A 57671-nucleotide genomic window follows, 5' to 3' on the forward strand; every position below is an offset into this window, starting at 1 on the left:
GAAATTTCGGCTAAATAAAGGGGCGTTGCCATTGATGACATGCCAATGGCAATTCCGACTAGAATGCGGCTGAATATCAGCCAAGCAGAGCTGCTGGCAAGGGCGGATCCCAAAGAGCCTAAAATGAATAAAAGTGCGGTGCCTAATAAGAGCTTTTTGCGTCCCATGTAATCGGATAAAACGCCCGCGCATGATGCCCCTAAAATGGCTCCAAGAAGAACCGCGCTGACAACCATTTCAATAGAAAAAGTTGATAGCGCGAATTCTTTGCGGATGAAAAGGATCGCCCCTGAGATGACGCCGGTATCATATCCAAATAACAGTCCTCCCAGAGCTGCGAAGCCGGCTGCGCTTGCCAGATAGAGGCGCCTGTTCATTTACTCTGCCTTTAAAACAGGCGAAGGGTTTCTTTCCGAGAATTGCCGCTGGTGCCAATAGGGATAGGAAGGCTGGCGGGCGCTGACAGCATCAAGCCTTGCCACCTGATCAGCTGTTAGGTTCCAACCGATCGCTCCTAGGTTCTGTTGAAGCTGTTCTTCATTTCTGGCGCCTAAGACGATATTGGCAACGGTTGGGCGCTGCAAAATCCAGTTCAGCGCTATTTGAGGAACGGTCTTTCCTGTTTCTTTGGCAATTTCATCCAGTACATCGACGACGGTGTAAAGATATTCATCATCAACAGGCGGTCCGCCAACGGCTCCGCCGGTCTTTAATCTGCCTTCGGGAAGCGGTTGCCCGCGTCGAACTTTTCCCGTCAGCCTGCCCCAACCAAGCGGACTCCAGGCCATCAGGCATACGCCTTGATCTATTCCTAACGGCATCAGTTCTTCTTCATAGTCGCGTCCGATCAAGGAATAATAGCCTTGATAGACGACATAGCGGGCCCATCCATATTTTTCTGAAATGGCAAGCGACTTCATCACATGCCAGCCGGAAAAATTGGAACACCCGATGTAGCGGATTTTCCCGCTTTGGACTAAATGATCTAAAGTGCTCAACGTTTCTTCGATAGGAGTGAGGGCATCAAAGCCATGCAAGAAATAAATGTCGATATAATCTGTTTGCAGCCTTTTTAAGCTGGTCTCAACCGATTGGATCAAATGATAGCGGGAAGATCCGGCATCATTCGGTCCTTCTCCCACCCTAAAGGTTGATTTAGTCGATATTAAGGCTCTATGGCGTTTTCCTTTAATGGCTTGCCCTAGGATCTCTTCTGAGCTGCCTTGAGAATAAACATCGGCTGTGTCAAATAGATTAATGCCGGCGTCCAGACATATATCTATCAGTTTTTTAGCCTCTTCTACATCCGTTTCGCCCCAGCGCTTAAAAAATTCATTGGAGCCTCCGAAAGTCGCTGTTCCAAAGCTTAAAACGGGCACTTTAAGCCCCGATCTTCCCAATTGACGGTATTCCATGCAAATCCTTTGATTAAGTTTGTGTAATTCACATTTAAGAAATATTAAGTAAGGAAATACTGCAATTAAATTTTTAAAAAATTGGTTTATAATTGAAGTATAACCCTTGCACGAGAGAATGCTATTCTGTATGGACGGCAGCCGTTGGATAAGAGATTCGATGGGCAGATGGAGAGAGTTCATATTTTCAGCATTTCTAGGAAATAGTTGCGACGGTGAAAAAAGCGTTGCTTTATGAAAAGTTTTTGTTTGCTTATCACATGCAACGGATGCCGAACATCGACAGTGTCAAAGCGGGAGAATAATTCCAGATATCGGTTAGTATGAATTTAGGGATACGCCTAAGCTTTCAGGCGAAAGGACTGCATGTAATGGTAGAAATCTTTTTTTACAGACTGTCCTTCTTGCTTGGGATTGAAAGTTAACTTATAGACATAAGAAACGCGCCATGTTTTTCTATCCGGAGGAATCCTTGATTCCTCGATTCCATGAACGATATTTCCTTCAAATAAGACCATGCGCATGTGTCGGCATTCTTCCCGCAATGCGATTTCTCCATTGCTCTGACAGAAAATTGTCCCCATTCCATATTCAGGTTTAAAATTTTCCTCCGCTACATAAACCATTAATGTGACAAGCCAAGGCCTACCAGGGCTTCCATTAATAAACTGAGTGGGATGATAAGACTTTTCAGATGGATATAAAATGGGAATTTCAAAAGGAATCCCTTCTTCCGGGCAATAATCATCATGCTTACCCTTCGTCATCGTATCGGACGAGACGCTTTCCAGGCGATTAGTGGCAACGGCAGACAAGCAAGCATCCTCATAGCAAATATTCCAAGGCTGGGTGGCAATATCTGCTCCTATGCTATAAGCAAATAGTCCTAGCAGTTGATAGACCTCTTGTATGGCTTGAGGAGGATTAGTAAAAAAATTCCACCTCTCCCTTTTATCCATAGCGCGGGCAGGCTCTTCTCCTCCTTCTCTGCTGGTATAGCTAGCAAAAGTCCTTTTGCTAAATTCGGCCTGTTCTGTAAACGTACGCAGATCTTGGCTTGTTTGATAAGCGAAGAAATCGTCTAAAATGTAAATATCTCTTTCTTCAATAGCGGCATGCTGCACTGAACTTTCTTGCAGTTTTTCCTTAATGGCAGGGAAGGGGTGGGGTTGAAAGTGAAAAATGAGCATATTCGTATTGGCATTATTAAAGAGCTCATTTGCTAAGACAGCTTGATCGGGCCTCAGATTGAAATCTTCTGGAACAGGGTCGTCCGTACTCATAGGACATTGCCTCATGCATAATTGTTTGCACTCAACGAGTGTGCTTATAAATTCATATTGGCCTAGAAGCGAAAATATTTTCTTTCTATGCAACGGCATAAAATAGCGGACTATATTAGTCAATATTGTCCTGCTATTTTATGTTGTTTTCTTAGCAATTCGCAGATGCAGCCTAACCTAAAAATTAATTTTGATCTTTTCTTTTTATTTGCCTTCTTGAATGGGTATAGGCCGTCTTTTTACTTTTAATCTCAAAGCCATTCGCCTCAATGAGTTACAAAAAAAATATTGACACATTAACAGGTTGTTGATAAGAAATTATTCATACAATAAAGCCTATTTAATGGGATCCAATGATTTCCGATTATCTTTCAGTTTATGTTTATTTTGGCTTGGTTTTGTTAGTCACGCTGATTGTGCTGGCAGTCTCCAGCTTATTTCCGGCTATAAGGACAAGTAGGGTGAAATATATGCCTTATGAGTCAGGCATTCAAACGGAGACGCATTTGCAGCAAGAACGCTTCCCTTTGCGTCATTATTTAGTCGGTTTGATTTTCTTGATTTTTGATATTGAAGTGATCTTTCTTTACCCTTGGGCTGTTGTTGCAAAAAACATTGGTCCTTTTGCCTTTTATGAGATGGCCTTTTTCTTAATCGCTCTTCTGATAGGATTTGCCTATATTTGGCGTAAGCGAGGACTACAATGGGATTGAATCCAAAAGAACATACTCCTTTTTTATTGGCTCCGCTTGAGATGCTCATTAATTGGGCACGCGAAAGCTCTTTATGGCCGGCGCAATTTGGATTGGCTTGCTGCGCCATTGAAATGATGGCAACGGCTGCAAGCCGCTATGACATGGCGCGTTTTGGGATGGAGGTTTATCGTGCCTCGCCGCGTCAAAGCGACGTGATGATTGTTGCCGGCCGTGTCAGCCAAAAAATGGCTCCTGTACTTAAAACCATTTACGATCAAATGCTGGAACCTAAATGGGTTGTGGCAATGGGTGATTGCGCTTCTTGTGGAGGGGTTTATAACAACTATGCCGTGGTACAAGGTGTGGATAAGATCGTTCCGGTCGATGTCTATGTAGCCGGTTGTCCCCCTCGTCCTGAGGCGCTCTTAGATTGCCTGATTCTTCTGCAAAAGAAAATTAAAGAAGAGAAAGACCCCTTTAGAAGAAAGCGAGCCACGCATGGGAACAGCTGAATCCGTCCAACTCTTAAAAGCGCATATGGGCGATGCCATCTTGATGGAAACCCAATTTCTAGGTGAGACAACGCTTGAAGTTCAAAAAGATAGATTAAAAGATATCCTTGCTTTTCTGAAGCAAACGCCAGAGCCAGGTTACGAAGTGCTAATGGATTTAACAGGAGTGGACTATCTTGCGCCTGTTCCCCGCACGAAAGTGGTTTATTGGCTTCACAATCCAAGCAACTATAGCCGCTTGCGCATCATTGTTTATGCGGAAAGGGGCGTGTTTCTGCCTTCTGTGACTTCTCTATGGCCGGGGGCTAATTGGTATGAGCGGGAGTTGTATGATTTATTTGGTGTGCATTTTGAGGGACATCCCGATCTCAAGCGTATTTTGATGCCTGATGAGTGGGAAGGGCATCCTCTTCGCCGCGATTATCCCTTGACCGAAGAGTCCGTTGAATTTAAACATGGCGTAAAACCTAAAGTTCCATCCAAGATTATCAACCATGAACGAAACATACAAAGACCATAATCAAGCCGAGCTTGCTGCAGATATTATGGAGCTTAACTTAGGGCCGCAGCATCCATCGACTCATGGCGTTTTGCGTATAAAATTACGGCTTGATGGAGAGAAGCTTGTATCTGCAGAACCTGTGATAGGTTACCTGCATACAGGGGTGGAAAAAGAATGCGAGTCGCGTACCTATCCTCAAGTTTTTACCCTTGTCGACCGTTTGGATTATTTATCAGGGCCTGCTGAAGAGCAGGCTTTTGCAGCGTCTGTTGAGCGCTTGATGGCTGTTGAAGTTCCGGAACGGGCGCAGATCATACGCCTGATTTTTTTGGAACTTTCCAGAATCTCCAGCCATTTATTGTGGTTGGGAACGAGTGCGCTTGAGCTCAACATGTCCTCTGTTTACATGTATTGTTTTGCCGAAAGAGAGAAGATCCTCGATCTTTTTGAAGAAGTGGCGGGAGCGCGGATGTTTCCATCGATCTGGCGCATTGGCGGGCTTGCGCGGGATTTGACGCCTGAATTTGACGCCCATGCCCGGGATTTTTTAAAAGGTTTTCCGCAAATGTGGAAAGACCTCGATAAGCTCTTAACAAATAACTATGTATGGTGCGAACGCTTGCAAGGCGTGGCAATTATTGATGAAGAGCTTTGCAAAAAGTATATGTGCACAGGGCCGGTACTGCGTGCGGCAGGCGTGCCTTATGATATCCGCAAAATTTATCCTTATTTAGGATATGAGACATACCAGTTTGACATTCCGACGAGGAAAGAGGCTGACTCTTATGCCCGCTACCTTGTACGTATGGACGAGATGAAGGAAAGCGCCTCATTAGTTGAGCAAGCGCTGGGACGTTTAAAGCCCGGCCCTGTTCTGACCAATAATCGCAAGGTGGCTTTGCCTCCGCGCAGGGAGCTGGCCCGCAGCATGGAGGCGGTTATCCATCAATTCAAGTTGGTTTGTGAAGGTCTGCGTCCGCCTGTTGGCGAAGTTTATCAGTGCGTAGAATCTGCAAGGGGAGAATTGGGCTATTATTTAGTTAGCGACGGCACCCATCGCCCTTATCGCGTGCGCGTGCGATCGCCTTCTTTTGCCCATGTTGCCGTTTTGCAAGATGTGTTGCCGGGCCACATTTTATCCGATGTTATTGTTGCCATTGCCAGTGTTGATCCAATTTTGGGAGATGTTGACCGCTGATGCTTACAGAAGACACACGAAAAGCTATTTTGGAATTGCAAAAGAATTATCCGGAGAAGCGCTCGGCGCTTATTCCGGCGCTCCATCTTGCCCAAGCGGAAGCGGGCTATCTGCCGCGCGGCGTGCAGAACGAGGTGGCGGAATTATTTGGGATAGACCCCAACGAAGTCAATGCCGTTGTCACTTTTTATGATATGTTCTTTGAAGAGCCGGTCGGCAAGCACATTCTGCATGTATGTACAAATGTATCGTGCATGCTGCGAGGAGCGGACGGTATAGTCAAGGGGCTATGCCAAAGATTGCACGCCAATCCTGGAGAAACGAGTCCAGATGGAGAATTTACTGTCTTTGCGTCGGAATGCTTGGCTGCATGCGACCGGGCTCCTATGATGCTAGTGGATGATAAAGTCATCGGTCCTGTTAAAGAAGAAGAACTCGATCGTTTATTGGAAGACGCCAAAAAAAGTCCCGGGCATCCTTCTCCTATCGGAAAAGACGAGGTAAGCTATGCCTGAAATGCGCATATTGATGGCTTATGGGGATGATCCCAATCAATGCGACATCGAAACGTATGAGCGAAATGGCGGTTATCAAGCCATCCGCAAGGCAATTCCTCATCTCAAACCGGAAGATCTTATCGAAAACGTGAAGCAGGCCGGGTTAAGAGGACGAGGTGGAGCGGGGTTTGTAACCGGCATGAAATGGGGATTTGTTCCCAGGGATCCTTCTCTTCCCAAATACGTTGTCTGCAATGCCGATGAAAGCGAGCCCGGAACTTTTAAAGATAGATGGCTGATCGAGCATGACCCGCATCAACTTCTTGAGGGAATTATGCTGGCCAGCTATGCCATCGGTGCGAAGCATGCATTTATTTATTGTCGTGGGGAATTCTTTGAAGGCAATGGCAAGCTGCGCAAAGCCGTGAAGCAGGCCAAGGAAAAAGGCTATTTAGGAGCGCCTCTTTTTGGTTCCGATTATTCATTGGAGATCACCGTGCATCCAGGCGCAGGTGCGTATATTGCAGGGGAAGAAACGGCTCAACTTAATTCTTTGGAAGGCTTTCGGGCGACGCCCCGCTTAAAGCCGCCTTTCCCGGCAGTGGCCGGACTCTATCAGAAGCCCACGGTCATTAATAATGTCGAAACGCTTTGCAATGTTGTTCATATTGTCAACCGTGGCGTGGAATGGTATCAAAGCATAGGGAAGCCTAAAAATACGGGGACCAAGATTTTCCAAATCAGCGGGCAGGTGCAAAAGCCAGGGTGCTATGAATTCCCATTAGGAGTTCCTTTAAGAGAAGTGCTGGAAGCTGCTGGATGGATGGATCCAGGAAGGCGCTTTAAAGCCTGCTATCCGGGGGGATCCTCATGCGCCCTTTTGACCGAGCGGGATCTGGATATTTCCATGGATTTTGAAACATTGGCAGCCCGCAAAACAGCTTTAGGGACAGCTTCAATTATTGTCATGGATGACTCGGCTGATATGGTCAAAGTCGCCCGACGCTTGATGCAATTTTATCAAAATGAATCTTGTGGCAAATGCACGCCTTGCCGGGAAGGAACACGCTGGATGGTGCAGGTCCTTCAGCGGATTGAAGCGGGAGGAGGAACATTTGGAGACTTGAAAACGATCGAACAAGTCTGCAAAGAGATGGCGGCCAACTCTTTTTGTCCGCTTGCTGTTGGAGCAGAGCCACCCATCGTAAGCGCCGTTCAGGAATTTAGAAGTGAATTTGAGGCGTATATTAGGAAGAATCCTAATGCAGAAGGACGCCCAGAAATGAAAATCTCTTACCCCTATTTGAAGGTTGGAAGTGCAAACTACGGACCAAGTTAATATCGTCACTTTTACACTTGATGGACAGTCAATCAGCGTTCCCAAAGGAACGACTGTCTATACGGCCGCCAAGCAGCATGGAATTAATATCCCTGTTTTTTGCTATCAAGACCGCATGCCCCCATTCGGGGCGTGCCGCATGTGCTTGGTCGAAGTTGAAAAAATGCCGAAGCTTCAGACCTCTTGCACCTTAGTCGCTACAGAAGGAATGGTTGTTAAAACACATAGCGAGGCAGCTGAAAAAGGAAGGGAAGGCATTTTAGAATTCTTGCTCATCAATCATCCGCTCGATTGCCCTATTTGCGATAGGGGAGGGGAATGCCTATTGCAAGATAATACCATGGCTTATGGCCCCGGTAGAAGCCGGTTCTTCGAAGAGAAACGCCATTTTGTTAAGCCGTGGTCTTTAGGTCCTGTATTGATGCTGGATCGCGAACGCTGCATTGTTTGCGCGCGGTGCACCCGCTTTGGAGATATTATTGCCGGAGATCATGCGCTTGAAATGATGGAGCGAGGCTACCGAAGCGAAGTCGGCACGCCAGATGGAGGGCCGGCAGAATCCAAATTTATTGGAAATACCATTCAATTATGTCCTGTCGGGGCTCTGACTAGCGATGTTTACCGCTTTCGCGCCCGTCCTTGGGATAACGATTCCACACCCAGCACCTGTACGCTATGCCCTGTCGGCTGCAGCATGTTTCTTGATTCGCGCGATGGAGAAATTATGCGGACGCGCTCTAGAGAAAACCATGAGGTCAATGACATCTGGCTGTGCGATAAAGGATTCTTCGGCTACGAATTTACCTATCATCCCGACCGCTTGCAACAGCCTTTGATCCGCAAGGGCGATAAGCTTGAAACAGCCAGCTGGGAAGAGGCTATCGCCTTAGTCTCAGAAAAAATGAAAGCCTTCCAGCCAGAAGGAAAGATAGCTGCTTGGGGAGGCAATCCATTGACAGTGGAAGAAAACTATCTCCTGCAAAAGCTTATGCGGGAAAGATTGGGAAGCAACCACATCGATCATCGCATTGGGATGCCGATTATGGATCTTCATCAAGAAGGGATGGCACCCGGGATGGAAATGGCGATCGGAGAATGCGAGCAACTGTCATTTGCCATTCTTTTTGGCTTAGATCTTACGGAAGAATTTCCTGTAATTTGGTTAAGGTTAAAGCAGGCAATTAACCGTGGAGCGACAGTAATCTTTATTGGGCATTTTGCTCCTGAAATCGCTCCTCATTTGGCCAAAACGATTATTCATGCTCCCGGAAGAGAGCTTGAATTGCTAAGAGAGCACCTTCCCAATCTAGCCAAATTGGCAGAAGAAGGTAAAGAAGGCGCCATTTTTATTGGAAGGCAATACTTGGCTTCACCTGAGCGGGCATCGATTTTATCTGAATTGGATAGGCTGCGCCAAACGTTTCCTTCCCCTGTATCGCTTAATCTATTAGAGGGGAGAGGAAATAGTGAAGGGGCAAGATTGGCAGGGATGCGTCCGGACTTAAAGCCGTTTGGCAGGCATATAAGCGAGCCTGGCCTAAATGCCCTTCAAGTATTAGAATCCGCTGCGCGCGAGGGGTGGGATTTATTATATGTTGTCGGCGCTAATCCAGCTTTGAAATTTCCCTCTGATCAATGGAAGGAAGCGCGCAGCAAATTGAAGTTCCTCGTCGTTCAAGATCTTTTCCTCACAGAAACGGCCAAGCAGGCAGACGTTGTCCTGCCCCCGCTATGCTTTGTCGAGAAGGGAGGGCATTTCATCAATATTGAAGGGCGCGTCCAGAAGATTGAGCCCGGGAAAGCCATTCCGCCCGGATTCTATAGCGATGGCGAAATTTTTACGCTGCTGGCGGATAAAATGGGCACATCTTTGATTCTCGATGATCATTTCCTTAACCGACTTAAGCCAGGACATCTCTTTCACGAAAGGGCTAAATATTTGAAAGAAACGTCTTCTACACCGGCAATCGGGCCGCGGGAAGGCAAGCTGGCTGCGACTTTTTCTCATACTCTTTTTGATCATGGCGAGCGCATGAAGCACGATCCGCATGTCATCCGCTTGGTAAAAGAGCCAAGAGTGCGTTTGCATCCTTTTGAAGGGGCTAAAAGGGGCCTTCAGGATGGAGAAATGGCACTGTTGACAGCTAATGGACGATCAATTACTGCCAAGCTGCGGCTGGACAAGCGCGTGGCTGAGGGAACCGTTGTTTTGCCGCTTGGCTTTGAAAAAATTCCCGTTCATGAATTTGATGCGAATTTGCTGAATGGTTTATTGGTCGATATACAAAAAGAAGTGTAGCTATGCAAGAGTTAGTCATTGAAGCCCTGATTAAAGGCCTTGTCATTATTGCTGTCTTATTTCTTGCCGCCGCTTATATGACTTATTGCGAGCGGATCGTGCTGGCTCGTTTGCAGTTGCGCTTGGGACCTGTCCGGGTAGGGCCTTTAGGATTGCTGCAGCCGATTGCCGATGGTATCAAGCTGCTTTGTAAAGAACGATTCCAACCGACGGGAGTGGATACTTTTACGTATTGGCTGGCGCCTGCCATTTCGCTCTTTATGGCTCTATTTGCCTTTGTCTTGATTCCGATCGGAGGTACGGTCTATCTATGGGGACATACCGTTTCTTTGCAAATAGCCGACGTCAATGCCGGGATTGTCTTTCTTTTAGCCTTCTCTTCTTTGGCTGTTTATGGAGTCGTTTTGGCTGGATGGTCGTCCAATAACCGTTATTCTCTATTGGGAGGGCTGCGCGGAACGGCCCAAATGATCAGTTATGAAGTTCCTATGGGATTGTCTATCTTGACTGTTATCCTGTCTGCTAGCACATTGAGTTTGCAAGACATTGTTGCGGAACAGCCAACGATAGGCAAGTGGTTTATTTGGACCAATCCCATCAGCTTTATTATTTACATCATTACAGCCTTTGCCGAGACAAACCGGTCTCCTTTTGATTTACCTGAGGCGGAGCATGAGTTGACGGCTGGCTATCATACCGAATATGGCGGCATGAAATTTGCCGTTTTCTTTCTTGGCGAGTATGTCAACATGCTGGCCGTTTCTTCCATTGCCGTTACGCTCTTCTTTGGTGGCTGGCATGGACCGGGCGATATTCCTGTCCTATGGTATTTCTTAAAAGTGGCTTTCTTTATTTTCTTGTTTATGTGGGTAAGAGCCACACTGCCTCGCTTCCGCTATGATCAATTGATGACATTTGGTTGGAAAGTATTGGTTCCGGTGGCGGTCCTTAACTTACTCGTAACCGCTTACTTTGTATTGGTGGTGAGATGAAAAAAGCGTTCAGCAAAGTCATGTCCATGCTTAATGGGCTCTTCATTGTCCTGAAATATGGTTTTAAGCGCCCTGTGACGATACGCTATCCGGAAGAAAAGCGTAAGCTTCCCGCCCGCTCCCGCGGCCGGCATTACCTCACCAAATGGGATGATGGACTAGAGCGTTGCGTCGGCTGCGAGCTATGTGCGATCGTATGCCCCTCTCAAGCTATCTATGTCAAGCCTGCAGAGAATCAACCGGGAGATATCCATTCGCATGGCGAACGCTATGCATCGGACTTCCAGATCAATATGATCCGCTGCATTTATTGCGGCTATTGTGAAGAGGCATGCCCGACTGGAGCAATCATTTTAAGCAATGAATATGAGCTGTCCAGCTTTGACCGTGAGTCGCTCATTTTTACAAAAGATAAATTGACTGAAAAAAAACCGGGTGATTCGGGACGAGATCCGCATAGGGAGATTTAATTTGACATGACTTCAGTGATTGCTTTCCAATGGGTTGTCTGTCTGCTTTTGACTTTATCTTCGTTAGGCGTGATTTTATTGCGCAAGCCTGTGCATGCCAGCCTTTCCTTTCTTTTGACGCTTATGATGCTGGCTGTCCTTTATCTACAGCTTTCCGCTCAATTTATCGCCGTTATGCAGATATTAGTCTATGCGGGCGCCATTATGGTCATTTTCATGTTTGTCGTCGTCCTTTTCCAGGATGCCTACCAGCAAATTGCCCTTTATGAGGCGAAAAGCTCGCGTTTGTTTCTATTCACCGCTGTTATCCTCTTATTGTTAGCGATAGGGTTCTGGAGTAGGAATCTTGTTGATTTGGCGCTTGTTAAAGAAACCAAGCCGGAAAATTTTGGCACAGTCCAAGCGTTGGGCCAGGCGCTCTATTTGGATTTCTTCTTCCCCTTTGAAGCCGTAACATTGCTTTTTTTGATAGCGGCGGTAGGGGCTGTTTACGTTGCAAGAAAGGAGAAGTAAATGGATCTTTCGCTCCTCGTTTTTACCAGTTTAGCTATGCTTATCATCGGCATTATTGGTGTATTAACCAAGCGGAATGCCTTAATTTTGTTCTTGTCCATCGAGCTTATGCTGAATGCCGCTAATCTTCTTTTTGTTACTTTTGCCTATTCATGGGGCAATCAAACAGGATTGGTCTGGGTTTTCTTTGTTCTTGTCGTTGCAGCGGCAGAAGCAGCGGTCGGGCTAGCTATTATTATTAATTTATTCCGCACCAAGCATGTGGTGGACATTGATCAGTACAATCGATTAAGAGGATAACAATGCTATTAGCTCTGTGTCTTGGACTTTTTCTTCCGTTGGCCAGCTTTCTGGCATTGGCTGTCGCTTCTAATAAGATTAGTCGTCGTTTAGCGGGCATTATAGCTAGCTCCGTGGTATTTATCTCTTTTGTCTGCTTTTCCGGCCTGCTCTACGTTTATGTTTATGATGGAATGCCTCCTACTAGTTATGTGCTTTATAATTGGATTCCCGTCAAAGGAATTGATGCCGACTTTAGCCTGCGCTTGGATCCGCTTTCTCTAACAATGACTTTGATCATTACCGGCGTGGGTTTTTTAATTCACGTGTATTCCATCGGCTATATGGACCATGACGAAGACTTTGCCCGCTACTTCGCCTTCATGAACTTCTTCGTGTTTTCCATGCTCCTGCTTGTCTTGGCTGCCAATGTTCTGCTGCTTTTTGTTGGATGGGAAGGCGTTGGCCTGGCGTCCTATTTGCTCATCGGCTTTTGGTATGATCGCCCGGCTGCTGCTCAAGCGGCGACAAAAGCATTTGTCGTCAACCGCATTGGAGATTTGGGATTATTGATTGGATTGCTGTTGACGTTCCATTTGTTCGGAACAAGCGATATTGCGGAAATTTCTAAACGAGCCGGCCCAGAAATTGCGCTTGGAGCGCCTATTCTTACACTTTTGACATTCCTTTATTTTTGGGGGGCGACGGGAAAATCGGCTCAGCTTCCTCTATATACCTGGCTTCCGGATGCCATGGAAGGCCCAACGCCCGTTTCAGCCCTTATCCATGCCGCTACCATGGTAACTGCTGGAGTTTATTTAGTCGTTCGCATGCATCCCGTTTTCGAGCTGACTCCGGAAACATTAGGCTGGATAGGGGATATCGGCGCCGCGACGTCCCTTTTTGCGGCCCTTTGTGCGCTTGCGCAAAACGATCTTAAGCGTGTATTGGCTTATTCCACCATCAGCCAGTTGGGATTAATGTTTCTAGCTTGCGGAGTGGGTGCTTTCTATGCCGCTATGTTCCATCTGACGACCCATGCGTTTGTCAAAGCCTTATTGTTCCTTTCTGCCGGAAATGTGATTCATATGATGCATGGCACAACCGATATGAATCAAATGGGAGGACTGGCTAAAAAATTTCCCAAGACCCATTGGTTTTTCTTGATTGGCGTATTAGCTTTATCGGGAATCCCTCCGCTTTCGGGATTTTTCAGCAAAGAACTGATTTTAGAGCAAGAGCATATTGCCGGATTCGACATGCTTTTTTATGTCGGTTTGGCCGCTTCCATTCTCACCGCCTTTTATCTGACACGCGCCTATTGCCTCACTTTTACCGGCAAGCCTCTTCTTGAACAAAAAGTTTTTGATGCGATCAAGGAAGCTCCTCCTGTCATGACAATTCCCGTCGCAATTTTAGCTTTTCTCTCTGTCATTGGAGGAGTGTTCGGCTTTGCTTTCAATGGCATTCCTCCCTTGGAAAGCTTCCTCGAAGAAGTCGGCGTGACGCTGCTTGGAAATGAACCCATGCATCAGCTATTCTTCATGTGGGAGACTTGGCTGGCTATTATTGGGGCCTTGCTGGGAGTCGGAACGGCTGCTTGGATGTATACGCGCTATGTCAATCAACTCGGTTCACCTATCGCATTCTTGAAAAATTCTTTTTACGTTAATGAGATTTATGAGGCTCTAATCGAGAAACCACTTGAGGCGCTTTCTCGCTTTATTGCAAATCAGTTTGAACCTAAGGTGTTTGATGGAATGATCCAAGGCGTCGTAGTCTCCTCACAGGGGACGGCACGTTGGCTTCAACGGCTTCAAAGCGGGCAAATCCGCTCCTATATCGCCTTAATGGTTGTCGGAATGGCACTTTTAATTTTTTACTTCGCTTTTTGAGGATTGATCATGCCTAACTTGCTGTGGCTATTTTTCACACCATTCATGACAGCTGCCGTGGCGTTTGCCCTGTCATTTATTCCAGGAAAAAAATTAAAGCCTCTTGCTGTTGCATTGAGCTTGATTCCATTAGCGATTTTGCTTTTTGGAGGGATGAATTGGATTGGAGCGCAAGTGGCTTATCCATGGCTTCCCGCCCTTTCTGTTGAATTTCACTTGAGCGTTGATTCCCTCTCGCTTCTTTTCCTTTATTTAACAGCCATTATCATTCCCATCAGCCTTTTGGCTATGCGCAGTGAGGAATTGCGATCCCCTGGGGTGTTTTACGGCTTAGTTTTGCTGCTGCAGGGATTGCTGATCGGTTTCTTTACCGCGCGCGATCTGGTTGTTTTTACGCTTTTTTGGGAAGCGATGCTGATCCCGCTTTATTTTATTATCAACTTTTGGGGAGGAGCGAAGCGCCAAGCGGCTGCCTTTAAATTTCTCATTTATCTTCTCGCCGGTTCTTCTTTAATGGTAGCCGGAGTGTTAGCCCTTTATTTAACGGCTTTGGCTAATGGAATGGGAACCTTTAATCTCGATGCATTGGCCCGTTTTTCCCATACCATGCCGCATGCCGCTTGGATTGGGTTTGTCTTTATCTTAGCCTTTGCAGTCAAGACGCCGCTGTTTCCCTTTCATGCCTGGCTGCCTGATGCCTACTATGAAGCTCCCATCGCCGGATCCATCCTTTTGTCTGCCCTGCTGTCTAAGGCGGGAATATACGGATTTTTACGGATCGGGCTTGAGCTCTTTCCAAACTTGATTCAGGCCTGGAGCCCTCTTTTATTGGGTTTGGCAATTGCCGGCGTCCTATATGGGGGGCTTGCCGCTTGGATGCAAAGCGATTTTAAGCGCCTCATTGCCTATTCAAGCTTTTCCCACGTCAATTTTGTGCTAGCTGGATTATTTGTCTGGAGTCAAGCGGCCCATGGGGGGGCAATCTTGCAAGCCATCAATCATGGCATTAGCATTGCAGGCCTTTTTCTTGTTGTCGGTTGGCTGGAGGAACGGTTGCAATCGACCGCTATCGGCCCTGCCGGCGGATTGGCTAAATTTATGCCGCATTTATGCTGGCTGACTTTGCTCTTTGTCCTTTCATCTGTTGCTTTGCCGGGTACAAATAGCTTTGTCGGAGAAATTATGATCCTTTTCGGACTTTTTGGCCAGCATCCTTGGCTAGCCTCCATCTTAGGATTGACGGTGATTTTATCCGCTGTTTACATGTTGCGCTGGATGCAAAAAGTATATTTTGAGACCCCACGTCCCTCCCAGCCTTCGTGGGTGGATATTAGTGGACGGGAATGGGCGATCGCCTTGCCTCTAGTTGCCCTAATCTTTTGGATCGGCCTCTATCCTTCCCCTATATTAAAACAAGTTGATCCTGCTGCTGAAAAAACCGTCGCTATTGCCCAACTAGAGGAGTCGCAATGAATACCGCTTTAAGGCTTGCCGATTTTGCCGCCATCAGCCCTTTGCTTATTCTGTTTATCGGAGCGCTAGTCCTGCTCTTAATCGAAAGCATTTCCGAGAAAGCCTCTAAACTCGTTTCCTTTTATTGGACAACGGCTATTTTACTTCTCACGCTTTTTGCAGCCTTTTATACCCCTCCAAGCGATAACTCGCTATTGACTTCCTGGTTACGGTTTGATTCTCTGGCTAAATTTTTAACGCTTTTCTTTGCGTTCATCGGCTTAAGCTCAGCTTTTTTATCTTCTGCCTTTTTTCAGCATTTTAAATCAGCCAATGGAGAATACTATTTTCTGCTTCTTTCCACAGTGTTCGGCCTGATCTTAATCGGAGATGCAGCGGACTTTTTGACGCTATTTTTGGGGCTAGAGACGTTATCCATCGCGCTTTATATTTTGTGCAGCTATGTCAAAAAATGGGAAATTTCGCATGAAGGTGCGATTAAATATTTCTTAATCGGATCGATCGCAACGGCTTTTTTATTATACGGCATTGCCTTGATCTATGGAGCAATCGGTACGACGCGCTTTGATCAATTGCTTAATGGCTATCATGGCTTGCAAGCGAATACCGGTAAAACCCTCTTTTTGGGCGGCATTGCGTTGGTGACGCTAGGGCTGGCTTTTAAAGCCGCAATCGTTCCCTTTCATGTATGGGCTCCTGACGTATATGAAGGGGCTTCCACTCCGATCACGGCTTTTATGGCCGTGGGAACAAAGGCAGGGGCTTTTGCCGCCTTTATGATTGTATTCCTGCTCGCTCTTCCGCATTTCAATCTGCTGTGGAATGAAGGGATTTCCTTGCTCGCTTATGCCACGCTGATTTATGCGAATATAGTGGCTATGCGGCAGGTGCAGCTGCGCCGTTTCTTTGCCTATTCAGGCATTGCACAGGCTGGATTTCTGCTTATCCCTCTTGCTGCCGGGACGCCCGATGCATTGCAAGCCATGCTATTCTACCTTGTTGTCTATGCTTTGGCGACTTTAGGTTCTTTTGCCGTTCTTGTCTTTATTGATAAGCGCAGCGAAGGTGTGATGCTGCATGACTTACATGGCTTCTTCCATCGCTCTCCGGTCTTGGCCACGCTCTTTACTCTTTGCTTGATGACTTTAGCGGGCATTCCTCCCACAATTGGATTCTTTGCTAAATTCTATCTTTTCAAAGTCGCTTTCCAAGCTGGCTACTATGGCTTAGTCATTGTCGGATTGCTGGCGACTATTCTCTCTGCTTTTTATTATTTGCGCATTGTAGCCGTCATGCTTTCAAAGGCGCCTATGGAGGCGATGGCTTCCTTGCGTTCTTGGCCGGCAGCAATCGTAGGGGCCGTTTCCTTTGCAGGAATCGTGCTTTTGTCCATTTATCCCGATCCATTGATGGCTTTACTGCCAGTGATTGGTAGATAAGAGGAAAAGCTGGATAGGCTCGATGGACGATGAAGGATTGAGGCAAATTTTCCTTCCATAAGATTTAACGCAAATGCGCAAAAGAGGGCAATAGGCTAAATGTCCTAACCGTTTAACTCTCTGCGTTAATTATTTGAACGCTTATTGAAAACAAAGCTTTTGAGAAGAGATTATTTATTTTTCTCTTCTTTTGATTCGGATGTCGAATCCATATAGGCGTAGATTTCCATTAATTCCGTTTCTGGGGGGTGGCTAAAATTTGAACGCGCATTTCCATGCTGGTCATAGATTAGTCCGCCCAAAAATGTCTTTGATTTATTATACAGCTTTAATTCTTGCAAATGCCTTTGCAGCTGAACCGCCCCTTCTATTATTTTTGGATAGACAAGAAGGGGAATAATATTGGCAGATGTCTCATAAGACCTGACGACTGTCGCGTCATTGTACTTTTTAATGGCGATACCTGCAATGGCTCCAGCGACTAATGCCCAAGGCGCGGTCATGCCGAATATGTAGCTTATAGGCGTAACAACTAGACAGCCTAACGTGCCTTTAAGAAATCCCAGGGTGTTTTTTATCCCATCTTGCCGGATGCTATGGGTAACTTCGTGGGCCAGGACAGATTTAACTGCTCCTTTGGCTATTTCTGGTTTTTCTGCATAAAAATGAAGATAGAACTGGGTAAATGCCTTTGTAAGAATTAAGTCCTTCTCGTCCTCCCTTACATTCATCCGTTTAATTACCCTTTTGGATAAATCCTCAACGCTTTCTTTTTGGGGATTATGCTTAAGAAGAATAGATTCATCTATTACTTCACCCCAACACTGCAGAAAAATAGCCGGAATATAAATGGATTCGAAAAAAGAGTAAGGTAAAAAATGTAATTGATTGACTACGCGAATTTTGAATTCTGGAACTTTATCTGCCTGCAAATAATTCGTTATGTCAATCCCTATTTGCTGAATGACAGCTTCAGCGATTTTAATGCGTTCTTGCGCAGACATTTGCTTGGGATGCTTCTTTGCATATTCCCCATTAGGAAAAAAATCTTTATATAGGCTGTGGATAACTGGGAACATATTTCTCCTTATCAACAATACGATAATTAATTTAATAAATATTTGAAGACAAGTTTATCTAAAAGCAGATGATCTTTATAACGCAGTGAATTTAAAAATGAATCCATTTCGATATAAATGAAATAGCGGTCCATATAGGTGGAATATTCCATTTCTTTTGAAAATACGCTTTAAAAATTTCTTCTTTTAGAGCTATTGACGGGAGCTGGCACTTTTTTGAAAACAGGCGCTAAAACAAGTTAACTTTGATTCCCTTTAGGGGACTTTAGATGTTTAATTTTTTATCCTTTAGCTTGAGTCCAAGAGAGTGAGAATGGCCTCTAACAAGCAGGTTCATTCGGCCCGTCGGCGTCGCTTGTTTGCACAGCCCAGGCACCGCCAAGCGCTTTATAGAGGGAAATATAATGCAGAAGCAAATTGACTTGGCTTTGCAAATAGGCATCTTGGGAAGATAGCAAGGAGCGGTTGGCTGTTTGGACCTCTAAGTAGCTTTTCACTCCGCGTTCATAGAGCTGCATCATTAGCGCATAGGTATCTTGATTAGCTTTGACAGCATCTGCTAAAGCGCGATAGCGCTCTAGTTCATAATGGAAAGACGCAATGGCATTCTCCGTCTCTTCCAAAGCCTCCAAAACCGTTTTCTGGTAGCTATAAAGCGCTTCCCGCGTTTTAATTTTATTATAGTCGATATTTTGTTGGATCAGCTTGCTGTTAAAAATAGGGGCAAGCAGCTGGGGAGCAATGAAATAGGTGGTGCTGGAAGGATTTAATAAGGAGTGCAGCTGAGTGCTAATATCGCCAACAAAGCCCCGCAGTGAGAAGCGAGGGAAAAGGGAGGCAATGGCTGCATCGACGCGTTCTGCTGCTGCGGCCAACTGTCTTTCTGCTCTGCGGATATCTGGCCGTCGCCTTAAAAGCTCTGAGGGTATACCGATGGGCTTATCGCATGGCAAGAGAGGAAGGGAAGCGGGGACTTTAAGTTCGCAGGCTAGTTCGTTTGGAGCATAGCCTAGGAGAATAGATAGGCGATGAATGGACTTATTGATGGCTAAATCGAGCAGAGGTTTTTGAATGGCTAATTGGACAAGCTGATCTTCCGCTTGTTTTAAATCAATATCGCTTGCCTGGCCGATATGGAGAAGCGCTTTGGTTAAATGAATCGTGTCTTGTTGAGAAGAGAGATTAGCCTCCAAGAGGGCTAAGCGCTGCTGCGCGCTTCTTAGTTCAATATAATTCCTGGCGATTTCGGCCGATAAGGTCACCCATACATCGCCTAAGTTTTCCTCGGCTGCCTCCAATTCTGCCCTTAAGGCATTAATTTCATGAGCTGTTGCGCCGAATAGATCAATTTCCCATTCCGCATCAAATCCGATTTCAAAAAAATTGACATTGCGATCGATAGATTTCTTATGCTTAACGTCTCTTAATAGTCCTTTGAGCAAGGCCTCTTTGCTGAAGTAAAGATGGCCGGCTGTCAGTGAACCGTCGATATGGGGATAAAGCTTGGCATCGCCCGCTTTTTGTTCTTGGCGAGCTTCTAGGACTCTCATGGCAGCGATGGATAGATCAAAGTTTTGCTGGCTCGCCCGCTGAATTAGGAAATTGAGCATGGGATCATTGAGAGACTCCCACCATAAAAATTGGTCTAGGGGGCCTTCATGCATGCCATCTGAGCAGGACATTTCCCAGCTGCAGGGAATGTTGTCCATTTCCGGCAATTCATCGCGGAGGGGGGCTTGGTTGCATCCTGTAAGAACCGCCAAGAATAAGGTTGTCAAAGGCCAAAAGCTGCGCATGTCTCTATCCTTATGAAGAAGTATCGATATAAACGTCCATTTGCTGTCCTACAAAAATATTCTTCGCGTCTTTCTTAAAGCGATAAATGACGTGCAGCACGCGCGTATCCACTTTTTCTAGAATATCGTTGGTGATGTTCTGCTTGCTTGTCAGATAGGGCTCTAGTCGGACAAATTCCAATGGATATTCAATGCGGGCATCCCCTTGCGAAAAAGCAACGGCCTGGGCATCAGGGCGGAAATTGGAGATTTCGAATTGGTTGATGCTGGTTTTTAGATGCATCTCATCTATATTTCCCATGACCATAATGGGACTGCGCGCTGTATCGGCGGGCGGAAATTCTCCCTGATGGATTTTAACTTGTAAAATGGTTCCATCTATGGGGGCGCGAATAATCGTCCGTTCGATATCGGCTTTGACGCGCTCGATACTTGCCTTTGCTTGCTGGGCTTCCAAATAGGCGATCTCCAGATCCGGCTTCCATGTGCCTGCTTTGATTTTATCGAAATTGGCTTTGGCTTGCAGCCATTTGGCTTCCGCTTGCTGGTAGTTAAACAGGCGCCGGGCGATCTCTTCTTGGCTCAAGGCTCGTGTGTCCTGCAGGCCTTGTACCCGCTCGTATTGGCTGCGCGCCTGTTCCAGTCCTAATTCGGACTCTTTAAGCGAGGCTTCGGCAGCAGATATATCTTCAGGGCGTGGCAAGCCCTCTAGCCTTTTTAATCTAGCTAAAGCAATCTTATAGGCGACTAGACGGGAGTTGAAATCCGCTTCCAAGTCACTATCTTCCAGCCTTAAAAGAATCTCGCCTTTTTTGACTTTTTGCCCGACTTGTACGTAGACCTTATCTACAACTCGATTCACAGGCGTGCCAATAAAAATGCTCTCGCTGCTTGGTTCCACAATGCCCAATGCAGAGAGATAGGATTTAAAAGGCGAGGTAGGGCGGGGAGGGGCAGCTGGATCTTGCTGCGCCTCTTCGGTTGCTATTAATAAGGGCTGCGGAATAGTTGTAAAGCCACTTATATAGGCTAGGGTGAGTGTCGCCACTCTAAAAAGGTATTTGTTAGTCATGGGGCTCGCCTGGGATAATTTGTCCATCATTCATGGTCACGATTCGATCGGCAAATTGAAATGTGCGATGATCGTGCGTGACGACTAATACGGCTTTAGAAGCGTATAAAGCCAATTCGTGTAAAAAAGACATGATCTCGAATCCTGCAGTTTGGTCCAAAGCGCTTGTAGGTTCATCACAGACAATAATTTTGGGGTTTGTGACCATGGCGCGCGCAATTGCTACACGTTGTTGCTGGCCTTTGGACAAAAGGGCAGGGGAGACTGCTGACCGGTGGGCAAGATGCATGCGGTCCAGCATTTCCATGGACCGATCGATTGAATCCTGCCTAGAGTGGCCGGCAATTAAAAGGGGTAATCCGATATTTTCTACTACTGACAAAGTAGGAATAAGAAAAAGCGATTGAAAGACAATTCCAACATTATTCCGGCAAAATTCGGCCTTTTGAGCGGACGACATCTGATTGACATCTTGGCCCAATAAAAATAGCTGTCCTTCATCCGGCGTTAGAATCGCCGTAATAATGGATAACAGGGTTGTTTTGCCCGATCCTGAAGGGCCGACCAAAAGCGTCAGCTGCTTTTCATAAATATCTAGATCGATGCCCTTCAATGCTTCAACGCGGCTTTCTTGCTTTCCATAGATTTTCTTGATGCCCCGGCATTGAATTGCGACTGAATCTTTATCCATATTAATTACCCATCAGCGCTTTAGGATCTATTCGAAAGACTTTAAGAATGCTGAGCCCGGCTGTAAATAGGCAAATCAAAATGACAACTACGCCTGTGAATAAGAAGAGCTGCCAAGGGAAAAGAAAGGCCAATGTGGTATTTTTGGTTGCTTCCCCCCAAAGAATAGTCGCCCCAATTCCCAATAAATATCCGATGATGCCAACTAATACAGCCTGAACGGCAATCATTTGCAAAATAGTATGCCTATTTCCCCCCAAAGCTTTTATTAAAGCATAATACATTAAGTTCTCAACCGTTGTGATATAAAAAATTTGTCCGGCTATGGAAAATCCAATGATCATGCCTAACGCAACGGATAGGCCGAAGTTAATCAAAATGCCTGTTTTCAAAAACGATCTGACAATGCGCTCTTTAAATTGTTCGCTCGTCAATGCGTCCAGTCCCGGATGGACATTAATTTGTTTACGCACTTCTTGAATATTTTCTCCCGGAAGAGTCTTAGCAATAATAAAGCCGAGCTGATTGCCAAAAGAGGAGGCAAAATAAGAAAAATTTTTATAGGTGGTAAAAATAATGGGTTGAGGATAAAAACCTTGTGTAATCTGACAGATGCCAACAACGACTGCACGATGGTCGTTAATGGCCAGTTCGTCGCCAATTTTTAAGGGAACTTTGCTTCCGTCGGGCCGCGTTTTAGCTAAAATACCGTTTGCGGAGTAAATATCAACAATGACGCCTCCCTCGCGGCGCATTTCCTTGATATTGCCTTCTATCATATGACTGGGGGCGCCAATTAAAGTCGCATCGTCTATTCCATAAAGCTGGCAAATTTGAAAAATACCGGAGTCCGTCACCATCGGGAGGCTGATCAATCCGATGGGCATGGCCCACTCGATGCCAGGCGTACTGCGTACAATATCCAGATAGCTCTCTGGCATGCGGCGCAATTTATCATCGCTTTCGGTGGCAGGGTCGACGACCCAAATATTAGGCTCGGGGATATCGGTTACCGTCCGATAAGAGCGCGAGATCAACCCTAAAAAAATAGCGGATTGTTGGGAAATCAAGAGGGTGGCTAGGAAAATTCCAAAAATAATGCCAATAAAAGAGGCGCGTTTTCCTATGAGCATTTTAAGGGCAAGAAGGATCATAGCATTCTGTCTATTAGGGTAAATTTTGCAATTTACCAGAGCTTCCCACTCTTTGCCAACAATAGATTTAAAAATTTAATTAATGTCTCGTGTTTCTGACGCAAAAGAAGGTTAACGAACAAAGTATTGGCCATGAAGACCGGTTGGAATGGAGTGAGCGGCTTGCGCGCCCGATTTCTTCTAAAGTCTTTGCATCAAGGATAAGAAGAAAGGAATGCCGGTTCAATGATCGAGAACGACAGCCAAGACGATTTCGTCATCTTCTTTTGCTTCAGGTGCAGCGACGAAAACGGGCTCGCCAGGACACCATCCTTCTTCAGACCAAAGAAGCGCGCTGTTTGCTTGCGTGTCAATGGTATAAATAGACCGTTGATCATGCGAAGAAGGGAGGTTACGCGCATCGACGGCATAAACATAGCGCTAGGGCATTCCCTCGTAAGCCGCATTGATGCGCGGAAATGGCAGGATTTTTCTTTTTGAAGGAAAACATGGTAGCGACTCCTATTAGACAAGTCAATCCCAAAAGAAATAAGAATTTTTTCATTGAATGGAAAAATTAAGGGACTAAATGAAAGATCAAGAGACAGAAAAGTATATAATAGAAGAGTACCCTTTCTAGGGCGTATCTATAAATTCATCATTTCAAATAGGGAGATGATGGGTTAATATACCCACTTAAGAGCTATTTTAGCGATTCTTTATCATAAAGATTTGAAAAAAAATCTAATTATTATAAAACATTCATGTAATTTAAAATGAAGCGGGAAAGGTTAGCTATGGAAGGGCAAGCGGGAATAAAAAGATGGATCAGACAAGCGGCTGCCTACATGACTGCGACTTGTTTATTTTTTTCTTTCCAACAACCCGCTTCGGCCTTTGCTGATATCGAAATGTGCGACGAGCAGCGCAATCAAGTCGCCATTGGACTGGCAGGCGTGACGGCTATTGGATTAGCTGTAGGCGTTGGATGCATGTGCGCTTGTAGGAACCATCATAAGAAGCACCATTCGCATTCTGGATATTCATACGATTCTACTTATTCAAGCATTGTTGATCCCGGCTATTCATATGATAAATATCATTCGCATCACCACCATCACGGTTCTGATTATTCCGATTACTCGGATTATAGCCATACCTCAAGTCATTTTCCTTCTAGCTACTATGATTCCTATGATTACTCGAGATTTGACCGCGAGCGAATTGTAAGCACAGGCGATGCGCTATCGGGCACTTTTGTCGCCCATCTTAACCCGGCTCTTGCAGGCCAGGGCAGCGCTACTCCTTTTATTCAATTGCCTGATGGAACGACAATGACGCTCGATAGCCTTACCTTTTCCAATAGTGATTCTTCTATTCCCTTCGGCCCCTTTTATCAAAAAGGGACTTATGCTTTTGGCATTCGCATCAATCCGAATGCTTCTCGGTCGGCTGATTCGTCAGTTGTATCTATCATTCTCAATGTCAATGAATCAATGGTTCAACAAAACGAATTTGATCTTCCTGCCAATCCTCCTTCGAACTTCAGTCCGCCCCTCGTTTTTTTTAAGTTTCTTTAATTTCTGAATCTCTTTAGCCTATTCTGCGGATCATTTTCTTGATTTCTGCTTTTCAAATTAGAAGATTGTAATATTCTAAATCATACTTTAATAAGTTCTTTATGGTTCTTGTATTATAATCATCAATACTAACAATTGATTAATTTAGAACTTGCCTATATGTCAGCTATTAATTCAGACTGCCAAGTGCTATTTGTTGGAGCAGGCCCTGTGGCTTTATTTACAGCCATTCAGGTCAAACTGCGAGAGCCAGACATTCCTATCGCATTGATGGATCGATTTAATGAGTATGTGAGAAGTCAAACACTGGTCATTGAGCCGTTGTCTTTGAAAACGGCTTGCGACCTTTCTCTCCTTAAGCAGCAGCGGCCGGAGTATGCCAACCAAATTGATGCTTTTGCGCAGCTTATCTTGGATTTAAAAACGCATAAGAAAATTAAAATCAATCAATTAGAATCAAGACTGAACAAGATAGCGGAAGAGTTGAACATTGTTGTGCATAGAGGATATATCTTTGATGCGGAAGAAGAAGGGGAGCAGACGCAAAGGCATTTGCGGGGAATTGAGCGCTTGAAGCAGGCGTTCCCGAATGCCAAGTTGATTATCGGTTCAGATGGCGCTCATAGCAAGGTAAGGAAAGCGGTTTTTCCAGATGACTTAAGAATAGATGAAGGATTGCAATATACCCTAGCTGTAAAATATTGGGTTATGGACCAAAGCGATTCGCTTAGTAAGCTTGTCTCCTATCCCACTCAGAAAATAGCAGGGTTTACTCAGGAGCATGTCGGACGGTACGATGTTGAGAAAAATGCCACTCCAATCAACGTGCAATTTTTTGTTGATAAAGCGACTTTTGAAAAATTTCAAGCTTACCGGGCAGGCAATCCGCTCCCTTTTGAAAAAGTCAAAGAGATCGATCCCTGTTTTGAAGAGAAAATTAAAACGTGGCTGAGCGTACGCAGAGAACAGTTAGGGGATATCATAGAGGGAGAAATCGATGTTTACAGCATTAAATTATCCGTTTATCAAAGCCGTCAAGTGATCCATCAAGAGGGCGATTGCACATTTTGCTTTGTTGGCGATGCGTTATTTGGCGTTCCCTTCTTTAAATCCATTAACAATGGCTTATTATGCGGATCTAAATTAAGTAAAGCTATTGTTAAAACTCTTCGTCCCTCTTCTCGTCCGCCTTCCCTGTGGAAACGCATTCGCTCCTTTGTCCACACAGTTTTCTTATCAAGGGCACAAGTAGCAGAGTGGAGGGCTTCGCCATTGAGGCGCTATGCTGTTTATACGGAAAAGCTGGCTAATAGGGAAATTTTGTGGGCGCGTATTAAAAACGTCTTTTTAAATGGTTATCAATGGTTTCTTGATGTTAGTGCACGAGTGCCTTGGCAAGTCAATAAATGGAGCGCCTACGATGTAAATCGGTTTATTGAATTCGATTATAGTCATGATGGGCATTCTTCCAACCAGATTTGATTTAATTCTTTTAGAAACTAGAAGAAAATGGCTTAAAAGATAAAGTAAACCCTTTTTGAATGTTCCTGCATCGACCGTTGAATGAGGGAGCCGCATTCTTCCCGAATTGGCGCAAAAGAAAGAACTGATTGACTATATAAGCCATTAGAAGCGGCTTTCCTTGAAGATTTTCAACTGATCCCGTCGCCGCTTTCTTCTTCCGAGCCATTCAAATGATCCACTCGATTAAGGCAGATGATTGCATCATTAATTAGATTCAAAATGTCAAAGGTGAAACAAAGCTTGTTAAGCAAATCAAAGAACTTTCTGCTGATGACCAATTTTTATTGGTGCTAGATGCGTTTGCCTCTTCGCTTGCCTGTCAAGCGCATATTGCCATGAACCAAATCACTTTGATTCTTGCTCATCAATTTTTTCGCCAAATTCTTTGCCGATCGATTAGCAACCCTTCATTTTCTTGTTCCGGGAACAGCTGTTTCCATCCATCTATTCCAATCCTTAAAATTACCTGTTACAACAAATTCATTAGGCCCTTGAATGGCCTGATAGACTTTTTGCGTTTAGACGGGCAAATGTACGCAAGAGAGGGGCGGGCGTTCTTTTCAAGAACCGATCTTAGGGGAGGGAGTATACCCTCTAAGACATTCATTATCGCTGTACTTTAAAATTTTTTTGGATAAATTAAAGATGAAAATGTCATTTTTACCTTAACCAATTTGCTAGACAGACGAAAATAACTAATAACCCATAGGGCTTAGTGAAATAAGAAAACAAGCAGGCATGATGATTACTTGGCAAACTCCTTTTCATTTGAAATCTTTAGAGCTTCCCAATCGCATCGTGATGGCTCCCATGACGCGTAGCTCTTCCAAACAGCATATTCCAGGACCTACTCAGAGTGATTATTATCGAAAAAGGGCGGAAGGGGGAATAGGCCTGATTATCTCAGAGGGAACCGTTATCGATCACAAAGCCTCTAACGGCTATCCAAATGTGCCGCATTTCTATGGGGAAAAAGCATTGGCGGGCTGGCGCTATATTATTGAAGAGGTGCATCAAGCAGGGGCAAAAATGTTTCCTCAACTGTGGCATGTCGGCGGCGTTAGGCAGCGATATGCTTGTAAAAATAGAAAAAGCGACGATCAACGAGAAGCGTGTGCGTGTGAGGGCAATGTGCCGGGATATGCGCCCTCGGCAGTGCAGCATCCTTATGTAAAAAATGGAGAAGTGCCTTTGGAAATGTCCTTAAAAGATATTTCGGACGTAATAGAAGCGTTTGCCAAAGCGGCTAAGAATGCCCAACAATTGGGGTTTGATGGGATAGAATTGCACGGAGCGCATGGTTATTTAATAGATCAATTTTTTTGGGAGTATACCAATAGGCGTGCCGATCAATATGGGGGCAGGACGCTTAACGAGCGAACCCGTTTTGCTGTAGAGATCATCGAAGCGATCCGAAAAGAAGTCGGACCTGATTTTCCAATTGATTTTCGCTTTTCACAATGGAAGCTAGGGGATTATTCAGCCAAACTGGCAACAACACCGCAGGAGCTGGAATCTTTTCTCATTCCGCTAGTCCAAGCAGGGGTTGATATTTTCCATTGCAGCACCAGGCGTTTTTGGGAGCCTGAATTTCCTCATTCTCATTTGAATTTAGCGGGATGGACTAAAAAAATTACCGGCAAGCCCACCATTACTGTAGGTTCAGTTGGATTGGATATCGATTTCATTTCAAATTTAAGTGTAGATTCTTCGAAAACGGATAATAGGCTTGAATACTTATTAAAGGCCTTATCAAATGAAGAATTTGATTTAATCGCAATAGGGCGTGCGGTCCTGGCAGACCCTGATTGGTTTAAGAAAGTCATTGAACAGCGTTTCGATGACGTGATTCCATTTAGCAGAAGCATGTCTGGATTTTCATCATAAATGCTCCTTCAGGTAAATTATTCAGAAAGGAACGAAGTTATATCCCTCCCTCTTACCGGTCTATTTGGTCGATCAAATTTTTTAAATCCGATTCTATATTAGGCTTTGGATCGGTATGATAGTGTTTTTGAATAATCTTCACGACCTCATCAAAGTTGGCAGGAGCCTTTTCAAGTTCTTGGGGTTTTAATTTATCCCAGCGTCTTAATATTAGAAGCCTTGCCGTATCCCAATCACGTATAAAACCTAGATTTGACATAAGAAACTCTTCTATATTTATTTCTAATCCTGCCTACCTATAAAAAAGATTCCATTTATTGTCGATCTGAAAAGGAATGGCAGATTTGGCTATATAGGCAGGGAAATGTAGAAAACGCTTACGTCAATGTCGAAATAAGCACTTCCATATGGTCAATGGCACTGGCGATGTATTTAAGTTAAGTGAGACCCTCTCAGAGATCGCAGAACATTCTTGGCTTTATCCAAGAGAGCGTTATAGGCTTCTAAAATAAAGCAAATAAGCCGTATATATCCAAAATCCTAGGGCTTTATTCACCTGTTTTTACCTCCCGGCGAAGGAGGGAGGCAACGGTTACATTGAATCAATAGAGAGTTGTGATTTTAACTTCTTTGTGTATATTGATTTTTTTTAATATATGAGAATTATATGCGCTATTTTGCTATCTGTCTTTCATTTATTTCGATGACGACGTTGTTTTTTGCAGAAGCTCAAGACGGGGGAACAACTTCTAGCTCTTCGCTCAGCCCTGAGGAAGCAGTGGAAATAGCTACGGATGCCTATATTTACGGTTATTCCTTAATTACAACGGAAATTACCCGAGTGCAGATGAGCAATGTTTCTAAAATGGACGAAATGCATGCTCCCATGGGGCAATTTATTAATGTTAAACGTTATCCTCCTGCGGATTATCGGGGAGTATCTGCGCCTAATGCTGACACTCTTTATTCAATTGCATGGGTCGATTTATCAGAGCCACAAGTATTCAGTCATCCTGATATGGGTAAACGCTTCTATTTATTTGAAATGACAGATTTATGGATGATAGACTTTGCAGCTCCTGGTTCACGTACAGCTGGGGGGGAGGCAACTAATTATTTACTGACAGGTCCGGGCTGGAAAGGGCAAGTTCCCGATGGGATGAAACACATCCCGGTTAATACCTTATACATGGTCATTTTAGGCCGCATTTATGCTAATGGTTCTGAAGAAGATTATAAAAAAGTTAATCTGCTTCAAAGCCAGCTGAAACTTATTCCGCTTTCATCTTGGGGAAAAAATTATGAATACAAAGCCCCACCAATCAATCCAAATCCCGGTTTCGATATGACTGCGAAACCTCAGGAAGTGATTAATGAAATGGATATCTCAGCATACTTCAATCTTATGACCAAGTTAATGGGCAGTGTAGCGCCTCCACCGGTTGAAGATGCTTCCATCTTAGCTCGTATGGCAAAAATAGGCCTCATTTCTGGTCAGCCATTTGATATAAGTAAATTCTCCCCTGAGATTGAAGCTGCAATTAAAAAAGCAGGCAAAGTAGGTATGTCGCTTATCAACAAAAATCAAAAAAACATGGGCAGTGTGGAGAATGGATGGACCGTTTCTAAAGGTTTAGGTATTTATGGAACGGATTATTTAAAGAGGGCTACTGTTGCAGCGTTCGGATGGCCGGCCAATCGGGAAAAAGATGCCGTCTACTCTTACACTTTTGAAGATAAAAGTGGAAATAGACTGACGGGAGCAAATAAGTACACTTTAACGTTTGAGAAAGGTCGGATACCTCCTGTAAATGGCTTTTGGTCAATTACTATGTATGAGGTTGACAATGGTTGGTGGTTTGTGCCTAATCCTCTTAATAAATTCACAGTCAGTGAACGAAACGAATTGAAATATAACTCTGATGGCTCATTAACTTTGTATTTTCAGAATGAAAGTCCAGGAAAAGATAAGGAATCTAATTGGTTGCCAGCACCTAAAACAGATTTTCTTCTCATGTTGCGGATGTATTGGCCAAAAGAAAAAAGTCCCTCTATTTTAAACAATACGTGGCAACCTCCAGCAGTGATAAAAATAACAGAATAAATGATTTTGCCGTTTTTGATCTACTAGAGGAATGTATTAAATACCTGGAATTGAATTTGTTATATTTTTTTTGTAAGTAAGAAAGGTCTTGTTTCTCTAACCATTCTCAACCCCTTTATGATCCCTTTAAAAGGGATTATAAAGGCTGAAGAGTGGGTTTCTATTAACCAAAAGATAGAAACCTTTTCAAAAAACGCTTAAAAGGCCTAAGCGTATAAACTTCAGTTACTGGATACACGTCGAACGTTTGACTGGATTTCCTTTTCTCAAGAATTTTCAACCCTCTCGAAATTAACAGCTTAGTTTTTGAGGTTTAATATATTTAATTTTTGCGATCCTTCGAAAATAAATCGAGGACGAGATGTCGCTTATATAAGGTCGTTGGGAGCGATAGCAAATGAATGTCAGTTTTGATGAAATAAAGATCTTCAAGCCGTTTTCTAAACGTGTAGATGAACTGCCTTAAAACATCAGATTCAGGCATAAATATTTGATATTGCCGAACAGCTGACTGAACATTGGCGATCCGGTCAATCGATTGAATCTGTTCCATCTTTTCCAATAGTTGAGGAAGCTTTTCTTTAGAAAACCGATAAGAAATATCAGAGAGAGATTCATCCATCATTTTATGAAAAGGAAACTCAAAAAAATGTTTTAAGCGTACCTTCAAATCGCTGATAAAACTTAAAAACAACTGATAACATTCTTTGTATATCTCTCCATGTCGACCGACCTTGAACTCCTTCTCACTCTGAATCATTTCTATTCCATCAACACAATCGTCCACCTGATAAAGGTCGCGTAAAAGTTGAATTACAATTTTGTCAAAGTCGTTATATACTTCAAATTGCATATGAAAATTTCCCTGTTGAAACGCTTTAAAAATTTCTATTAAAGCTTTCCAATCCCGTTCAAAGTCAGGATGATTGTGAAGGATTGGTGAAATAAAAAACGGTAATAAAGGTTCTATCTTGATCAAACAATTTCGGAGTATTACCCCCATTGTTATTTTAGAGCTGTTTTGAATCTCAGGAATTACTGCGCGAATTGCCATAATTGCCTGCAATATCTTAATCCAAGGAGGGGCTATTTTTGGTAACTTTCCAATGATCACTTGGAGTTCTTTTGGTTTTCTTAATTCGTAATTTTTCTTATTTCTTACATTTGTTACGACGAGAATTTCCGATGTTGCTAAATGATCAAGTGCAGTCATCAAGCTTCTTTTAGAGTAACCTACCTCGCTAAGATCAGAAGCTGAGAAGTGCATTCCATTTCTTGTCAAAAAATGTGTTAATATATCAGCCTTTGCCCCAGGACCAAATAGATTACGTAACCGAAGCATAAGCAGAGAGGGCGACTCGAGTGCCGGCAATAAAGATTTTCCACTCACTTTAAGCGCAAAGTCAGCGCCCTCTTCCGCGCTCGGCCATTTTGCTGATGAGACCGAATTTAAAGCCGCAGCAAACTTGGAAAAAGAGTGCATGACGTCAGAATCCATATCTTTTAGAAAAGTACGCAATCGACTGACAGAAATATATTCATGATAACGGGAAGACCAATCCAAAGCCTCGTCACGCAGACGTGGATCGTATTTGGAAATGATCGCAGTCAAAATAATGAGTTCTTCTGGTTGGATTAAGCAATTCTCGTAAAATCGGTCGGTCCCTGCTACACCCAACTCTCTCCACGAGTTCCAGGCTATTCCAGTAAGACAATGGTCAAATTCTTCTTTTATAGTGTCCATTTTACCCTTCCAGTTCATGCAGCGCTTCTGCTAAACATCTCGCAAATTCTTCTAATACGTCATGAGTTTGACACCAAATTGCTGCTTTTTTAAGTTCCTCCTGGCTGGGTTGTAAGCGTTTTAAATCTTCGAAGTGTTTTGAATTGGGCCCCTGATCTACCGAAGCATATAATTTAAAACAAATCTGATCAAATCTGCTTGCACAATAAAGTGTCAGCCCACCAAAGTGAATGGGCTCTAAACGATCTTGGAATCCTTCCGGTAGGCCCATTTTCCATAAGTCTGCGGGAGCTGAATTGATCCAATTTTCAGGGAGTTTGAGTGCTAATCCTACCTCTCTAATAGCTGTAAGCAGCGGTGCTGGTAAAGGATGGGCTGAAATAAGCACGTTTTCATCTAGTAAAGCAACAATATCCAAGTCTCTCGTAGGTCGAATAATGCGTCCCAATAGTAATAAGGCTCCTCCTCCGATTGCCGCCACTTCATATTTCAATCCCTTGTCTGACAAGTAAGAGCCCAATGTCTCTAATGCTCTATTTAACATATTCGAATCCATATAACCTCTTGATACGTGAAGATAAACTTCACGTTACGATAATATAATCATACCAAATCGTTAAATAAACTGCAAATTTTTGTAACGCATGCGCCCTTGTTATTTGAAGGGAGAAGTGGAAGCTGTTGTTGAGGATATTCAGGGACAATAAAAAAGGTACTTAAGTCTTATCTTAAGTGATTAAATATCAAAGACTCCAATTGCTGGATGCACTTCGAACTTTTGACTGGATCGGTCTCTTTCAGGAATTTTCAAACATCTCAAAATTAATAGTTTAAAATTCACTTGAAAATAATGTATCCTAAAAGATACAATAAGGTTATATGGAAGAAATTGAAATAGAACTCTATGAAACCGCCGGCAAACGACCATTCGAGATCTGAATTAAGGAGATCAAAGAGATCCATACCCGGGCCCAAAATCCTGGCAAGGCTTGATCGCCTAAAGCTTGGAAATTTTGGCGACTGCAAAACCTTACAAGAGGGAGTTTGCGAGCTTCGGATTCATTATGGTCCGGGTATTAGAATTTATTATGGAAAGATTGGCATAAAGTCATCTTGCTTCTTTGCGGTGGCGACAAAAGCACCCAAGATAGGGACATTGCTAAAGCAAAGGAGTATTTGAAAGATTATCAATCAAGGGAGATAGGTCATGGCAAGAAGTAAAAAATATCAAGATTTCTTCATAGAGCAACTGAAGGATCACGATGAAGCCGTTGCGTACCTAAATGCCGCTTTAGAACAAAGCCTTAAAGGTGATGAAGAGTCACAACAGCTTTTCTTGATTGCTCTTCGAAATGTCGCGGAAGCCCAAGGTGGCGTTGGCGCATTAGCTAAAAAGGCGCACGTTGGCCGCGAAAGCCTCTACAAAACCCTTTCGGGGACAGGTAATCCTAAATGGCATACGCTTGTTTCGCTATGTGTTGCTATGGGGCTGAATTTAAGATTAAGGTAATTATTTGAACGAAACAAATCACTATAAATTCAATTAATGAATTACAAATTTAAACAAAAATCCCAAGAGCCTAACATGCATTTTGTTCCTAGTCTGATACATAATGAACAGAGACTTAGAGCTATAGCTGATAGGATCTATACTACCCCATTAAATGGAACCTTTCATCAGTTTTTAGAAGATTATGCAATCGATTTGATCGGCCATCAATGGTGGTTTCATCAAGAAAAAATGGAAAAGAAAAATCAAAGCATTATGTTTCAACATGCGGATGGATTTTTAAGAGCTGGCATAGAGATTAAGAAGAAAAATCCTGGACAAGCATTTCTTGCAATCCCTTGTACAGGTCCAAATTTAGCATGGATGTCACTTTGTTATGACTTGGTTTGTTTAACTCAAAAATTTTCCCTTCCTCAAACTCTTATAGAACGACTCAAGATAAATCAACATTATCAAGGTGCTCGTTATGAAATTGCTATTGGAGCATTAATGGCGAGAGCAGGCTTCGATCTTAAATGGCTAAATCCTGTAGATGGAAAACAAGGGTCTAAATGGTGCGAATTTAATGCCTACTATAGAGCAAGTGAGCTGAATTTTTTTGTGGAAGTTAAAAGTAAGCATAGGTCGGGTGTTCACAATCAGAAAGGAGAACGTGAACAAGAGCTTGAAACCGCTTACGATCTGCTTCGCAATGCATTGAAAAAAGCTCCTGTTGAAGGAGGATTTATAATTTTTATCGATTTAAACCTTCCTTTGGAACCAGATCTAACTGTAAAGGAACATCAATTTCGAAGGCAAGTTGAGCATGCTCTTAAGGCTCTAAAACCATCTTCAGAAGCTAGTCCAGATCCCTTTAGTGCGATTATCTTTTTTAACTTTCCTTTTCATTATGGTGAAAATGATTTTCCGCCCCCACTCAATGAGTATTTAATATATGTCCCCAAGCATCCAAGAAATAAACTTCCCGCCGAGATCCAAGAGGCGATTAGAGAAAATCTTTCAAATTATGGCATAATCCCACAAGAGATATAAATCACAAAAAATCCAAGCCAATCTCTTGTAACTCATGAAATAAATTGGTAAATTCATTATTTCCAAATCAATGGAAGCTTTAACATTGGTGAACTCTTTGCCCTGTACTTTGATTTTTCTATAAAAGAGGCTATGCTTATGAGAATTGATACCACAATACGTTATAATTTTTTATTTTCGCTATTATACAAAATGTCTGTATTATCATTTGTTGATGTGGGCAGAGAGTTCTTGTTAAACTAAGAAGTTTTTTCTGAGTTTTTAGAATCGATTAGATCAAAATCTTTATCTTCTTCTAACAGGTGTTTTCGCATCAAATTACTTACTATTTCAACTTTTTCATGAATGGTATTCATTATGGAATCCTTGACGTTTGCGTCCTTAGAAGAATGTGATTGGATGCCAGACATTAAGACATCTTTTGCTATAACGCATGCATTCCGCAAGTCTTCCTGAAGGAATAAGGAATGTTCTGCCAGCTTTTTAGTTAACGTACACCATACTTTATATGTTTCGTCTTGAGTTTGAAATGAATGATAAAACATTTGAAATACCGCCCCCTCTGTTTCTTTAAATGCCCAATGTAGCTCAGGATATGCTTTGAACAAAGAGGAGATTTTTAATTGTGTTTGTAAATATTGGGTCTGAAGTTCCTTTTGGAATTGAGTCTTTGTGATTTCTAGCTCACGGTCAATTTCAGCTTTTTGAGATTGAAGATTTTTTTGCATATCAGTTTGAAAAGCTTGAAGGTTTCGTTGCTTTAACCAGTCAATGAACTCTCTTGTACCCCAACTGCCTGCTATAGAAAGTAGGATTGTAGGAATATTTATGTTTGTGAGTTGATTAATTATCCAATCCATTTCCATGAGCGTTAGTCTGCATTAATTGAAAAATGTAAATATATAATTGTTTTGTTGCGCGGGCGTCATCCTCCTCGTAATTGATGATATCTTCAAGGATGGTTTTTTCGCTAGTTGCAAGCCATTGATCATACCAGAAGACGATTTGGCTGTCACTTGCTTTTTGGTGCCGCTTGAAATTAATAAACCGGGATTTGGCGAGATCTTTGATCGAGTAGAAGTAGAGAGGGAATATTGCGGATTGCTCAACTATTTCTTGAAGATCAATTAAGTTGCTTTGAAATCTCTCTAGATCCTTGGAGCCTCCGTATTGATCATTTAGTTTCTTGAGATGTGTCTTTTTGTAGTTTGCATAATGATAAACAGAATATTCGTTAGGGAGTATGGTTGTCCACTCCAAAAAATCTTTCCACATCGACCCTTCCTCGGTCTTGTTCTTAACAATATCACAATCAAGGAAAGCGCTGTCGAGGTAATTAATACTGGCACTATAAAAGGGAATCTTCAAAGCATCGATGCCAGCCTAACCCTTTTGAACAAGTAATCTCAATATAGGGAATTTTTAAAAGTCATTCGAGATCTTTCAGAAGCTATTGTAAATGCCAACGAGGCAAGTGAAGCATAAAAAGAAGCCTTTGCTAGATATCTTAATCTAACAGTCAGTTATATCTCACAATTAGAAAGGGGATTAAAGAGACCAACAGGAGCACTACCAAATGAAACGTAGTCAACAGAAAGCCATTCCCTATTTACTTAGCTGTAAAAGCTATGCTCAAGCGGCCAGGGAAATAGGCGTGTCTGAGAATCAAATTTATCCAGAGTTTAAGGCAGAATTGGATAGACAACGCAATACTGTAATTGAATTATCGATTGGGACTTTGAAATTGAGTACTATTAAGGCTTCAGAGACCTTAGTGGAACTTCTATCATCACCAATAGATAACGTTCAAAGAGGAGCCGCTAATGATATACTCAATTACGTAGCCAAGTACAAAGAAATTCAGGAGTAGAAAGCAGAATAGAAGCTTTAGAAAGGAGGGAGTAAATGAAGAGCTTAAGCACAAGATTAGATCGTTTAGAGAGGGAAATTAAGGGTGATCTAGCCTATATTGCCTATACTCTCACTGATGAAGACCAAGAAACACAACGACAAAGAGCATGGGACAATTACCTAGCCAATGGTAGCAATGCCCATGCTATGCGAAGGATGTTTGTTGCCATTCGAGAAATTCCCTAAGGAAATTTAAATTCTAATCTGCATCTCCGCCATTACCGCCATCGCCTCCATTTCCATAAACACTTCCGCCTCCATTCCCTCCGTGACCACCATCTTGACCATTGTTGCCTTTCTTTCCATTTTCTCCATTTTCTCCATCTTCTAGATATCCTGGAGAGCCATGTTTTCCGTCTTCTGCTCTAGAATGATCAATGCAGCAAGAAGCCCTTCTTGCTTCTACTGAAGATATAGCGAACGTGCATCCAATTAAAAAATATAAAAATTTAGAGCTTTTCATTATCTAAGTTTCCTTTACCTATCTCTTTTTACCATCTTGTCCATTTGGTCTGTTTCCAAAAATCTGGACCCTTTTAAATGTCTTAATTCATAAAATTTTTCTCATTTAAAATGGTCCAGATTTTTGGAAACAGACAATAACGTATTTTACCTTCGTTTTCGAATATATCCCATTGTAACTCCATGCGATAGCGCAATCGATAGATAATTTTAAAAAGCTATTCTGCTATTGAATTTTTGATGTTTACAAAAGGAGTGGTCAAGTAAATGTCGTAATATTTACGAATAGACCCTTCAAAAGGAATTCATCGAGAAGGATGAGTTTTTGCTTTGGATGATTTAAGGGAATTTAGTGATCGGGGAAGATTGCGGAACTTAAATAAGAGAGAGTCTTGCAACTCTCTCTTAAATAATCTCCGGATGCTAGATTCGAACTAGCGACCAATGGATTAACAGTCCACTGCTCTACCGCTGAGCTAATCCGGAATAGTTAAGAAGCATTTATCTTAGAAAAATCGCTAATTTTACACAACATCTTTTTTGCTTTAACGAGAAAAACGCTTTCAAACCTATTTAAGAATGGGAAGTGAAAGGGTCAGTAATTGTTTTTTAAGATCGAGTTAAAAAAAATACTATATTTTTTTTACGAGCCTTCGATTCTGCCTTTTTCTATTCTAATAAAAAGATGGCTTACAGATGACTCCTAAGCCTTATTTTTGATTTCTTACCTGTAATTATTCAATAGGCTTTGCACGTTTGGCTTTCGATTAAATGAAAAAATCGCTATAGTTAAGCTCTTTGTTTTTTAATTATTGATATGTTTAAGCCAAACCTTACGTTGCATTATACTTCTTTCCTCTCTTTCTACCAGCCTCAAACTTTTTGCTTTAATTTTTGGCTTTTTAATAAAATTTTTGAATTATTTTTCAGAAATGGGGATTGTTTATTCTTTTGTTAATTAATTGTTAATATTGTTTTAAAAACGTGTTAAAAGGAAATTTATTGATTTAAATTAGGTTGATTTCTACACTTTGAAATTCGTTTTAACAATTAATACCAATCGAGAATAAAATAATCAAAAATTAATTCTAGCTAGGAAAAAACTATGGATACTCGATTTCTTTTTTCGTCTACTTACTCAGCATGGAATAAGCTTAGTATACACTATCATACAGAGTGTATGACTATTACACCCACGTCAAGTAGATGGATTCGGACTGTAGCGCCTATTGCCAATGTTGCAAAGAAACTTTTAGTCATAGTTGCTTTTGCTGTTTGTACAGTTGCAACGGCAATTTTTAGCCTTTTTATTCTTCCCTACCGCATTTATGGGTGGAGGCAGCTTGCAAAGCAGGGGTTACAGGTCGATTACAATCGCATGACGCCGGAAGAACAGCGCAATATTCGGCAGCAGATCCAAAGTTATATTGATAAGAAGGAAAGCCAGAATAAATTTCATGTTTCTCGATTGGAAAAAGATGCGGTTATCCATCACGCGATGTGTTATTACGCGAGAAGCAGCGAAGTTTATGGGCCTGTGGCTGTGGCTTGGGTCCATCATTTGCTAGAGAAAGCCAACCAAAATAATACGAAGCTAGTCTTCATGGCAAGGGATGGAATTGCTCCTTATAAGATGGCGCTTGAACTAATGAAAACGGAAGAATATCAAGCCAAATATCCCAACTTAGCAGGGGAAAATAAAATTATCCTTGGCTATTTTTCTAGAAATTTAGTGAATAATGCCATGGCTTCGGAAGAAGGGAAAAACCAATTTAAAAGATATTGTGAACAAATCGGCATTCAAGATGGCGATAATTGCCGTTTTGTCGATGTTGGTTTTACGGGCAGCATGATTGATAAAATTAAAGGCATGTTACCAAAAGTAAATATTGCTTTTGATTTTTTGATTTCGCATACGGATGCAGCTGATGGATTTATTTATTCAGCGAATGATCCTCGTCTAGCCTCTAATCAATTCCTGCAACTGCATGCCATTCGCTCTATCAGCTATAAAGCGGCCGGTTCAAATCTTGCCACCCATTGGACGGAAGATTCTCATCAAGGGGTGGGGGAAAGCGCAACGCATTTAGTGGAAGTAAATGGGGTTATTTATCCGAATACACGGATTCCGGATCAAAAAAAATATATTGTTTCACCTGGATCTCATGACTTTATAGTTAGAAAGTGGTCGAGCAAAGCGATTAAGGATAGCTGGAAGAAATATTCTCCTGCATCCATTGATATTCCAAGAGCTGTTACAAAATTTGATGAAACGCTACAGAAAATCCGCGATCATGAACTTCCGCTTTTAATTGCGCATATTTAATAAATATCGGACTGGCTTGCCTTGAAGCCAGTTCTTTTCTAATATAATTAGGAAATACTATGCCTTCTATTTCTCATTATTGTCCTTTCACTTATTCCGTTTTCCAAAAAATAAATCATGAAAAACAAAAGTCATATTTTGTTATTAAGTCGAATGATGCTTTTCTTTCTCGTCAAATAAAGCAAATAGGCATTTATGCTAAAAAAAGTGTATTGATCATTGCAATGGCTGTTGCTGCTTTGGCTCTTCCTCTTTTCCTTATTGCGGATGCCGGCTTATATGTTATTCGCAAGTGCGGAGTTAAAGTCACCTCTTATTTCGAGGATTTTCATTATTTCTTTGAATCTTCTGTTTTTGAATCCCACTATAATCAGTTAAAAACTTTCGTTAAAGATTATTTACAAAAACCAAATCAACACTTATACAACGAAAGAGAAATTCGAATCGGCCAACCTACTTCTTTTAAGGAAAAAACACAGGATTTAATTGCTTTTATTCTGAATCCTCCTAGTTTAAATAGCGAAAATAATAAGCGGTATTTTCACCAGCAAATGCTTAAGAAAGTGCGTCTTTTAGTTGAAGAAAAGAAAGAGGCGCATGCGAATGAACAAGAAGCCGTTAATTTTATCGAAGCTTTATGCGAATGGATGTATACCGGACCTAAATTAGCTGAGGAAATGGTTCAATTTCTTGAAGATCATCTTCCTTCTTCTTCCATGGAGATTTTAAAAAATGCGGATGTCAAGGATCTTCCGAGTGTAGTCAAGCAGTTCTATGATCGCTTGGGAAGCGAATCTAAGTTTAATGGAATTGTCGAGGGGGTTCGGTTGTATGATGCTAGCTATCTTGGCGATGTGCCTTCCATAGCTTATAAATATCCAATTAAAGTGAATGGGAATGCGAAAAATATCAAAATTATCCGCACGCCAGCCGTGACAAGAGATACGGAACGCAATGAAAAAGGTGAGCTGACTCAAGTAAAAATTGTAGAGGAATTTATGGGCTTCTTAGATAGCTATAAGAAGCAAAATAAGGTTCATGTTTACATTAATTTAATGCATAGAGTGGGATCAGAAGGCATTCGTTCAAAGGCGATTGAAGAAGTGGAAGTGCTATATCCGGATACGCTCCATGTTATTACGCTGACTAAAGATCATAGTTTTTACTGGCAAAAAGACGCTTATCAAACTCTCAACGAGGCCGCTGCTTTTAAAGCCGAATTTTTACGTCAAATGTTTGATAGCGATCCCCACCATTACCATTGGTCGCCTGCTTTGGGTTCTGATTGGAAAGAGAAATGCCGAGCCATTATTGAGCAAGTGCATGTTAAGTCTTTTGGTGAAGAAGCCGAATTAAGCCAGCAACAGCGTATGGATTTTATTGAAGTGGCCTACACGGAAATCATTGAAGCTATTTTTGAAAAGCTTCAGCCAGAGAGCGCCAATGAATCCTGTAAAAGCTGTATTGACCGAGGAGCCTCTGCCTTGGGTGAGCAATATGCGAAGCGCTGCCATTCTCAACGTCAAGAGTGGACAGAAAGAAGACGCAAGCGCTTGGCGGCCGTTACATTAGCTCCGGCTCTTTTAGCGATGAATAGAGTATTGCAACCACCTAGAATGCCCCGCATGCAATCGGCAACAGCGCATATTTTGTCGATTCCTGTTGCTGCTTAAATGATGTTAGGATGATTGGTCATGATAGAAATAGACGTTACGCCTGTTAGCAAGAATGAAGCTTTGGTAAATGAAATTGAGCCGGAGTCTTTGATTAAATGGATGGGACGCAACATCCGTTTATTAAAGAATATGCTGGATCCAAAGCTTCTCTTAATTAAGACGCTTGCTTACTGCCTTTTTCCGTTGGCGGCGCGATGCGTGGTTTTTACTTCAACACGATCCTTTAAGAAGCGATGCCAGCCTGAACGGTTAAATCAATCTAGGCAAACGCTAAGAGAGCTAGGCGGCCAAGAAATTAGCTTGAGGATGCCCGATGGCCATTCAATTTTCGGAATGTATCTAGATGCTAGATCGGCTTTGAACGCTTTGATTGCCAAGGGAGGGGAGCGCGGAACTATTCCAGTAGGAGACAATGTTCAACAAGTTCTTTGGATCTCGCCTGCTCAACCTGAACTTTGGTCGTCGATTGAGCGCATGGGAATAGAAGTGCATGAACATCAAAATCGATCTTATATTAAATTGGGAATTCCAAAACAGCTTTCCGATGCGGCCAATTCAGGCGGCCAAATAGAGGCTGGAACGTTGATTTACGGGCCTGGCAGCGGGCATCAGTTTGAGTTTAGGCGCAAGACATTAGGCGCCTTCCTTTTCGGCTACGGCATGAATGTGCTTGTTTTTCATTATTCCGGCACAGGAGAAAGTGGAGGCAAAATTTCAGAACAAGCGACTTACGAAAATGTGGAAGGGGCTTATCAATATTTGCGGGAAAAGGGTATAAGCGATGAGAAAATTCTGGGATACGGGCATTGCATGGGCGGAGGGCCTGTCTTAGATTTGGCCGCCAATCATCCCCATATTAATGTGCTAGCAGATCGCACGTATACCACAATGGGAGAATTTTGCAAACATCGAGCAACGCGATTGCTATATTTGCCACGCTTTCTGCATTTTTTGACAAGCTGGATCGAGCCTGTCATGAACAAATGTTTCTATTATAATAATAGAGAAAAAATCAAACAGGTGAGCGGCCACTTTGCCATTCTAGAGGCCTCAAGAGATGATTTAATCGTCAGCGATTATATTCAAGAACTTTTTGATAATGCGGTTTTAGCAAGAAGCCGTTTGAGGCTATTAATGGATTCCAATCATGATATGGACTTAGTGCCAAATGAGGCGACACGTTTATCATTAGGTCAATTTTTGACGGCTACCAACTTGATAGGTTATTAACTTGAGAGCTATAAAATTAGATTGGTTAATTCATTGCTCTTTTGCATCAATGAAAAATAAACTCTCAAAATAGTTATGCCTATTTTTATTGGTTTTATTTTTCTGTGTTCATCAAATGTTGAGGGTTTATTTAACCCTCTCATTTGACAGTCTTGAATTGCTCATTTAGTTATTTTAATTGTCTAAAAATGAGTTTGCAAAATTCAAAATGGCTTATATTCGAGATGATTTTCTCCCTAAAGAAGCGTGCTAGGGATTGACTTCAATTAAGCAGGAGCCCCTAAGAAACGATCTAAAGTAGCGGTGGCTATATTTAGAGAAGGGCTTGGATTTAAGTCATTAGCTATTTGTAATAAACTTTTCATCAAATACACGATAAGCTTTATCCCTCATACTAATAAGGAAATACTATGGATATTCAATGGATGCGTTTGGCTTTTTCTCCTAATAATACCGATCTGTATCATTATCGCCATCAAGGGCGTATTATTGATATTAGCGAGCATAGAACCAAAATTATTGCGCTTTCTATCTTATTTGGCCTATTGACTCCTTTTTTACTTGGGATTGGAGGATACGTTTTGGCTTCTCATTTTCTTGCCGCCCATTATAAATGGAAAAAGATTGAGAAAATGGAAAGGCAAGGCAATATTCTTACAATTGATCAAACGGCTCAGCAAATTTTGAACGGCCAATGCGCACGTCCTCTAGAAGCAACGGGAGGCATAGTCAATGGGGGAAATACCTGCTATATGGCCGCTATTTTGCAGACGGTTAAAAACAGTCCTTTTTTCTGGAATTATTTGGACGATTCCAAACGGCCTTTTTGCCGGTTAGTGGATGAAACAGAAGAGCAATTTGAAAAGCGAAAAGAGATTCGCCAGGCGATTAAAGACATTTTGCTGACTTCCATGAGGGGAGAAACCGTGCAAGCAAATGCCATTAACAATCTCCGCAGGCTGATTTTGCAGTATCAACCAGGCGTCTTATCAGCAGAGGGAGCAGGAGATCCTAAAGAGTTTTGGATGCTAGTTTGCAAGATTTTAGATATGCCAGATATTTCTTTAAACCCTTCCTCTGATATCTTTGTCCTAGATAATTGCCTATTTGTGATGGCGGAGGATTTTCCTCATTTTCAAGCTAAAATGCAGGGGATAGAGTTAAATTGTCCTTCTCCCATTATAGCTTTTACAGTGGATGGATTGGATCACGCGCCTATCGATCCTCCGATGCAGATCTCTATCCCGTGCAATGGGCAGCCTCTCCCAGTTAATTACCAGCTAGTCTCGATGATTGACTGCAAGGGCCATGCAGTCGCCCATCTTAAAAATGCCAATGGCGAATGGGTTTTATTCGACGATAATTTTACAGGGAAATTTGCGAACCGCCCAAACGAAGAAGAAAGGCGAAATGCAACATTGGTGTTTTATCGCTATAGCGCTTAGGTGGATAAAAACGCTTTCTCTTTCAGAACAAGAGTGGAAAAAGCTCATCCCTTCTTAAGGGATGTTTTCTTTAAGTGTTAAAGATAAGCGAATAAATAAGCGATAGAAAAGGGAAGGAGCAATCCTTCCCTTTGAACGAAAGACACGAGAATGGATTAATAGTCCATGCCAACCGGAGCAGCCGCAGCAGGCTTTTCCTCTGGAATATCGGCGACGATCGCTTCTGTTGTCAAAAGCATGGAAGCAACCGAAACGGCATTTTCCAAAGCGCAGCGGACGACTTTAGTAGGATCTAAAATACCTGCAACGATCATGTCGACATACTCGCCAGTTAAAGCATTATATCCCTGCTTTTCACTCATTTTCTCAACTTGCTGGAGAATAATAGCGCCTTCTTGGCCGGCATTTTCTGCAATTTGACGAAGAGGAGAGCTCAATGCACGAGACATAATTTTGGCGCCTGTGCGCTCATCTCCCTCTAAGCTTTCAGCCAATTTGTTGACGGCTGGAATACAGCGGATAAAGGCTGTTCCGCCGCCTGGAAGAATTCCTTCTTCAACGGCTGCCGCTGTCGCACGTTGCGCATCATCTACACGGTCTTTTTTCTCTTTCATTTCGACTTCAGTAGCCGCTCCGACATGGATAACAGCCACTCCTCCGACCAGCTTAGCTAAACGCTCTTGCAGTTTTTCTTTGTCGTAATCGGATGTGCTTTCTTCGATTTGACGCTTGATTTGAGCTGCACGATCGTGAATAGCGGCTTTTGTTCCGGCTCCTTCTACAAGCGTGGTTTCATCTTTCGTCATAAGCGCTTTTTTAACGCGTCCTAATTGATCGATAGTCGTATTTTCAAGCTTCAGACCGATTTCTTCGCTGATCAATTCCCCGCCAGTAACGATGGCAATGTCTTGCAGCATAGCTTTGCGGCGGTCTCCGAAGCCTGGAGCTTTAACGGCGCATACTTTTAAGCCTGCACGCAAGCGGTTGACAACGAGAGTAGCCAACGCTTCCCCTTCCACATCTTCGGCAATAATAAGAAGCGGACGGCCGCTTTCAACAACAGCTTGAAGAAGAGGAATCATCTCTTTAACAGATGTAATCTTTTTCTCGTAAATTAAAACATACGCATCTTCTAAGACGCACTCTTGCGATTCAGGATTAGTGATGAAGTAAGAAGAAAGATAGCCTCTGTCGAATTTCATTCCTTTCACGACATCGAGCTCTGTTTCAAAGCCTTTGCCTTCTTCCACTGTGATCGTTCCATCACGGCCCACTCTTTCCATGGCTTGGGCAATGATTTCTCCAATTTCCGCATCATTGTTTGCAGAAATAGTGGCGACTTGGGCAATCTCATTGCGGTCATCCACTTTCTTGCTTCTCTTTTCAAGCTCTTGGACCACAACTTTCAGGGCTTTCTCCATCCCGCGCTTTAAGTCGAGGGGGTTGGCCCCTGCTGCGACGTTGCGCAGGCCTTCCGAATAAATGGCCTCGGCTAGCACAGTTGCCGTCGTCGTTCCATCGCCTGCCTTATCGGCAGTCTTACTGGCCACTTCTTTGACCATTTGTGCGCCCATGTTCTCAAATTTATCTTCCAATTCGATCTCTTTTGCAACAGTGACGCCGTCTTTAGTGATGTGGGGAGTTCCATAAGACTTGTCGATGACGACGTTGCGGCCTTTAGGACCTAAAGTAACTTTTACTGCATCTGCAAGCGTGCGAACGCCTTTCAAGATTTTTTGGCGCGCTTCTTCTTTAAACTTAATGGTTTTTGCAGCCATTTGAAATCTCCTGTGATAGTGATAGGTTATCTGAATCTTACTTTTCTACAATAGCAATGATATCATCAGCGCGTAAAATGACAAATTCTTCATCATTCAAGGTGACTTCTTGACCCGAATATTTTTCCATTAAAATGATATCGCCTATTTTGACAGGCATAGGAATTAATTGGCCGTTTTTATCCTTTTTTCCTGTCCCGATCGCCACGACTTCTGCTTGCTCTTGCTTCTTCTTGGCTGTATCTGGCAGGATAATGCCTCCTTTTAACTTCTCTTCCGCAGCCAAACGACGAACGAGAACGCGATTGCCAAGAGGCTTCAAGCTAACTTTTTGAGAAGACTGAGAGGGCATTTGTTGTGTTTGAGCCATAATGATCTCCTATTTATTAAGTGTTTTATCTTTTGTCGCTCTGTGCGCTTGAAGCTAATACCATAGCCAGCGCTTATTTTTTTTGCAAGCAAATTAGCACTGATAAGTTTTGATTGCTAAAATAAGCGATGAGGTTCCCAAATTGCCGGCATTTGCTTGAAAGAAGGTGGCAATTTGGGATTCCTTTATGTAACGGATGGATTTTATTTTTTTGCTGAAATAGGGTCGACTTGATCAAGCAATTGTTCGAGTTCGCCTAATAATTCATCAAATTTTCGAATAGCGGATTTAACGGGTTCTGGAGACTCCATATCAATGCCAGCTTTTTTCAACATATCAATTGGATATTGGCTGGATCCGCCTTTAAGGAAATTCAGATAAGCGTCGCGATCTTCTTCTTTTCCCGATACGACTTTTTCTGACAAGGCTAAAGCCGCGCTGATTCCCGTTGCATATTGAAAAACATAGAAATTGTAATAGAAATGAGGAATGCGGGCCCATTCAATGTCGATTTCTTGATCGATGACAACAGACGGTCCAAAATATTTGCGATTCAGTTCGCGATAAGCCTGTTTTAGGAATTGAGGAGTCAAGGGGACATTCTCTTCTGATTGCTGATGCACAAATAATTCAAATTCGGCAAACATCGTTTGGCGGAATAGGGTGCCTCGGATGTCCTCAATTTTTTGGTTGAGCAGAAAGATTTTTTCAATAGGATCGGTGCATTTTTGCATGAGCAGGCGAATGAGGAGGTCTTCATTGAAGGTAGAGGCTACTTCTGCTAGGAAGATAGGGTAATCGCTATAATGATAAGGCTGCGAGCGGCGGCTATATAAGCTATGCATGCTGTGGCCGGCTTCATGAGCGAGAGTGAAGACATCGCGGAGAAGGTCTTTGTAATTCATCAGAATATAGGGCATACTGTCATAGCAGCCGCTTGAATAGGCTCCGGAGCGCTTATTGCGGTTTTCATAGCGGTCCACCCAGCGATGATCCTTCAATCCTTGACGTAAGAATGATTGATATTCTTCTCCCAGCGGTACCACAGATTCAATGACGAGATCTTCTGCCTCTTGATAGGGCAAACGGATATCAATTGCACTGGTAAGAGGGACGTAGACATCATAAAGATGAAGCTCATCAAGTTTTAGGATGCGCTTGCGCAGCTGCATATAGCGATGCAGAACGGAGATCTGTTCATTAACGGCTTGGATGAGCGCATGATAGACAGCCGTATTGATATTTTTAGGAAAGAGGGCAGCCTCCAGGCAGGAAGAATAGTGGCGAGCGCGTGCTTGGAAAATGTGGTTTTGCACTTGGCCGGTCAGCAGCTCGCATAAAGTATTCTCGAAATCCGAATAGTGTTTATGGTAGTTCTCAAACGCGTTTTTTCTAAGCTGACGGTCTTGATCGCGAATATAAAGACTGTATGTGGCATGCGACAAGGGTTTTTCTTCCCCTTCGCTATTTAAGACAGAGCCAAATTTAAAATCCGCATCGTTGAGGGAGCTAAACGTTTTATAAGATGTTTGCAGCGCTTGCCCTGCTAAGGCCAATAGCTTTTCATTTTCTGGCGAAAGTGTATGTTTTTTTACGCGAATTATCCTCTCCAGATAAAATCGATAGGCAGTTAAGTAAGGAGATGCCAGGTAGCTTTCCAACGTTTCATCTGGAAGCTTCAAGATTTCTGGCTGAAACCAAGCCGTCTCTTGAGCAAAGGCATGAGCTAGCGCGAGAATTTGTTCGTATGATTTTTTGAAAACAGGATTGGCTATATCCTCATCGTGTCTAAGATGCGCGTAAGTATAAAGCTTAGAGAGCTCCCGGTCGATGCTCATCATTAATTCGAGGGCGAGCTTAACTTTCTCTGGACTTTCGTGCAGTGTTCCTTGAAAGGCTTGAAGAGCCGGCCATTTAAGGGGCTGCTGGGCCTGGCTTGCAAAAGATTGAAAAGCTTTTTCCCATTCTTCTTGATTGGGATACAAGGCTTCAACATTCCAACGATCCTCAACCGGCACTTCTTCACGCGTTTTAATCATTTTAGCCTCCTATAGTAGAAAAATAAATATGTCTTTGACAGCCCTTTTATTCCAAGATTTTCTTTGACTTAAATACTTTATTCTTGAATGGTTTGAATTTGGCCTCTTGAAGGCATTAAAGGGATGTTTAATACAATTAAAATATTTATTTTGAATGTTTTAATGAATGTTTGGATCAAAAAAGAGCAGGATAGTACAAATAGACTTGTTTTGAAATAGCATTCATTATAATTGTTCATTTGGTATAAGAAGGAATAGACTATCTAACCGGCTATATTCGCGTCTTTTAATTGGTTACTGGTAATTATCAAAATATCCGAATATAAGCCATTATCAATGTGTAATTACCTTCTGAGAAGCAGCCTTTAAAACTTAGCGGTTTGATATTGCTTAATCTTTTAAGCAAAGCTTGCGAGCGTCTATTTGATTAATAGAGCTTTAAAAGCACGGATAGATGACAAGAAAAGCATTAAAAGCAAGCCGGCTAAATGGGGTTCAGATAGCTTCTAAGCGGATGGATTAAAACCCATAATAGCCTATATTTGAGGTTGCTTTCTCTTAGAGGGAAAGAACTCAAACCTAGGTCATTAACTGTTTTAATACACCTTTTAAGAGACTGTTGAATTTGATTTTAACTAGGTATGGTGCGTTTTTGATAAATAAAAGATCTCTTTTTTATTTTCTCAAATGGCTTTCATGAATTTTAAATCAATCAAATGTGACGGCCGTTACTAAGCGAGTGCATAGATTGACAAAGCGTCAGATCAGTTCTATCACTCTTATTATCTTTGGGAAAAGGATAAGGGATGCAAGGATAAAAGACGATGACAAAAGCAAATAGTAAGAAAAAAATGGTTAAAGGAAAGTTTATTATCAGTAATGATCGCGGGCTCCATACCCGCCCCTCTACTGAACTTGTCAAATGTGCTAATTCGTTTAAGTCTCAAGTGTTCTTGAAATATCAAAAACACGCTGTCAACGCAAAATCTTTATTGGGCGTTTTAATGCTCGCTGCCTCTAAAGGGGCAAAAATTGGTATTGAAGCGGAAGGGGAAGATGCCGAGCAAGCGGTTGAATCGATCATTGAATTGGCTAGGAATAACTTTTATATCAAATATTAGCAAATTTTTTGCTTATTTCGTTATTTGTATCCTTTATTCTTCAACTGAAATGGTTTTTTCGAGCACTTCTCTTGTACAATAAACAGGTGCATTATTCATTAGAGCGAGTGTTAAGCAATCGCTTGGGCGAGCGTCTATTTCCAGGATATGCTTAATGTCTCCTCGATCTTGTTCTAGGAATAAGCGGGCATAGTAAATCGTGTCTTGAACATCATTAATGACAACTTGCTTGACTTGGACTTCAAGCCCTTCAAAAATTTGATCGATAAGATCATGGGTAAGAGGACGAGGGCTTTCCACATCAGTTAGAAACATTTGTAGCGTTCTGCCTATGCTAGGATCTGTATAAATGGCAAAACGTTTATTTTGAGCTCCTAAAATGACCACGGTATAAGAGCGTGTTTGCATAATTTTATCAAAAGACAGCTGAATAAGTTCCGATTGCATGGGAGCTACCTGTTAATAACGACTTAAGGTTTAGTTTAGTGAAGATTTTTTTTTAAGTCACGTCTGAATTTTGACAAATTCATCTTCATATCCAATGACTACCCGCCCCGCTATATTAAAAAATAAGCCAGTTTCCAATACTCCAGGCAGGACTTTAAGGCGTTCATGCTCGGAAGCCGGGTCTAAAATAGGCTTGTTAAATTGAATGTCTACAATATAGTTCCCGTTATCCGTAATAAAGAGGCTTGTATCGCGATTTAAGCGCAAGACGCCTTGATAGCCTTTCTCTTCTAATCTTGCAAGAGTTGAGCGGTAAGCAAAGGTGGCAATTTCAACAGGAACGGGAAAAACGCCTAATTGATCGACGAGTTTTGTTTCATCAATAATTACAATCATCTCACGGCTGCCAGTAGCAAGCAGCTTTTCTCTTAGCAAAGCTCCTCCTCCGCCTTTAATCATATTCTTGTGGTGATCAATTTCATCAGCCCCATCGACAGTTAAATCTAGGAAGGTAATAGAATCGCTGTTTTGAATGGGAATTCCAAGCTTTTGAGCTTGGCGCATGGATTGTTGAGAGGTGGCCACAGCCGATATTTTTAGGCCGGATTGGCATCGCAGTCCAAGAGCTTCAATAAAAAAAGAGGCCGTAGATCCGGTTCCCAATCCCACCAACATGCCATCTTCTATGAGTTCGGCAGCGGCTTTGCCCGCGGCTTTTTTAGCTGCGATAATAGGGGGGAAATCCGTTTTAGTCATAAGTTATCTCAAGTTAGTTGTTTTAGCGGTTTTAATACATCCTCTTAAAAGATGTAAACTTATGCCAAAGGAAAATTGCGCTCAAGAAGTAATTAATCCCTCAATACATAAATAACCTGAGGTTGGAGTTTTTTTGCTCTTTCGACTGCATCAAAGCTGCGGACATGAACAAATGGCAAAGCGGTCAATAGTAAAAATAAGGACCGTCTTGCCATTTTTCATCTACGAGAGCTTTCTTGTCAGTCCAAAGGCCAAAAATTAAATAAATGCGGACATGGGATGTCGGTAGGGAAAGTCTTACAATGGCAGGAGCTCTATTAAGTTAATATGATCCTTGCTGTGATACTCCAGTTTCAAAAGCTTTGCCATTGCCAAACGATCAATTTTTATAATTTGCTTTTTTAGCGGGTTTCTTAAAATGCGAATCTAGGCCAATAGCATAAAGCATCCTCCTAGAGGTTGTGGAATCGAGGCCCTTGTGACTTTGACAATCCTTTCTTCTCAATCAAGAGAATGTTCTTCAAATAAAAATTAATTAAAGTTAAGATTTGCAATCTTATTTTTAACCGATTCGTGAATCATTCAATTACAGGATTTTATTATGCTAAGGCTAAAAGACCTTTGCCAATATTTAGATGAATTGCTCCCCTCCAATGGCCTTTCCGATTATTGCCCGAATGGTTTGCAAGTAGAGGGGAAGACATCAATTGGGAAGTTGGCGACCGCTGTATCGGCAAGCCTGGAGACCATAGAGGCAGCGATTGAAAGCAGAGCCGATGCCCTTATTGTCCATCATGGAATTTTTTGGCAGCGAGATAGCTATGTCATTCAAGGCGTGAAAAGAAGAAAGCTATTTTTATTAATCGAACAAGAAATTTCACTGCTTGCCTATCATTTGCCTTTAGACATGCATCCAAAATTGGGAAATAATTGGAAGGCTGCGCAAGATTTGGGATGGACTGACCTGCAGCCTTTTGCTTATATGAATGGTATTCCAATTGGTGTAAAGGGAAAGATTCCTCCTACAAACAGAGAAAAAGTAAAAGAGCAATTGGAGCATTACTACCAACATGCGGCTGCTTGTGCGTTCGGCGGTCCGGAGACCATTCAGACTTTGGCTTTAGTTTCCGGAGGCGCCTATAAATCCATTGCTGATGCCGCTAAAGAAGGGGTTGACGCTTTTATTACAGGAAATTTCGATGAACCTGTTTGGCCTCAAGCATTTGAAGAAGGAATCAATTTTTTCGCTTTAGGCCATTCGGCAACAGAAAGAGTGGGCCCCCAGGCGTTAGCTAAGCATCTTGAGCAGGCCCTTCATCTTCCTTGCCCTTTTCTGGATATTCATAATCCTTTTTAAAGTGAGCCGGGAGGCTTTCTCATGGCGAAATTATACATTATATGAATGGCATAGATGAGAAAAAAGCCTGCTAGACTAAATAAACCACATGAGTGGCATAGGCAGATGATGTTAAATCCCTTCTTGTCAAGAACCACTCTTAGCGGCTTTAGAATAGCTTCTTAGAGGCTCTAAGATCTTCTATTGGGGAATATTTTTCCTAGGGTTAGAGCGCCTCCTAAGGAGAAAATAATCTCACAGGCAAGTTAGTCTAAGTTGTTTAACAGGCTCTTATCCTAATTGGGGATTATTGTAGATATAATTCAGTTTGTTATTAAATAATTATATGGCGAGTAAAAATAAAATCGGATGAATGGTTTTTTTAATTCGTTTATAAATTTAATTGTTTTAGGTCAGGTTTTTTTGTTTTTGTATAAAAGAGATGGCCTTGCTCAAGGCAAGGCCATCTAAGGAAGAAATCGCTTAGAAACAAACGAATTATTTCTTGTAGTTTTTCGAAGTTGTGGCTTCGGAAGAAATGGAAACATCTTCTGCGCCACTTTTTTGCATGAGATCTTTTGCTTTCTTGGCAAGCGCATCTGTGTTAGCGCGAATAGCTAATAAGATGCCGCCTTCTTTCAGACGATTTTCATAACGCTTCGCTTCATATTCAGGAATCCCGGCTCCTACTAAGGCGCCGATGATGCCTCCAATTGTTCCGCCTGCGCCAAGTCCGCTAAGTGCTGCCATTAAGGGGCCGGCTGCAATAAAAGGTCCCATACCAGGAATGGCAAGAGCGCCAATACCAGCTAAAAGGCCTAGCGTACCGCCAATGATTCCTCCTGCTGTTGCACCCGTTGCTGTTCCCTCTGGCGCTTTGGTGTGCTTCTCTGTGCCCAATCCTCCTTGGCCTTGATTGCGGTTGCTTTGAGGATGTTGGGTATTGGTTGTAGATTGGTAGCGTTCTTCTGGAAGAGTACCTGCAGGATAATCTGTAAGACGCTCTTCTGTACGCCAGTTGCGATTGGCTTCTGTTCCTGTCATTGCAGTCGAGCTGAATTCTTTGAATTCACCTTTTTGCGAGACGAGAAAAGAAATATCATTGCGGTCTAAGCCAGCATCTACCAAAGATTGAATAATGTGTTCAGCTTTTTGACGATTGGCAACAATTCCATATACTACTTGATTAGCCATAAAATTCTCCTTTATTTTAAGACGCCATTAATGATTTTTAATCAATCGTTATCGATTAAAGTCACCGCGGTTTTCAGTCCCACGATTACCTTCGCGAAGAATTTCAATTTGATTGTCAACATTCTTAACACCGCTTACGGCTTTGGCTTTTTTACCAATTTCATTCTTCTCTTTATCGTTGTTAACGACTCCGCGAAGAGTGACTACGCCATTGATTGTCATGATTTTGACATTCTTAGCATTAGTAGAAAGAGCATCATCATCCATTAAAGCTTGGCGGATCTTTTGTGTGATTGTACGATCGGCTTCGCTTTCTGATTGCTCGCCTGGTGTGACGGCACTAGGATTGCGATCGCGTGTATTGCGTCCTGTATTGTCAGGAGCATTAGTTTCGCAAGCGGTTAGCATGATGCATAATGAAGATAAAAGAAATAGTTGCTTTTTCATTTTTCATAACCTCCTTTAGGTAGTTTTTAGACATCTTAATCAAGACTTTACTGCAATGCTGCGCCCTTTACCTGCTTGAAAGTCCTTGATTCTTTCAGTTCGGAGAATAGGGAAATCTCTAAAAAAATCAAATAAATTATTTTAATTTTATATGGGAGAGGCTTAAATTTTAGAACTTTTAGAGTCAATTGCAACGCTTCAATTTGAACCAAAGCAAGTGTTGTAATTGACTCTTTATATCTTCAAAAATTGGATTAAAGCATGTCTAAAATCTAGAGGCTAGGGGCGATTTTGGAAAATGAGTGCTTAAAAAAAATCTTGTTCGCGTGTTTGTGGGAGGGATGAAAAAGATAGGTTTTAGCCTTAGCTGAGAGTGCATCGGGAGGAAGAGAGGTACATCGTTCTTTCAAGGAACGAGAAGCAGCAGGGCGAGAGGAATGAAAGAGATTCCTCTGCATAAGTTGATCGCCTTTTTGCAGCTTGATTAATCCAGCTGGATTTTTCGTTTTTCTGCTCTTAGCAGAGGCAGATTGTCGGGATGAATGAGATTGCATAAATACCACTCCTTCTTAAATAGCCAGTCTTATCGATTAACCCACATAAATTGCATCTTATCAAAAAATAATTTTTTTTAATATGTTTGTCTTGCATTCGCCATCGTCGCTTAAGAGGGGCATTAGAAACGCTAAGAATGGTTCTTGAAAAGAAGGAATTTAACAGCGGGCTTGCGCTACTCGTGTGGCTTGTTTAGTTTAATAGAATTTTTTTCTTATGCCATTCAAACGGGAGTTTTAAGAAGAAAAGCGAGCTAGACGATCGCTACTAGAATAGGCCATTGTCTATCAGGATTTGGGTTCGCCTCTTGGATCCCAACTAATGGTTTGATCAAATGCCCAACACATCATTCAAGCGAAACCGTGCGCCAATTATTTAATGAAAAGAATAAGGAAAGAACTCTTGAAAATGGGGCTAGGGAATAATTTTTATTATCGAAAATTGTAACTTATTTAAGGACAATCATTGACAGAAAAGAGGACATTTAGAAAAATGTCCACACCTAAGAGCTTGTATTCAAATTGCTAATAGCCTAGATTCAAGGTGATTTCTCAGTCAACTTGCAAGGCGAATGAACGGGCAATATTCAATCAATATAGCGCGTCCATCCGCCTTGCAGCTTGACTGAGAAATCACCTTGAATCTAGGCATTATGAATTTGAAGACCGGCTCTCAGGTGTGTCCTCAAATTGCCAATGGATATTATGAATTTGAGGATACGCCTTACTCTTCCTTATTGTTAAGTGGATGAAGACATGACTAATATTATTGATGTTTTGCAAGAACGCGGTTTTATTGAAGCCCTTTCAAGCGATGAAATTCGACTGTTAACTCAACAGCCAGTCAAGGTCTACTGCGGTTTCGATCCAACGGCCGATAGTCTGCATTTAGGAAACCTGGTTGCCATTATGGGGCTTGCCTGGTTTCAACGCTTTGGTCATACGCCTGTCGCCATTATGGGCGGAGCGACTGGTATGATTGGAGATCCCTCCGGCAAAGCAGCAGAGCGTCAATTATTAGATGAACAAACCATTGAACAGAACCTAAAAGGAATAAGAAAAAACTTAGAGACAATTCTAGATTTTAATCATTCTACTGCTAAGCCCATCATTTTAAATAACTTTGATTGGTTTAAAAACTTTTCTTATATTCAATTCCTACGCGATATCGGCAAGCTTTTCCGTTTAGGCCCTATGTTGGCAAAAGAAAGTGTAAAAACGCGTTTGCAATCGGAAGAAGGCATGAGCTATACCGAATTCAGCTATCAAACCTTGCAAGGTTATGATTTTTTGCATTTATTTGAAAAATTCGGAGTAACGATCCAATTAGGCGGCAGTGACCAATGGGGAAATATCACGGCTGGAACGGAATTGATCCGTAAAGTCCATGGCCAGACGGCTTATGGGGTTACTTTCCCTTTATTGACTCGCAGCGATGGGCAAAAATTTGGGAAATCGGAAAAAGGCGCGATTTGGCTATCATCAGAGAAGTTGTCTCCTTACGAGTTTTACCAATATTTGGTACGCGTCGCCGATGCCGATGTCATTAAATTGATGCGCATGCTGACTTTTATGGATATGGCAGAGATTCGCTTGTATGAAAAGAGAATGCAAGAAGCAGATTATGTTCCTCATACCGCTCAGAAACGGTTGGCTGAAGAAATTACTCGTTTAGTGCACGGCGAAAAGGGAGTGGAGACAGCTTTGAAAGTTACCGCTGAAGTGGCGCCCGGATCGCAGGCAAAGCTTGATGCGGATACGTTGGAAAGCCTTTCCTCTAGCATGCCTAGCTATGAACTGCCTCTAAATGAAGTGGTAAATAAAAAACTCGTTGACCTGTTAGTCGAAGTGGGGCTTCAGCCTAGCAAAGGAGAGGCTAGACGTCTTCTACGGAATGGCGGAATTTATGTGAATAATGAGAAAATTGAAGATGAAAATTGCGTGATTGTCCAAGACCATCTTATCTCAAATCGATTGATTCTCTTGGCAGCAGGAAAGAAAAATAAAATGCTTGTGCGTGTGAGAGAAAACTGAAAATTATATTGAATTCAAAGAACCTTTTCTTATCATAAGAAATGCTAGTTAAAAAATTTTTTAATATAGCGTTTTGATAGCTTTTCTGAGATATAAAATTTTCCTTACAGGCTTGTGGGTTCGTTTTAGCTAAATAAGCAAAACTAACAAAAAGAACTTGCTTGAAAATCAAAAGGATATGAAAATGTCAGAAACAGCTTTATCTTAACGAAAAAAGTGCAAAATGGAGGAGATCGAGCCTATGGCAACCAGTACAAAGAAGAGCACCATGACAAAGAAGAAATTGATTAATTCTATTTCACAGGACAAGGGAATTCACCCAAATGATGTCCGTCATGTTATTCAAGCTTTTCTCGATAAGATTACAGACTGTTTATCTCAAGGGGAAAGATTAGAATTTAGAGAGTTTGGCGTTTTTGAAGTTGTGGAAAGAAAACAAAAGATTGGACGCAATCCCAAAAATGCAGCCGTTCCCATCGTTATTCCTGCTCGCCAGGCTGTTAAATTTACTCCAGGCAAAAAGATGCGTCAGGTTGTAGAATCAGATAGCTTTGCCGAAGTAAATTAATCGGTTGCTTTTTGATTTAACCTGCTTTTATTGTTCTATGCCATTTATAGCTCTTTGAGTCTTTGGTTATAGGAAAGTAAGTCGGCTTAGCATGTTTTCCTGATAGTTTGCTTTGCCATTCATTTTATTTTTGGCAAAAAAATGCTATTATATTTAACGGTTTAGATGGAATTTAGCCTTCATGTGAGGATGCTGAATAGTTCTACAGAGCTCTTTGTACCAATAGGTCTCTTCAACCATGATCGATGCTCTCCCTCTCCAGTCTTTTTACCAAGCTTCGGTTGAAGATTCAAATCACTCTCCTAGCTTATCTCAAGCTGTAAATGATTGGCTGTTAAATCAATCTTTACAACTTGAGGAGCTGGCGGAGAGCTGTATATGGCGCGAAACGCTGATGTCAACGGAGATGGCAATCGAAAATTGGAAGCAGCTCCTGACATTGAATCTTCTTAATTATTTTTCGTCTACGCCTGTAGGCAATTTAGCAGCTAAAGTGCAGCTTTTTGAGCGTCAGCCATGGAATCAAAGCTCCCAATATTTTCGCGCATTAGTCGCTTTGAATCATGTCCTAAGCAAGATGCCTGTGCCAGAGGTGGGGCCTTATTTATTAGAGAGTGGAGCCGCACTGATTGACCTTCAAGAATATTCTCCTTGGCTTTCACTGCCTTACGTTCCTTATCATCTGGAATTTGGCATTTTCCTTTGCGCTTTGGCCTTTTTGACAAAAAGGGAAGATTTAAAAGATCAAGTAATCCGACTAGCTAGGTGGCAGCTTAATACGGTTGATGCGCATTATTATCCCTTCGCTTCTTTATTTATTCGCGAAAGCGAAGGAAAAAGCTTTCAAAATCTTCTTCTTTACTATCTTTTATTTTATGGAGTTTCTTGCTTAACAGAAGAAATGGAATTCGAAAGCGCATCGCAAGCACTGTATAAACATTTGCAGGTTGCAGCGGAGAAAGAGCCAATAAGCATTTCGCCTTTATGGATTTTATTGGAGAGGCTTTTTAAGAAGCAAACCGCGGCCGCTTTCCTCCCTTTTCCTCTTCCAGAGCATATTTATGATCCTTCTACTTCGCTTGTTGGATTCCGCTCCAACAATCAGCATGCCGTCTGCACGCTTCATGGCGGGCATACAGGCTTAGGGTCGATACGTATAGAAGATGTCGAACTTGTCAACTATGGTCCTCAATATTTGCCTTTGGGAGACTGCCTGGGATTTGGAATAGAGGGGAATCACTTATCTGAGCATGGGCTTAGAAAATCTATTATTGAGCTAAGGCGGCAAGGTTTTGTTCTAAAGGGATGTGCGCGCTTAGTCGACCAGCCGTCTTCTTGCCAAACAGGCCGATTTCGCGGGATTTGGTTGGAAGTGGCGCAAGAATTTAAGCAATCTCGCTTCAATTTAAAAACAACCTTTTTGGGTTTGGATGGCTGGGAGGACGTCGCATTTAGCTTTTTTTTTAAAGCGCAAAAATGCCACATTCCTGGGAAAATGTCCTTAGCCCCTTGTACACTCGATCGTTATTCCGGCGAAGCGCAGCCGATCTTATTGGAAGGCGAGCAGACAAAGCTGAAGTTATCGGTCCCTTCTTTTTCCGGAAGCATGCAAGTCATTCCATTGGCAGGGAAAGATAATTTTTGGGGATCGACTTTTCTGGTTGCTTATTTGCTCCAAGCGCAACAGCGGCACTATCATTGGCAGCTCGAGCCTTATTCTTAGAGGATCTATTAAAAAAAATATTAAAGCTCGGAATCCGGCCTTAATTTTTTAACGTCTTTTCCGCTGGTATAACTTGGCAAAATACATTCAACCTCTTATCATAGTATACAAATAATCTTGATTGGCAAGAACTTACTAAAAAATCTTTCTCTAAAGATGAAAAGTGGGGAAAGGATGATAGCAGACGTTCGCATGCGCGGATTTTTCTAAAAGCTAAGATAAAAGATATAGGTCTAACGATGACATTGCCAAAGTTATTAGCGATTGTATCCATTCTTTTATTTGGAGCGATTGGCATAGCT

General features: G+C 42.3%; 55 protein-coding genes, 1 tRNA gene and 2 pseudogenes (2 of these 58 only partly in view). 34 read left to right on the forward strand and 24 right to left on the reverse strand.

Annotated features, from left to right (window positions below; genetic code table 11):
- From BN3769_RS10290 to BN3769_RS10300, 3 genes are all read right to left on the reverse strand, one after another.
- Positions 1-377, reverse strand: partial view of a sugar porter family MFS transporter gene (locus tag BN3769_RS10290; RefSeq protein ID WP_068470236.1) — the start only. The gene continues 967 nt to the left of window position 1, outside the view; 377 of the gene's 1344 nt are visible here — the first part of the coding sequence; the start codon lies at positions 375-377; the stop codon falls past the left edge of the window.
- A complete protein-coding gene (locus BN3769_RS10295; RefSeq protein ID WP_068470237.1) occupies positions 378-1415 on the reverse strand; it encodes an aldo/keto reductase in 1038 nt (345 codons plus the stop codon). It lies immediately after the preceding gene.
- A gap of 341 nt (positions 1416-1756) precedes the next feature.
- On the reverse strand, positions 1757-2698 hold the full coding sequence (locus tag BN3769_RS10300) for a hypothetical protein (RefSeq protein WP_068470238.1): 942 nt from the start codon (positions 2696-2698) through the stop codon (positions 1757-1759).
- A gap of 353 nt (positions 2699-3051) precedes the next feature.
- Here BN3769_RS10300 and BN3769_RS10305 point away from each other — a divergent pair, with 353 nt between their 5' ends.
- Genes BN3769_RS10305 through BN3769_RS10370 form a run of 14 tightly spaced genes read left to right on the forward strand, consistent with a single transcriptional unit; the run spans position 3052 to position 16801 of the window.
- Positions 3052-3411, forward strand: a complete 360-nt coding sequence (locus BN3769_RS10305; RefSeq protein WP_228840675.1) for an NADH-quinone oxidoreductase subunit A — start codon at positions 3052-3054, stop codon at positions 3409-3411.
- Positions 3402-3905, forward strand: coding sequence for an NADH-quinone oxidoreductase subunit B (locus tag BN3769_RS10310; protein WP_068470240.1), 504 nt, complete (start codon positions 3402-3404; stop codon positions 3903-3905). Before BN3769_RS10305 ends, BN3769_RS10310 begins: the two co-directional genes overlap by 10 nt.
- Positions 3892-4425 carry an NADH-quinone oxidoreductase subunit C gene (locus tag BN3769_RS10315; RefSeq protein ID WP_068470242.1) on the forward strand — a complete coding sequence of 178 codons (534 nt, stop codon included), beginning with the start codon at positions 3892-3894 and terminating at the stop codon, positions 4423-4425. The genes BN3769_RS10310 and BN3769_RS10315 overlap by 14 nt, the downstream gene beginning before the upstream one ends.
- Complete coding sequence (locus BN3769_RS10320; RefSeq protein WP_068470246.1) at positions 4400-5605, forward strand: NADH-quinone oxidoreductase subunit D; 1206 nt, start codon at positions 4400-4402, stop codon at positions 5603-5605. Before BN3769_RS10315 ends, BN3769_RS10320 begins: the two co-directional genes overlap by 26 nt.
- A complete protein-coding gene (gene nuoE, locus BN3769_RS10325) occupies positions 5605-6120 on the forward strand; it encodes an NADH-quinone oxidoreductase subunit NuoE (RefSeq protein WP_068470248.1) in 516 nt (171 codons plus the stop codon). Before BN3769_RS10320 ends, nuoE begins: the two co-directional genes overlap by 1 nt.
- Positions 6113-7441, forward strand: coding sequence for an NADH-quinone oxidoreductase subunit NuoF (nuoF, locus tag BN3769_RS10330; protein WP_068470249.1), 1329 nt, complete (start codon positions 6113-6115; stop codon positions 7439-7441). The genes nuoE and nuoF overlap by 8 nt, the downstream gene beginning before the upstream one ends.
- Entirely contained in the window at positions 7419-9740 is a 2322-nt protein-coding gene (gene nuoG, locus BN3769_RS10335; protein ID WP_068470250.1) for an NADH-quinone oxidoreductase subunit NuoG, read from the forward strand. The genes nuoF and nuoG overlap by 23 nt, the downstream gene beginning before the upstream one ends.
- 2 nt (positions 9741-9742) lie before the next feature.
- Positions 9743-10732 (forward strand): NADH-quinone oxidoreductase subunit NuoH, encoded by a 990-nt coding sequence (nuoH, locus tag BN3769_RS10340; protein WP_068470254.1) that lies wholly within the window; start codon positions 9743-9745, stop codon positions 10730-10732.
- Complete coding sequence (nuoI, locus tag BN3769_RS10345) at positions 10729-11202, forward strand: NADH-quinone oxidoreductase subunit NuoI (RefSeq protein WP_068470256.1); 474 nt, start codon at positions 10729-10731, stop codon at positions 11200-11202. The genes nuoH and nuoI overlap by 4 nt, the downstream gene beginning before the upstream one ends.
- A gap of 6 nt (positions 11203-11208) precedes the next feature.
- Positions 11209-11715, forward strand: coding sequence for an NADH-quinone oxidoreductase subunit J family protein (locus BN3769_RS10350; RefSeq protein WP_068470258.1), 507 nt, complete (start codon positions 11209-11211; stop codon positions 11713-11715).
- On the forward strand, positions 11716-12015 hold the full coding sequence (nuoK, locus tag BN3769_RS10355; protein ID WP_068470261.1) for an NADH-quinone oxidoreductase subunit NuoK: 300 nt from the start codon (positions 11716-11718) through the stop codon (positions 12013-12015). It begins immediately after the preceding gene.
- Positions 12016-12017: 2 nt separating this feature from the next.
- Entirely contained in the window at positions 12018-13889 is a 1872-nt protein-coding gene (gene nuoL / locus BN3769_RS10360) for an NADH-quinone oxidoreductase subunit L (protein WP_068470263.1), read from the forward strand.
- A gap of 9 nt (positions 13890-13898) precedes the next feature.
- A complete protein-coding gene (locus tag BN3769_RS10365; protein WP_068470265.1) occupies positions 13899-15362 on the forward strand; it encodes a complex I subunit 4 family protein in 1464 nt (487 codons plus the stop codon).
- A complete protein-coding gene (locus BN3769_RS10370; protein WP_068470267.1) occupies positions 15359-16801 on the forward strand; it encodes an NADH-quinone oxidoreductase subunit N in 1443 nt (480 codons plus the stop codon). Before BN3769_RS10365 ends, BN3769_RS10370 begins: the two co-directional genes overlap by 4 nt.
- Positions 16802-16971: 170 nt before the next feature.
- On the opposite strand, the gene BN3769_RS10375 is transcribed toward BN3769_RS10370, so the two are convergent.
- From BN3769_RS10375 to BN3769_RS15280, 6 genes are all read right to left on the reverse strand, one after another.
- On the reverse strand, positions 16972-17880 hold the full coding sequence (locus BN3769_RS10375) for a hypothetical protein (protein WP_068470269.1): 909 nt from the start codon (positions 17878-17880) through the stop codon (positions 16972-16974).
- 320 nt (positions 17881-18200) lie between these two features.
- On the reverse strand, positions 18201-19676 hold the full coding sequence (locus tag BN3769_RS10380) for an efflux transporter outer membrane subunit (RefSeq protein ID WP_068470271.1): 1476 nt from the start codon (positions 19674-19676) through the stop codon (positions 18201-18203).
- A gap of 10 nt (positions 19677-19686) precedes the next feature.
- Positions 19687-20748, reverse strand: coding sequence for an HlyD family secretion protein (locus tag BN3769_RS10385; RefSeq protein WP_195155573.1), 1062 nt, complete (start codon positions 20746-20748; stop codon positions 19687-19689).
- The gene (locus tag BN3769_RS10390; protein WP_068470277.1) at positions 20741-21439 is read right to left on the reverse strand and encodes an ABC transporter ATP-binding protein; all 699 of its coding nucleotides are present in this window, start codon (positions 21437-21439) and stop codon (positions 20741-20743) included. Before BN3769_RS10390 ends, BN3769_RS10385 begins: the two co-directional genes overlap by 8 nt.
- A gap of 1 nt (position 21440) precedes the next feature.
- Entirely contained in the window at positions 21441-22592 is a 1152-nt protein-coding gene (locus BN3769_RS10395) for an ABC transporter permease (RefSeq protein WP_068470279.1), read from the reverse strand.
- 222 nt (positions 22593-22814) lie between these two features.
- Positions 22815-22955: a carotenoid oxygenase family protein gene (locus BN3769_RS15280; RefSeq protein ID WP_420885323.1), complete on the reverse strand. Its 141-nt coding sequence runs from the start codon at positions 22953-22955 to the stop codon at positions 22815-22817.
- A 392-nt stretch (positions 22956-23347) separates the two neighbouring features.
- Between BN3769_RS15280 and BN3769_RS10405 the strand changes: the two genes are divergently transcribed.
- From BN3769_RS10405 to BN3769_RS10420, 3 genes are all read left to right on the forward strand, one after another.
- Positions 23348-24151 carry a hypothetical protein gene (locus tag BN3769_RS10405; RefSeq protein ID WP_154017886.1) on the forward strand — a complete coding sequence of 268 codons (804 nt, stop codon included), beginning with the start codon at positions 23348-23350 and terminating at the stop codon, positions 24149-24151.
- A gap of 159 nt (positions 24152-24310) precedes the next feature.
- Positions 24311-25633, forward strand: coding sequence for an FAD-dependent oxidoreductase (locus BN3769_RS10410; RefSeq protein WP_068470286.1), 1323 nt, complete (start codon positions 24311-24313; stop codon positions 25631-25633).
- Positions 25634-26413: 780 nt separating this feature from the next.
- Positions 26414-27562: an NADH:flavin oxidoreductase gene (locus BN3769_RS10420; RefSeq protein ID WP_068470290.1), complete on the forward strand. Its 1149-nt coding sequence runs from the start codon at positions 26414-26416 to the stop codon at positions 27560-27562.
- 52 nt (positions 27563-27614) lie between these two features.
- On the opposite strand, the gene BN3769_RS10425 is transcribed toward BN3769_RS10420, so the two are convergent.
- On the reverse strand, positions 27615-27821 hold the full coding sequence (locus BN3769_RS10425; protein WP_068470291.1) for a hypothetical protein: 207 nt from the start codon (positions 27819-27821) through the stop codon (positions 27615-27617).
- A gap of 408 nt (positions 27822-28229) precedes the next feature.
- Here BN3769_RS10425 and BN3769_RS10430 point away from each other — a divergent pair, with 408 nt between their 5' ends.
- Entirely contained in the window at positions 28230-29666 is a 1437-nt protein-coding gene (locus BN3769_RS10430; protein WP_228840677.1) for a DUF1254 domain-containing protein, read from the forward strand.
- A gap of 322 nt (positions 29667-29988) precedes the next feature.
- Here BN3769_RS10430 and BN3769_RS10435 read toward each other — a convergent pair whose 3' ends face one another.
- Together BN3769_RS10435 and BN3769_RS10440 are read right to left on the reverse strand one after the other, a co-directional pair.
- Complete coding sequence (locus tag BN3769_RS10435; protein WP_068470293.1) at positions 29989-31428, reverse strand: hypothetical protein; 1440 nt, start codon at positions 31426-31428, stop codon at positions 29989-29991.
- A complete protein-coding gene (locus BN3769_RS10440) occupies positions 31412-31966 on the reverse strand; it encodes a DUF6036 family nucleotidyltransferase (RefSeq protein ID WP_154017887.1) in 555 nt (184 codons plus the stop codon). The genes BN3769_RS10435 and BN3769_RS10440 overlap by 17 nt, the downstream gene beginning before the upstream one ends.
- Before the next feature lie 383 nt (positions 31967-32349).
- On the opposite strand from BN3769_RS10440, the pseudogene BN3769_RS15285 reads away from it, so the two are divergent.
- The 3 genes and pseudogenes from BN3769_RS15285 (at position 32350) to BN3769_RS10455 (ending at position 33952) form a co-directional block, all read left to right on the forward strand.
- A pseudogene (locus tag BN3769_RS15285) lies at positions 32350-32631 on the forward strand (type II toxin-antitoxin system RelE/ParE family toxin).
- Positions 32618-32920 (forward strand): addiction module antidote protein, encoded by a 303-nt coding sequence (locus BN3769_RS10450; RefSeq protein ID WP_068470296.1) that lies wholly within the window; start codon positions 32618-32620, stop codon positions 32918-32920. The pseudogene BN3769_RS15285 and the gene BN3769_RS10450 overlap by 14 nt, the downstream one beginning before the upstream one ends.
- A gap of 75 nt (positions 32921-32995) precedes the next feature.
- Positions 32996-33952: a hypothetical protein gene (locus BN3769_RS10455; RefSeq protein WP_068470297.1), complete on the forward strand. Its 957-nt coding sequence runs from the start codon at positions 32996-32998 to the stop codon at positions 33950-33952.
- A 239-nt stretch (positions 33953-34191) separates the two neighbouring features.
- Here BN3769_RS10455 and BN3769_RS10460 read toward each other — a convergent pair whose 3' ends face one another.
- Together BN3769_RS10460 and BN3769_RS10465 are read right to left on the reverse strand one after the other, a co-directional pair.
- Positions 34192-34818 carry a hypothetical protein gene (locus tag BN3769_RS10460; protein ID WP_154017888.1) on the reverse strand — a complete coding sequence of 209 codons (627 nt, stop codon included), beginning with the start codon at positions 34816-34818 and terminating at the stop codon, positions 34192-34194.
- Positions 34796-35320, reverse strand: coding sequence for a TM0106 family RecB-like putative nuclease (locus BN3769_RS10465; RefSeq protein ID WP_255354196.1), 525 nt, complete (start codon positions 35318-35320; stop codon positions 34796-34798). Before BN3769_RS10465 ends, BN3769_RS10460 begins: the two co-directional genes overlap by 23 nt.
- A 132-nt stretch (positions 35321-35452) precedes the next feature.
- On the opposite strand from BN3769_RS10465, the pseudogene BN3769_RS15290 reads away from it, so the two are divergent.
- The 3 genes and pseudogenes from BN3769_RS15290 to BN3769_RS10475 form a co-directional block, all read left to right on the forward strand.
- A pseudogene (locus tag BN3769_RS15290) lies at positions 35453-35539 on the forward strand (hypothetical protein); the annotation flags it as partial.
- A complete protein-coding gene (locus BN3769_RS10470; protein ID WP_068470303.1) occupies positions 35529-35822 on the forward strand; it encodes a hypothetical protein in 294 nt (97 codons plus the stop codon). The pseudogene BN3769_RS15290 and the gene BN3769_RS10470, both read left to right, overlap by 11 nt.
- A gap of 35 nt (positions 35823-35857) precedes the next feature.
- Entirely contained in the window at positions 35858-36049 is a 192-nt protein-coding gene (locus BN3769_RS10475) for a hypothetical protein (protein ID WP_068470306.1), read from the forward strand.
- Positions 36050-36062: 13 nt separating this feature from the next.
- On the opposite strand, the gene BN3769_RS10480 is transcribed toward BN3769_RS10475, so the two are convergent.
- Positions 36063-36326 carry a hypothetical protein gene (locus tag BN3769_RS10480; RefSeq protein WP_068470308.1) on the reverse strand — a complete coding sequence of 88 codons (264 nt, stop codon included), beginning with the start codon at positions 36324-36326 and terminating at the stop codon, positions 36063-36065.
- 413 nt (positions 36327-36739) lie between these two features.
- Positions 36740-36811 (reverse strand) — tRNA-Asn (locus BN3769_RS10485).
- Between the two features lie 619 nt (positions 36812-37430).
- Here BN3769_RS10485 and BN3769_RS10490 point away from each other — a divergent pair.
- From BN3769_RS10490 to BN3769_RS10505, 4 genes are all read left to right on the forward strand, one after another.
- Entirely contained in the window at positions 37431-38651 is a 1221-nt protein-coding gene (locus BN3769_RS10490; protein ID WP_154017889.1) for a hypothetical protein, read from the forward strand.
- Positions 38652-38710: 59 nt separating this feature from the next.
- A complete protein-coding gene (locus tag BN3769_RS10495) occupies positions 38711-40324 on the forward strand; it encodes a hypothetical protein (protein WP_068470312.1) in 1614 nt (537 codons plus the stop codon).
- Between the two features lie 21 nt (positions 40325-40345).
- Positions 40346-41557: an alpha/beta hydrolase gene (locus tag BN3769_RS10500; protein ID WP_068470314.1), complete on the forward strand. Its 1212-nt coding sequence runs from the start codon at positions 40346-40348 to the stop codon at positions 41555-41557.
- Between the two features lie 410 nt (positions 41558-41967).
- A complete protein-coding gene (locus BN3769_RS10505; RefSeq protein ID WP_068470316.1) occupies positions 41968-43002 on the forward strand; it encodes a ubiquitin carboxyl-terminal hydrolase family protein in 1035 nt (344 codons plus the stop codon).
- A 155-nt stretch (positions 43003-43157) separates the two neighbouring features.
- Here BN3769_RS10505 and groL read toward each other — a convergent pair whose 3' ends face one another.
- The 3 genes from groL to pepF form a co-directional block, all read right to left on the reverse strand.
- Positions 43158-44780 (reverse strand): chaperonin GroEL, encoded by a 1623-nt coding sequence (groL, locus tag BN3769_RS10510; RefSeq protein ID WP_068470318.1) that lies wholly within the window; start codon positions 44778-44780, stop codon positions 43158-43160.
- A 37-nt stretch (positions 44781-44817) separates the two neighbouring features.
- On the reverse strand, positions 44818-45150 hold the full coding sequence (locus BN3769_RS10515; protein ID WP_068470320.1) for a co-chaperone GroES: 333 nt from the start codon (positions 45148-45150) through the stop codon (positions 44818-44820).
- Positions 45151-45353: 203 nt separating this feature from the next.
- Positions 45354-47189 carry an oligoendopeptidase F gene (gene pepF / locus BN3769_RS10520; protein ID WP_068470322.1) on the reverse strand — a complete coding sequence of 612 codons (1836 nt, stop codon included), beginning with the start codon at positions 47187-47189 and terminating at the stop codon, positions 45354-45356.
- Positions 47190-48013: 824 nt separating this feature from the next.
- Between pepF and BN3769_RS10525 the strand changes: the two genes are divergently transcribed.
- Complete coding sequence (locus tag BN3769_RS10525; protein ID WP_068470324.1) at positions 48014-48310, forward strand: HPr family phosphocarrier protein; 297 nt, start codon at positions 48014-48016, stop codon at positions 48308-48310.
- Positions 48311-48343: 33 nt separating this feature from the next.
- On the opposite strand, the gene BN3769_RS10530 is transcribed toward BN3769_RS10525, so the two are convergent.
- Both BN3769_RS10530 and rpiA read right to left on the reverse strand, forming a co-directional pair.
- A complete protein-coding gene (locus BN3769_RS10530) occupies positions 48344-48757 on the reverse strand; it encodes a bifunctional nuclease family protein (protein WP_068470326.1) in 414 nt (137 codons plus the stop codon).
- Between the two features lie 57 nt (positions 48758-48814).
- Entirely contained in the window at positions 48815-49513 is a 699-nt protein-coding gene (gene rpiA, locus BN3769_RS10535; protein WP_068470328.1) for a ribose-5-phosphate isomerase RpiA, read from the reverse strand.
- Between the two features lie 601 nt (positions 49514-50114).
- On the opposite strand from rpiA, the gene BN3769_RS10540 reads away from it, so the two are divergent.
- Positions 50115-50870 (forward strand): Nif3-like dinuclear metal center hexameric protein, encoded by a 756-nt coding sequence (locus BN3769_RS10540; protein ID WP_068470330.1) that lies wholly within the window; start codon positions 50115-50117, stop codon positions 50868-50870.
- 477 nt (positions 50871-51347) lie between these two features.
- On the opposite strand, the gene BN3769_RS10545 is transcribed toward BN3769_RS10540, so the two are convergent.
- From BN3769_RS10545 to BN3769_RS10555, 3 genes are all read right to left on the reverse strand, one after another.
- A complete protein-coding gene (locus BN3769_RS10545) occupies positions 51348-52043 on the reverse strand; it encodes a hypothetical protein (RefSeq protein WP_068470332.1) in 696 nt (231 codons plus the stop codon).
- A gap of 48 nt (positions 52044-52091) precedes the next feature.
- Positions 52092-52451 (reverse strand): BON domain-containing protein, encoded by a 360-nt coding sequence (locus BN3769_RS10550; RefSeq protein WP_228840678.1) that lies wholly within the window; start codon positions 52449-52451, stop codon positions 52092-52094.
- 311 nt (positions 52452-52762) lie between these two features.
- Complete coding sequence (locus BN3769_RS10555; protein WP_068470336.1) at positions 52763-53044, reverse strand: hypothetical protein; 282 nt, start codon at positions 53042-53044, stop codon at positions 52763-52765.
- A 756-nt stretch (positions 53045-53800) separates the two neighbouring features.
- Between BN3769_RS10555 and tyrS the strand changes: the two genes are divergently transcribed.
- From tyrS to BN3769_RS10575, 4 genes are all read left to right on the forward strand, one after another.
- Positions 53801-55078, forward strand: a complete 1278-nt coding sequence (gene tyrS / locus BN3769_RS10560; protein ID WP_068470338.1) for a tyrosine--tRNA ligase — start codon at positions 53801-53803, stop codon at positions 55076-55078.
- A gap of 241 nt (positions 55079-55319) precedes the next feature.
- Complete coding sequence (locus BN3769_RS10565) at positions 55320-55646, forward strand: HU family DNA-binding protein (protein WP_068470503.1); 327 nt, start codon at positions 55320-55322, stop codon at positions 55644-55646.
- A 238-nt stretch (positions 55647-55884) separates the two neighbouring features.
- Complete coding sequence (locus BN3769_RS10570; RefSeq protein ID WP_068470340.1) at positions 55885-57369, forward strand: hypothetical protein; 1485 nt, start codon at positions 55885-55887, stop codon at positions 57367-57369.
- Positions 57370-57608: 239 nt separating this feature from the next.
- A protein-coding gene (locus tag BN3769_RS10575) for a L,D-transpeptidase (protein ID WP_068470342.1) crosses the window boundary here: on the forward strand, positions 57609-57671 show its 5' end (the start). Its footprint extends 936 nt past the window's final position; only the first 63 of its 999 coding nucleotides appear in the window; it begins with the start codon at positions 57609-57611; its stop codon lies beyond the right edge, outside the window.

Origin of the sequence: Candidatus Protochlamydia phocaeensis, from assembly GCF_001545115.1 — a bacterium.
Classification (GTDB): Bacteria; Chlamydiota; Chlamydiia; order Chlamydiales; family Parachlamydiaceae; genus Protochlamydia_A; species Protochlamydia_A phocaeensis.

Bases quoted from the DNA above. Each gene is read 5' to 3' on its own strand.
- BN3769_RS10295 (WP_068470237.1), bottom strand. From the start codon at position 1,415: ATGGAATACCGTCAATTGGGAAGATCGGGGCTTAAAGTGCCCGTTTTA.
- BN3769_RS10300 (WP_068470238.1), bottom strand. From the start codon at position 2,698: ATGAGTACGGACGACCCTGTTCCAGAAGATTTCAATCTGAGGCCCGAT.
- BN3769_RS10305 (WP_228840675.1), top strand. From the start codon at position 3,052: ATGATTTCCGATTATCTTTCAGTTTATGTTTATTTTGGCTTGGTTTTG.
- BN3769_RS10310 (WP_068470240.1), top strand. From the start codon at position 3,402: ATGGGATTGAATCCAAAAGAACATACTCCTTTTTTATTGGCTCCGCTT.
- BN3769_RS10315 (WP_068470242.1), top strand. From the start codon at position 3,892: ATGGGAACAGCTGAATCCGTCCAACTCTTAAAAGCGCATATGGGCGAT.
- BN3769_RS10320 (WP_068470246.1), top strand. From the start codon at position 4,400: ATGAACGAAACATACAAAGACCATAATCAAGCCGAGCTTGCTGCAGAT.
- nuoE (WP_068470248.1), top strand. From the start codon at position 5,605: ATGCTTACAGAAGACACACGAAAAGCTATTTTGGAATTGCAAAAGAAT.
- nuoF (WP_068470249.1), top strand. From the start codon at position 6,113: ATGCCTGAAATGCGCATATTGATGGCTTATGGGGATGATCCCAATCAA.
- nuoH (WP_068470254.1), top strand. From the start codon at position 9,743: ATGCAAGAGTTAGTCATTGAAGCCCTGATTAAAGGCCTTGTCATTATT.
- nuoI (WP_068470256.1), top strand. From the start codon at position 10,729: ATGAAAAAAGCGTTCAGCAAAGTCATGTCCATGCTTAATGGGCTCTTC.
- BN3769_RS10350 (WP_068470258.1), top strand. From the start codon at position 11,209: ATGACTTCAGTGATTGCTTTCCAATGGGTTGTCTGTCTGCTTTTGACT.
- nuoK (WP_068470261.1), top strand. From the start codon at position 11,716: ATGGATCTTTCGCTCCTCGTTTTTACCAGTTTAGCTATGCTTATCATC.
- nuoL (WP_068470263.1), top strand. From the start codon at position 12,018: ATGCTATTAGCTCTGTGTCTTGGACTTTTTCTTCCGTTGGCCAGCTTT.
- BN3769_RS10365 (WP_068470265.1), top strand. From the start codon at position 13,899: ATGCCTAACTTGCTGTGGCTATTTTTCACACCATTCATGACAGCTGCC.
- BN3769_RS10370 (WP_068470267.1), top strand. From the start codon at position 15,359: ATGAATACCGCTTTAAGGCTTGCCGATTTTGCCGCCATCAGCCCTTTG.
- BN3769_RS10375 (WP_068470269.1), bottom strand. From the start codon at position 17,880: ATGTTCCCAGTTATCCACAGCCTATATAAAGATTTTTTTCCTAATGGG.
- BN3769_RS10380 (WP_068470271.1), bottom strand. From the start codon at position 19,676: ATGCGCAGCTTTTGGCCTTTGACAACCTTATTCTTGGCGGTTCTTACA.
- BN3769_RS10385 (WP_195155573.1), bottom strand. From the start codon at position 20,748: ATGACTAACAAATACCTTTTTAGAGTGGCGACACTCACCCTAGCCTAT.
- BN3769_RS10390 (WP_068470277.1), bottom strand. From the start codon at position 21,439: ATGGATAAAGATTCAGTCGCAATTCAATGCCGGGGCATCAAGAAAATC.
- BN3769_RS10395 (WP_068470279.1), bottom strand. From the start codon at position 22,592: ATGATCCTTCTTGCCCTTAAAATGCTCATAGGAAAACGCGCCTCTTTT.
- BN3769_RS10405 (WP_154017886.1), top strand. From the start codon at position 23,348: ATGAAGCGGGAAAGGTTAGCTATGGAAGGGCAAGCGGGAATAAAAAGA.
- BN3769_RS10410 (WP_068470286.1), top strand. From the start codon at position 24,311: ATGTCAGCTATTAATTCAGACTGCCAAGTGCTATTTGTTGGAGCAGGC.
- BN3769_RS10420 (WP_068470290.1), top strand. From the start codon at position 26,414: ATGATGATTACTTGGCAAACTCCTTTTCATTTGAAATCTTTAGAGCTT.
- BN3769_RS10425 (WP_068470291.1), bottom strand. From the start codon at position 27,821: ATGTCAAATCTAGGTTTTATACGTGATTGGGATACGGCAAGGCTTCTA.
- BN3769_RS10430 (WP_228840677.1), top strand. From the start codon at position 28,230: ATGCGCTATTTTGCTATCTGTCTTTCATTTATTTCGATGACGACGTTG.
- BN3769_RS10435 (WP_068470293.1), bottom strand. From the start codon at position 31,428: ATGAACTGGAAGGGTAAAATGGACACTATAAAAGAAGAATTTGACCAT.
- BN3769_RS10440 (WP_154017887.1), bottom strand. From the start codon at position 31,966: ATGGATTCGAATATGTTAAATAGAGCATTAGAGACATTGGGCTCTTAC.
- BN3769_RS10450 (WP_068470296.1), top strand. From the start codon at position 32,618: ATGGCAAGAAGTAAAAAATATCAAGATTTCTTCATAGAGCAACTGAAG.
- BN3769_RS10455 (WP_068470297.1), top strand. From the start codon at position 32,996: ATGCATTTTGTTCCTAGTCTGATACATAATGAACAGAGACTTAGAGCT.
- BN3769_RS10460 (WP_154017888.1), bottom strand. From the start codon at position 34,818: ATGGAAATGGATTGGATAATTAATCAACTCACAAACATAAATATTCCT.
- BN3769_RS10470 (WP_068470303.1), top strand. From the start codon at position 35,529: ATGAAACGTAGTCAACAGAAAGCCATTCCCTATTTACTTAGCTGTAAA.
- BN3769_RS10475 (WP_068470306.1), top strand. From the start codon at position 35,858: ATGAAGAGCTTAAGCACAAGATTAGATCGTTTAGAGAGGGAAATTAAG.
- BN3769_RS10480 (WP_068470308.1), bottom strand. From the start codon at position 36,326: ATGAAAAGCTCTAAATTTTTATATTTTTTAATTGGATGCACGTTCGCT.
- BN3769_RS10490 (WP_154017889.1), top strand. From the start codon at position 37,431: ATGGATACTCGATTTCTTTTTTCGTCTACTTACTCAGCATGGAATAAG.
- BN3769_RS10495 (WP_068470312.1), top strand. From the start codon at position 38,711: ATGCCTTCTATTTCTCATTATTGTCCTTTCACTTATTCCGTTTTCCAA.
- BN3769_RS10500 (WP_068470314.1), top strand. From the start codon at position 40,346: ATGATAGAAATAGACGTTACGCCTGTTAGCAAGAATGAAGCTTTGGTA.
- BN3769_RS10505 (WP_068470316.1), top strand. From the start codon at position 41,968: ATGGATATTCAATGGATGCGTTTGGCTTTTTCTCCTAATAATACCGAT.
- groL (WP_068470318.1), bottom strand. From the start codon at position 44,780: ATGGCTGCAAAAACCATTAAGTTTAAAGAAGAAGCGCGCCAAAAAATC.
- BN3769_RS10515 (WP_068470320.1), bottom strand. From the start codon at position 45,150: ATGGCTCAAACACAACAAATGCCCTCTCAGTCTTCTCAAAAAGTTAGC.
- pepF (WP_068470322.1), bottom strand. From the start codon at position 47,189: ATGATTAAAACGCGTGAAGAAGTGCCGGTTGAGGATCGTTGGAATGTT.
- BN3769_RS10525 (WP_068470324.1), top strand. From the start codon at position 48,014: ATGACAAAAGCAAATAGTAAGAAAAAAATGGTTAAAGGAAAGTTTATT.
- BN3769_RS10530 (WP_068470326.1), bottom strand. From the start codon at position 48,757: ATGCAATCGGAACTTATTCAGCTGTCTTTTGATAAAATTATGCAAACA.
- rpiA (WP_068470328.1), bottom strand. From the start codon at position 49,513: ATGACTAAAACGGATTTCCCCCCTATTATCGCAGCTAAAAAAGCCGCG.
- BN3769_RS10540 (WP_068470330.1), top strand. From the start codon at position 50,115: ATGCTAAGGCTAAAAGACCTTTGCCAATATTTAGATGAATTGCTCCCC.
- BN3769_RS10545 (WP_068470332.1), bottom strand. From the start codon at position 52,043: ATGGCTAATCAAGTAGTATATGGAATTGTTGCCAATCGTCAAAAAGCT.
- BN3769_RS10550 (WP_228840678.1), bottom strand. From the start codon at position 52,451: ATGCTAACCGCTTGCGAAACTAATGCTCCTGACAATACAGGACGCAAT.
- BN3769_RS10555 (WP_068470336.1), bottom strand. From the start codon at position 53,044: ATGCAATCTCATTCATCCCGACAATCTGCCTCTGCTAAGAGCAGAAAA.
- tyrS (WP_068470338.1), top strand. From the start codon at position 53,801: ATGACTAATATTATTGATGTTTTGCAAGAACGCGGTTTTATTGAAGCC.
- BN3769_RS10565 (WP_068470503.1), top strand. From the start codon at position 55,320: ATGGCAACCAGTACAAAGAAGAGCACCATGACAAAGAAGAAATTGATT.
- BN3769_RS10570 (WP_068470340.1), top strand. From the start codon at position 55,885: ATGATCGATGCTCTCCCTCTCCAGTCTTTTTACCAAGCTTCGGTTGAA.